This window comes from Cellulomonas fimi (genome assembly GCF_012952065.1).
GTDB lineage: Bacteria > Actinomycetota > Actinomycetes > Actinomycetales > Cellulomonadaceae > Pengzhenrongella > Pengzhenrongella fimi_A.
In genome coordinates, this window is sequence record NZ_JABCJJ010000017.1 from 1 (window position 1) to 56,467 (window position 56,467).

The 56,467-nt window shown below is 74.3% G+C and carries 51 protein-coding genes (1 of these 51 cut by a window edge); 24 read left to right on the forward strand and 27 right to left on the reverse strand.

Annotation, left to right across the window (positions count from 1 at the left end):
• Positions 1 to 1,631 (forward strand): DUF5719 family protein (locus HIR71_RS11200; RefSeq protein ID WP_211374080.1); only part of this gene is annotated, 1,631 nt, incomplete at its 5' end.
• 10 nt (positions 1,632 to 1,641) lie between these two features.
• Here the strand turns inward: HIR71_RS11200 and HIR71_RS11205 are convergent.
• Together HIR71_RS11205 and HIR71_RS11210 are read right to left on the reverse strand one after the other, a co-directional pair.
• Positions 1,642 to 2,511 (reverse strand): glycosyltransferase family 2 protein, encoded by an 870-nt coding sequence (locus HIR71_RS11205; protein ID WP_169325156.1) that lies wholly within the window; start codon positions 2,509 to 2,511, stop codon positions 1,642 to 1,644.
• Positions 2,512 to 2,609: 98 nt separating this feature from the next.
• Positions 2,610 to 3,059, reverse strand: a complete 450-nt coding sequence (locus HIR71_RS11210; RefSeq protein WP_169325157.1) for a metallopeptidase family protein — start codon at positions 3,057 to 3,059, stop codon at positions 2,610 to 2,612.
• A gap of 97 nt (positions 3,060 to 3,156) precedes the next feature.
• On the opposite strand from HIR71_RS11210, the gene HIR71_RS11215 reads away from it, so the two are divergent.
• Both HIR71_RS11215 and HIR71_RS11220 read left to right on the forward strand, forming a co-directional pair.
• Complete coding sequence (locus tag HIR71_RS11215) at positions 3,157 to 3,516, forward strand: DUF3499 domain-containing protein (protein ID WP_169325158.1); 360 nt, start codon at positions 3,157 to 3,159, stop codon at positions 3,514 to 3,516.
• 9 nt (positions 3,517 to 3,525) lie between these two features.
• Positions 3,526 to 3,915 (forward strand): hypothetical protein, encoded by a 390-nt coding sequence (locus tag HIR71_RS11220; protein ID WP_249051789.1) that lies wholly within the window; start codon positions 3,526 to 3,528, stop codon positions 3,913 to 3,915.
• A gap of 6 nt (positions 3,916 to 3,921) precedes the next feature.
• Here HIR71_RS11220 and HIR71_RS11225 read toward each other — a convergent pair whose 3' ends face one another.
• Positions 3,922 to 4,740: an NAD-dependent epimerase/dehydratase family protein gene (locus tag HIR71_RS11225; RefSeq protein ID WP_169325159.1), complete on the reverse strand. Its 819-nt coding sequence runs from the start codon at positions 4,738 to 4,740 to the stop codon at positions 3,922 to 3,924.
• Between the two features lie 131 nt (positions 4,741 to 4,871).
• Between HIR71_RS11225 and HIR71_RS11230 the strand changes: the two genes are divergently transcribed.
• Both HIR71_RS11230 and HIR71_RS11235 read left to right on the forward strand, forming a co-directional pair.
• Positions 4,872 to 6,359, forward strand: a complete 1,488-nt coding sequence (locus HIR71_RS11230) for a phosphomannomutase/phosphoglucomutase (protein ID WP_396031476.1) — start codon at positions 4,872 to 4,874, stop codon at positions 6,357 to 6,359.
• Complete coding sequence (locus tag HIR71_RS11235) at positions 6,356 to 6,577, forward strand: Trm112 family protein (protein WP_169325161.1); 222 nt, start codon at positions 6,356 to 6,358, stop codon at positions 6,575 to 6,577. The genes HIR71_RS11230 and HIR71_RS11235 overlap by 4 nt, the downstream gene beginning before the upstream one ends.
• A gap of 21 nt (positions 6,578 to 6,598) precedes the next feature.
• Here HIR71_RS11235 and HIR71_RS11240 read toward each other — a convergent pair whose 3' ends face one another.
• From HIR71_RS11240 to HIR71_RS11255, 4 genes are all read right to left on the reverse strand, one after another.
• Positions 6,599 to 7,522, reverse strand: a complete 924-nt coding sequence (locus HIR71_RS11240; RefSeq protein WP_169325162.1) for a glycine betaine ABC transporter substrate-binding protein — start codon at positions 7,520 to 7,522, stop codon at positions 6,599 to 6,601.
• 64 nt (positions 7,523 to 7,586) lie between these two features.
• Positions 7,587 to 8,471: an ABC transporter permease gene (locus HIR71_RS11245; RefSeq protein ID WP_169325163.1), complete on the reverse strand. Its 885-nt coding sequence runs from the start codon at positions 8,469 to 8,471 to the stop codon at positions 7,587 to 7,589.
• The gene (locus tag HIR71_RS11250) at positions 8,468 to 9,700 is read right to left on the reverse strand and encodes a quaternary amine ABC transporter ATP-binding protein (RefSeq protein WP_169325164.1); all 1,233 of its coding nucleotides are present in this window, start codon (positions 9,698 to 9,700) and stop codon (positions 8,468 to 8,470) included. The genes HIR71_RS11245 and HIR71_RS11250 overlap by 4 nt, the downstream gene beginning before the upstream one ends.
• Positions 9,701 to 10,115: 415 nt before the next feature.
• Positions 10,116 to 11,753 carry an ABC-F family ATP-binding cassette domain-containing protein gene (locus tag HIR71_RS11255; RefSeq protein ID WP_169325165.1) on the reverse strand — a complete coding sequence of 546 codons (1,638 nt, stop codon included), beginning with the start codon at positions 11,751 to 11,753 and terminating at the stop codon, positions 10,116 to 10,118.
• 233 nt (positions 11,754 to 11,986) lie between these two features.
• On the opposite strand from HIR71_RS11255, the gene ahcY reads away from it, so the two are divergent.
• Positions 11,987 to 13,477 carry an adenosylhomocysteinase gene (ahcY, locus tag HIR71_RS11260; protein WP_169325166.1) on the forward strand — a complete coding sequence of 497 codons (1,491 nt, stop codon included), beginning with the start codon at positions 11,987 to 11,989 and terminating at the stop codon, positions 13,475 to 13,477.
• 23 nt (positions 13,478 to 13,500) lie between these two features.
• On the opposite strand, the gene HIR71_RS11265 is transcribed toward ahcY, so the two are convergent.
• Positions 13,501 to 14,319, reverse strand: a complete 819-nt coding sequence (locus HIR71_RS11265; RefSeq protein ID WP_169325167.1) for an RDD family protein — start codon at positions 14,317 to 14,319, stop codon at positions 13,501 to 13,503.
• A 66-nt stretch (positions 14,320 to 14,385) separates the two neighbouring features.
• Between HIR71_RS11265 and HIR71_RS11270 the strand changes: the two genes are divergently transcribed.
• Positions 14,386 to 15,375 (forward strand): stage II sporulation protein M, encoded by a 990-nt coding sequence (locus HIR71_RS11270; protein WP_169325168.1) that lies wholly within the window; start codon positions 14,386 to 14,388, stop codon positions 15,373 to 15,375.
• Positions 15,376 to 15,417: 42 nt separating this feature from the next.
• Here the strand turns inward: HIR71_RS11270 and HIR71_RS11275 are convergent, their stop codons facing one another.
• Positions 15,418 to 18,030: a helix-turn-helix domain-containing protein gene (locus HIR71_RS11275; RefSeq protein ID WP_169325169.1), complete on the reverse strand. Its 2,613-nt coding sequence runs from the start codon at positions 18,028 to 18,030 to the stop codon at positions 15,418 to 15,420.
• Entirely contained in the window at positions 18,027 to 19,472 is a 1,446-nt protein-coding gene (locus HIR71_RS11280; RefSeq protein WP_169325170.1) for a hypothetical protein, read from the reverse strand. The genes HIR71_RS11275 and HIR71_RS11280 overlap by 4 nt, the downstream gene beginning before the upstream one ends.
• Before the next feature lie 397 nt (positions 19,473 to 19,869).
• Between HIR71_RS11280 and HIR71_RS16460 the strand changes: the two genes are divergently transcribed.
• From HIR71_RS16460 to HIR71_RS11295, 3 genes are all read left to right on the forward strand, one after another.
• On the forward strand, positions 19,870 to 21,051 hold the full coding sequence (locus tag HIR71_RS16460) for an IniB N-terminal domain-containing protein (RefSeq protein ID WP_211374081.1): 1,182 nt from the start codon (positions 19,870 to 19,872) through the stop codon (positions 21,049 to 21,051).
• A 105-nt stretch (positions 21,052 to 21,156) separates the two neighbouring features.
• A complete protein-coding gene (locus HIR71_RS11290; protein ID WP_169325171.1) occupies positions 21,157 to 23,004 on the forward strand; it encodes a dynamin family protein in 1,848 nt (615 codons plus the stop codon).
• Positions 23,005 to 23,006: 2 nt separating this feature from the next.
• Entirely contained in the window at positions 23,007 to 24,488 is a 1,482-nt protein-coding gene (locus tag HIR71_RS11295) for a dynamin family protein (RefSeq protein WP_169325209.1), read from the forward strand.
• On the opposite strand, the gene HIR71_RS11300 is transcribed toward HIR71_RS11295, so the two are convergent.
• From HIR71_RS11300 to HIR71_RS17200, 6 genes are all read right to left on the reverse strand, one after another.
• A complete protein-coding gene (locus HIR71_RS11300) occupies positions 24,463 to 25,071 on the reverse strand; it encodes a hypothetical protein (RefSeq protein ID WP_169325172.1) in 609 nt (202 codons plus the stop codon). The two genes, HIR71_RS11295 and HIR71_RS11300, sit on opposite strands and share 26 nt — an antisense overlap.
• A gap of 100 nt (positions 25,072 to 25,171) precedes the next feature.
• The gene (locus HIR71_RS11305; RefSeq protein WP_169325173.1) at positions 25,172 to 26,464 is read right to left on the reverse strand and encodes a DUF58 domain-containing protein; all 1,293 of its coding nucleotides are present in this window, start codon (positions 26,462 to 26,464) and stop codon (positions 25,172 to 25,174) included.
• Between the two features lie 18 nt (positions 26,465 to 26,482).
• The gene (locus HIR71_RS11310) at positions 26,483 to 27,592 is read right to left on the reverse strand and encodes a MoxR family ATPase (protein ID WP_311836237.1); all 1,110 of its coding nucleotides are present in this window, start codon (positions 27,590 to 27,592) and stop codon (positions 26,483 to 26,485) included.
• Entirely contained in the window at positions 27,589 to 28,797 is a 1,209-nt protein-coding gene (locus HIR71_RS11315) for a DUF4350 domain-containing protein (protein ID WP_169325174.1), read from the reverse strand. Before HIR71_RS11315 ends, HIR71_RS11310 begins: the two co-directional genes overlap by 4 nt.
• Positions 28,794 to 29,459, reverse strand: coding sequence for a DUF4129 domain-containing protein (locus HIR71_RS11320; RefSeq protein ID WP_169325175.1), 666 nt, complete (start codon positions 29,457 to 29,459; stop codon positions 28,794 to 28,796). The genes HIR71_RS11315 and HIR71_RS11320 overlap by 4 nt, the downstream gene beginning before the upstream one ends.
• On the reverse strand, positions 29,456 to 30,721 hold the full coding sequence (locus HIR71_RS17200; protein WP_169325176.1) for a DUF7847 domain-containing protein: 1,266 nt from the start codon (positions 30,719 to 30,721) through the stop codon (positions 29,456 to 29,458). Before HIR71_RS17200 ends, HIR71_RS11320 begins: the two co-directional genes overlap by 4 nt.
• Before the next feature lie 199 nt (positions 30,722 to 30,920).
• Here HIR71_RS17200 and mtrA point away from each other — a divergent pair, with 199 nt between their 5' ends.
• The 7 genes from mtrA (at position 30,921) to secA (ending at position 41,323) form a co-directional block, all read left to right on the forward strand.
• Complete coding sequence (mtrA, locus tag HIR71_RS11330) at positions 30,921 to 31,604, forward strand: MtrAB system response regulator MtrA (RefSeq protein ID WP_169325211.1); 684 nt, start codon at positions 30,921 to 30,923, stop codon at positions 31,602 to 31,604.
• Positions 31,601 to 33,286, forward strand: a complete 1,686-nt coding sequence (mtrB, locus tag HIR71_RS11335; RefSeq protein WP_169325177.1) for an MtrAB system histidine kinase MtrB — start codon at positions 31,601 to 31,603, stop codon at positions 33,284 to 33,286. The genes mtrA and mtrB overlap by 4 nt, the downstream gene beginning before the upstream one ends.
• Positions 33,283 to 35,013: an LpqB family beta-propeller domain-containing protein gene (locus HIR71_RS11340; RefSeq protein ID WP_169325178.1), complete on the forward strand. Its 1,731-nt coding sequence runs from the start codon at positions 33,283 to 33,285 to the stop codon at positions 35,011 to 35,013. Before mtrB ends, HIR71_RS11340 begins: the two co-directional genes overlap by 4 nt.
• Positions 35,014 to 35,130: 117 nt before the next feature.
• Positions 35,131 to 35,991 carry a ComF family protein gene (locus tag HIR71_RS11345; protein ID WP_211374083.1) on the forward strand — a complete coding sequence of 287 codons (861 nt, stop codon included), beginning with the start codon at positions 35,131 to 35,133 and terminating at the stop codon, positions 35,989 to 35,991.
• A gap of 145 nt (positions 35,992 to 36,136) precedes the next feature.
• Positions 36,137 to 36,796, forward strand: coding sequence for a ribosome hibernation-promoting factor, HPF/YfiA family (hpf, locus tag HIR71_RS11350; RefSeq protein ID WP_169325179.1), 660 nt, complete (start codon positions 36,137 to 36,139; stop codon positions 36,794 to 36,796).
• A gap of 95 nt (positions 36,797 to 36,891) precedes the next feature.
• Positions 36,892 to 38,208: a winged helix-turn-helix domain-containing protein gene (locus HIR71_RS11355; protein ID WP_169325180.1), complete on the forward strand. Its 1,317-nt coding sequence runs from the start codon at positions 36,892 to 36,894 to the stop codon at positions 38,206 to 38,208.
• Between the two features lie 145 nt (positions 38,209 to 38,353).
• A complete protein-coding gene (secA, locus tag HIR71_RS11360; RefSeq protein WP_169325181.1) occupies positions 38,354 to 41,323 on the forward strand; it encodes a preprotein translocase subunit SecA in 2,970 nt (989 codons plus the stop codon).
• Between the two features lie 3 nt (positions 41,324 to 41,326).
• Here the strand turns inward: secA and HIR71_RS11365 are convergent, their stop codons facing one another.
• A complete protein-coding gene (locus HIR71_RS11365; protein WP_169325182.1) occupies positions 41,327 to 41,965 on the reverse strand; it encodes an Rv3235 family protein in 639 nt (212 codons plus the stop codon).
• Positions 41,962 to 42,720 carry a LysM peptidoglycan-binding domain-containing protein gene (locus HIR71_RS16465; RefSeq protein ID WP_211374084.1) on the reverse strand — a complete coding sequence of 253 codons (759 nt, stop codon included), beginning with the start codon at positions 42,718 to 42,720 and terminating at the stop codon, positions 41,962 to 41,964. Before HIR71_RS16465 ends, HIR71_RS11365 begins: the two co-directional genes overlap by 4 nt.
• A 229-nt stretch (positions 42,721 to 42,949) precedes the next feature.
• Here HIR71_RS16465 and HIR71_RS11375 point away from each other — a divergent pair, with 229 nt between their 5' ends.
• Entirely contained in the window at positions 42,950 to 43,480 is a 531-nt protein-coding gene (locus HIR71_RS11375) for a hypothetical protein (protein ID WP_169325183.1), read from the forward strand.
• A 23-nt stretch (positions 43,481 to 43,503) separates the two neighbouring features.
• On the opposite strand, the gene HIR71_RS11380 is transcribed toward HIR71_RS11375, so the two are convergent.
• Positions 43,504 to 43,749 carry a helix-turn-helix domain-containing protein gene (locus HIR71_RS11380; RefSeq protein WP_169325184.1) on the reverse strand — a complete coding sequence of 82 codons (246 nt, stop codon included), beginning with the start codon at positions 43,747 to 43,749 and terminating at the stop codon, positions 43,504 to 43,506.
• 77 nt (positions 43,750 to 43,826) lie between these two features.
• On the opposite strand from HIR71_RS11380, the gene HIR71_RS11385 reads away from it, so the two are divergent.
• The 3 genes from HIR71_RS11385 to HIR71_RS11395 are packed head-to-tail and all read left to right on the forward strand — an operon-like array spanning position 43,827 to position 46,530.
• A complete protein-coding gene (locus HIR71_RS11385) occupies positions 43,827 to 44,546 on the forward strand; it encodes an SAF domain-containing protein (protein WP_249051791.1) in 720 nt (239 codons plus the stop codon).
• Entirely contained in the window at positions 44,543 to 45,967 is a 1,425-nt protein-coding gene (locus HIR71_RS11390; protein WP_311836238.1) for a CpaE/TadZ family protein, read from the forward strand. Before HIR71_RS11385 ends, HIR71_RS11390 begins: the two co-directional genes overlap by 4 nt.
• A 17-nt stretch (positions 45,968 to 45,984) precedes the next feature.
• Positions 45,985 to 46,530 carry a DUF6912 family protein gene (locus HIR71_RS11395; RefSeq protein ID WP_311836239.1) on the forward strand — a complete coding sequence of 182 codons (546 nt, stop codon included), beginning with the start codon at positions 45,985 to 45,987 and terminating at the stop codon, positions 46,528 to 46,530.
• A gap of 9 nt (positions 46,531 to 46,539) precedes the next feature.
• On the opposite strand, the gene hisN is transcribed toward HIR71_RS11395, so the two are convergent.
• From hisN to HIR71_RS11420, 5 genes are all read right to left on the reverse strand, one after another.
• Positions 46,540 to 47,340, reverse strand: a complete 801-nt coding sequence (gene hisN / locus HIR71_RS11400) for a histidinol-phosphatase (protein ID WP_169325185.1) — start codon at positions 47,338 to 47,340, stop codon at positions 46,540 to 46,542.
• Between the two features lie 107 nt (positions 47,341 to 47,447).
• Positions 47,448 to 48,551: a ribosome small subunit-dependent GTPase A gene (gene rsgA, locus HIR71_RS11405; protein ID WP_169325186.1), complete on the reverse strand. Its 1,104-nt coding sequence runs from the start codon at positions 48,549 to 48,551 to the stop codon at positions 47,448 to 47,450.
• Between the two features lie 43 nt (positions 48,552 to 48,594).
• The gene (gene aroA, locus HIR71_RS11410) at positions 48,595 to 49,899 is read right to left on the reverse strand and encodes a 3-phosphoshikimate 1-carboxyvinyltransferase (protein ID WP_169325187.1); all 1,305 of its coding nucleotides are present in this window, start codon (positions 49,897 to 49,899) and stop codon (positions 48,595 to 48,597) included.
• A 10-nt stretch (positions 49,900 to 49,909) separates the two neighbouring features.
• Positions 49,910 to 50,446, reverse strand: coding sequence for a DoxX family membrane protein (locus tag HIR71_RS11415; RefSeq protein WP_169325188.1), 537 nt, complete (start codon positions 50,444 to 50,446; stop codon positions 49,910 to 49,912).
• A 41-nt stretch (positions 50,447 to 50,487) separates the two neighbouring features.
• Positions 50,488 to 51,021 (reverse strand): ferritin, encoded by a 534-nt coding sequence (locus HIR71_RS11420; protein ID WP_169325189.1) that lies wholly within the window; start codon positions 51,019 to 51,021, stop codon positions 50,488 to 50,490.
• A gap of 102 nt (positions 51,022 to 51,123) precedes the next feature.
• Here HIR71_RS11420 and HIR71_RS11425 point away from each other — a divergent pair, with 102 nt between their 5' ends.
• Complete coding sequence (locus tag HIR71_RS11425; protein WP_472595097.1) at positions 51,124 to 51,882, forward strand: sigma-70 family RNA polymerase sigma factor; 759 nt, start codon at positions 51,124 to 51,126, stop codon at positions 51,880 to 51,882.
• A complete protein-coding gene (gene rsrA / locus HIR71_RS11430) occupies positions 51,879 to 52,151 on the forward strand; it encodes a mycothiol system anti-sigma-R factor (RefSeq protein WP_169325190.1) in 273 nt (90 codons plus the stop codon). Before HIR71_RS11425 ends, rsrA begins: the two co-directional genes overlap by 4 nt.
• 138 nt (positions 52,152 to 52,289) lie before the next feature.
• On the opposite strand, the gene HIR71_RS17625 is transcribed toward rsrA, so the two are convergent.
• Positions 52,290 to 52,364, reverse strand: a complete 75-nt coding sequence (locus HIR71_RS17625; RefSeq protein ID WP_396031511.1) for a 50S ribosomal protein bL37 — start codon at positions 52,362 to 52,364, stop codon at positions 52,290 to 52,292.
• Positions 52,365 to 52,449: 85 nt separating this feature from the next.
• On the opposite strand from HIR71_RS17625, the gene HIR71_RS11435 reads away from it, so the two are divergent.
• The gene (locus tag HIR71_RS11435) at positions 52,450 to 53,595 is read left to right on the forward strand and encodes a type IV pilus twitching motility protein PilT (protein WP_311836240.1); all 1,146 of its coding nucleotides are present in this window, start codon (positions 52,450 to 52,452) and stop codon (positions 53,593 to 53,595) included.
• A gap of 52 nt (positions 53,596 to 53,647) precedes the next feature.
• On the opposite strand, the gene HIR71_RS11440 is transcribed toward HIR71_RS11435, so the two are convergent.
• Positions 53,648 to 54,247 (reverse strand): GDSL-type esterase/lipase family protein, encoded by a 600-nt coding sequence (locus HIR71_RS11440; protein WP_169325192.1) that lies wholly within the window; start codon positions 54,245 to 54,247, stop codon positions 53,648 to 53,650.
• A 180-nt stretch (positions 54,248 to 54,427) separates the two neighbouring features.
• Positions 54,428 to 56,467, reverse strand: partial view of a multifunctional oxoglutarate decarboxylase/oxoglutarate dehydrogenase thiamine pyrophosphate-binding subunit/dihydrolipoyllysine-residue succinyltransferase subunit gene (locus HIR71_RS11445; protein ID WP_169325193.1) — the 3' portion only. Its footprint extends 1,908 nt past the window's final position; 2,040 of the gene's 3,948 nt are visible here — the last part of the coding sequence; its start codon lies beyond the right edge, outside the window; the stop codon is at positions 54,428 to 54,430.

Genomic DNA, 56,467 nt, shown 5'->3' on the forward strand with positions numbered 1-56,467 from the left:
GATCTGTGAGCGCGAGCACGGCCACGCCCGCGACCCGGGCGGCGCCACGACGCGCGCGCGGTCGCGCGGCGCGCATCGGGGGAGCGGTGGCCGTGCTCGCGCTCACGGCGGCCGTGGTTGCCCAGGCCTCCGCGATCCCGGTGCCGCCCGACGTCCCGGTGGCCGTGCCCGCGGTCGAGGTCCCGCCCGCGGCGCGCCAGCTCGTGTGCGCCGGACCGCTCGTGCAGCCCGACGACACGGTGGCCGGCGACGCGGCGTTCGACCCGACGCCGGTGGACGTCCTGACCCGCGTGGGCGTGGTCACGGTCGGCGCGTCCGACGCCGATCGCGCCCCCTCGGCGACCCTGACCCCGCTCGCCGGGGACCAGCCGCTCACGGTCGCCGAGCCGGCCGGAGGGGCGGCCGGCGCGGCCGAGGCCGCCGCACCGGACGGTGCGACGCGGATGACTGCCGACCCCGTCGGCGACACGGCCGCGCGCATCGCCGGCACCACGGCGTCCGTGACCTCGGCGGGTGACCTGCGCGGCCTGGCTGCGGCGTCGTGCCAGGCGCCGGCGGCCGAGCAGTGGCTCGTCGGCGGGAGCACCGAGATCGGCAGCAGCGCGCTGCTCGTCGTCGCCAACCCCGGTGCGACCCCGGCCGAGGTGACGGTCGAGGTGTTCGGCCCCTCAGGGCGGGTCGACCTCGCCGGTGCCGCCCGGTTCCTCGTGGCGCCCGGGGCCGAACGCGCGCTCCTGCTCGAGGGCATCGCCGCCGAGCAGCGCCGCATCGTCACCCGCGTGACAGCGGCCGGCGGGCTCGTGACCGCCCAGGTGCAGGACAGCCGGCTCAACGGCTTCACCCCCGCCGGGACGGACCTGGTCAGCGCGGGCCAGGGCCCGGCGACCCGGCAGGTGGTCGGTGGGCTGGTGGTGCCCGACACGACCATCGACCAGCCCGACACCGCGGTGCTCCGGCTGCTCGCCCCGGGGGACCTCGCGACGCGCGCCCAGGTCACGCTCCTCGGCGCGGCCGGTCCGGTCACGCTCCCCGGCGTCGAGTCGGTGGACCTCGCGCCCGGTGAGGTGATCGACCTGCCCCTCGGCGGGCTGCCCACGGGTACCTACACCGCCGTCGTGGACTCCAAGGAGCCGGTCGTGGCGGGGGCGATGCTCACGCGCCCCGGCCTGCCCGGTCAGCTCGACGACCTGCCGACGCTCGAGCGTGCCTGGAGCGCCGCGTCGGCGGTCGGTCGCAGCGGCGTGGTCGCGGTGCCCACCGGGATCACCCCGACCCTGCTCCTCTCGGCGGTCGGTCCCGGCCTCCGAGGCGCGGGCGGCGACGCCGCGACCGGCACGCTGCACGTGCTGGGCGCCGACGGCGCGGTGCTCGACGAGCGTGAGGTCCGCGTCGAGGCGGGGACCACGTTCGCCATGCCCGCGACCGACCTGGTCACGGGCCGGCAGGTCGCGGGTCTCGCGCTCACGCTCGAGGACGCCGACCGCACCGGGCGGGCGGCGCTGGCGTGGACGGTGCTGGCGAGCGTCCCCGCCGCGGACGGCGAGCTGGTGTCGATCCTCGACCCGGTCCCGGACGCCGCAGCGCAGACCCGGGTCCCCGTGCAGCGCGCCTCGACGCTCGGCCTGCCCTGACGGTCTGCGGTCAGCGCGCGGCGCGGAGCTCGAACCGCTCGCGGATGCCGAGCCCGACGCTGACCGCCACCCGCACCGGCCAGTGGTACCAGCGGTCGTACCGGTGGTGGAGGTAGCGCTCGGCGCTGCGGTGGTGCGCGGTGATCATGGTCGCCGGACGCTCGCGCCAGGACGTGCCGCCGACGTGCGTGACGCGCGCCGAGGGCACGTAGACGTTGTGCCACCCGGCGAGGGCGAGCCGTTCCCCGAGGTCGACGTCCTCGAAGAACATGAAGTACGCCGGGTCGAACCCGCCGACCTCCTCGAACGCCTCGCGCCGCACGAGCAGGCACGCGCCCGAGAGCCACCCCGTCGTGCGCTCCGTGGCGTCGGCCGTCTCCTGGCGACGCAGGTAGGCCCGGGTCCACGGGTTGCCCGGCCACAGGCGCGCGAACAGCGCGTGGCCCACCCCCTGCGTGAGCGACGGCAGCGCGCGCGCCGACGGGTACAGCGTCCCGTCGACGTTGAGGAGCGCGGGCCCGAGGGCGCCGGCACGCGGGTGCCGCTGCGCAGCGGCGAGAAGCGTGTCGAGCGACCCGGGCGACCACACGATGTCGGGGTTCGCGACGACGACCCACGGCGCCGTCGCGCCTTCGGCACCGGCGTTCGCGGCACGGCCGTAACCGAGGTTCTCGCCGGTCCGCACCACCTCGCCGCCGTACGCGGCCGCAACTGCGTCAGCCGCGTCGGCATGCGGCCCGTTGTCCACGAGCACCAGCTCGACCGGCCCGCTCGCCGCGTCCTCGAGCGACCGCGCGAAGTCGTCGAGCTCGCTGCCCGGGTCGTACGTCACGCAGATCACGCGGACCAGGGGAGGGCCCGACTCGGCGGAGGTGCTCATCGCGGACCAGGCTAGTGCCCCCGGGTCGCGGCCCGCCGCCGTGCCGCCGCCGTGCCGCCGCCGTGCCGCTCGTCGTGCCGCCAGGTCGAGCCGGGTGGTCAGGCGCCGTCGTGGTAGCCCGGGTCGACCTCGTCCGGGCTGCGGCCCAGCAGGTGGGCGACCTGCTCGACGACGACGTCGCGCACCAGGTCCTCGAGGTCGGCCTCGTCGAGAGCGCGCGTCTCGACCGGGCGGCGGTACACGACGACGCGCGCCGGCAGCCCGGCGTCCGCGGGGAAGTACCGCCCGAGCGGGACGCCACCGCGCTCCCACGGCGCCGGGTTCGACGGCGGCACGTCCTCGACGGCGAACTCGGTGCCGTCGAGCTCGCGCCCCCACCGCTTCTCGAGCCGGCCGACCGCCTCGAGGACGAGGTCGTCGAACCGTTGCGCCCGGGTCCGGAACGCCGGCAGCCCCGCGGGAAGGAGCGGCCCGCGCGGGCCGCGTCCGCGCCGGTCACGACGCCGTGCGGGTTGCGCAGGGTGGGACGGAACGGGCATCGTGGTCATCCGTTCGATCCTAGTCCGCGCAACACGCCCCGGTGTGACGCCTTTCACCCGGCGCGGCAGTTCTGGCCGGTCCCGTGGGCCCGGTACGGTTCGCGATGTGAGATCCGTCCGCCAGTGCTCCCGCACGGCCTGCGACAGCGGCGCCGTCGCGACGCTGACGTATGTGTACTCGGACTCCACCGCCGTTCTCGGGCCGCTCGCCAACCTCGCAGAGCCCCACTCGTACGACCTCTGCGCCGAGCACGCGGACCGCCTCACGGCGCCGCGCGGCTGGGAGGTCGTCCGGCTCACGCCGGACTTCGTCGAGGTGGGTCCGAGCCACGACGACCTGCTCGCGCTGGCCGACGCCGTGCGTGAGGCCGGCCGGCCGCGGCACGTCGCGGCCCCGCACCCTGTTCAGCTCGCCGAGGTCGGGCGACGTGGTCATCTGCGCGTCCTGCGCGGGGACGGAAACTGAAGGAGAACCATGTCCGGTCCTGCTCGGGCGCGCTCCGACGTCGCCGCGCTGCCCACCACCTTCGCGACGCCGCCTGGCGCGGTGGCCGCTGCCCGTGCCACGCGACGTGCCTCGGGCGCGTTGCCTACGCAGAGCGCGCGCAGCCGGCGCGCGGCGGCCGAGGCGCTGCCGCTCGGCTCGATCGCGACGGCGCCCGCGCGGACCGCGCCGGGCACGTCGAGCTGCGGCGAGTGCGCGAGCACCGCCCTCACGTACCTCGAGATGACCTTGACCGACGGCGCCCCGGTCGTGTTCGTCTCGTGCCACGAGTGCGAGCACAAGGGCTGGTTCTCGCTCGACGGCGGCGGTGCAGCGCTCTCACTCGACTCGGTGCTCGGCAGCGCGACGAAGGTCCGCTGACCCAGCTCAGGCGCGCGCCCGCGCGGCCGACTCCACGATCTCGCGGAGGCCGCGCTGCGCCCGCCACCCGGTGGCGGCGGTGAACCGCTCGGTCGACGCGACGAGCGCCGGCGGGTCCCCCGGCCGGCGCGGAAGCACCTCGGCGGGCTGGTCGCACCCGGTGGTCCGCGCGACCTCCGCCAGCACCTGACGCACGGAGGCCCCGACCCCGGTCCCGACGTTGAGCACGTCGTCGGTGCGCTCGTCCCGGTCGAGGTGGTCGAGCGCCGCGAGGTGCGCGTCCGCGAGGTCGAGCACGTGCACGAAGTCGCGCACGCACGTCCCGTCGGGGGTCGCGTAGTCGGCTCCGAAGACCTGCGGCGGCAGCCCGCGGTCGAGCCGTTCGAGCACCATCGGCACGAGGTTGAGCGCATGCGTGTCCGCGAGCTCGGGCCAGCCCGTCCCGGCCACGTTGAAGTACCGCAGCGCGAGGAACCGCAGCCGCCACGCGCGGGCCGCGGCACGCCCGAGCCACTCGCCCACGAGCTTCGTCTCGCCGTAGGGATTCACCGGGGCAGGCGCCACGTCCTCGGTCACGAGCGGCACGTCGGGAGCGCCGGCCAGGTGCACGACGGCGCGCACGCGGGCGTCGATGAAGAGGTCGGTGAGGGCGTCCTCGGCCCCCCGCCCGGCGACGTCGACCACGGTGAGGGGGACACCCGCGACCCGGTCGGCACGCCCGGTGCTCAGGTCGTCGACCACGACGACCTGCTCCCCACGGGCCGCCAGCAGGCGCACCACGTGCGCCCCGATGTAGCCCGCCCCACCCACGACGGCGATCGTCACTCCGCAGAGAGTAGGGCCTGGCCGCTCTCGCGGGGGCGACGCGCGCCGACCGTTCGCGCCGACCGTGCGCGCCGACCGTGCGCACGAACCCGTGCCTCGGGACGCCGCCCGGGATCAGTACGATGGCGGGCGTGCCAGCAGACGACTTGATCCCCGACCTGACCGCGCTCATCAAGGCGTACGACGTGCGCGGCCTCGTGCCCAGCCAGCTGGACGCGCGCGTGTCCCGCGCGATCGGGGCGGCGTTCGGCGACGTCGTCGTCCACGGCGGCGCCCGGCCTGCGGCCGGTTCGGCGTCCCGCCCCGTCGTCGTCGTGGGGAACGACATGCGGGAGTCGGGCCCCGAGCTGGTCGCGGCCTTCGCCGGCGGTCTCGCCGCGCGGGGGGTCGACGTCGTGCGGATCGGGCTCTGCTCGACCGACGGCCTCTACTACGCCTCGGGCGCCCTCGACGTCCCCGGCGCCATGTTCACCGCGAGCCACAACCCCGCCGAGTACAACGGCATCAAGCTGTGCCGCGCGGGCGCGCGGCCCGTCGGGCAGGACACCGGGCTCGCGGAGGTCCGCGACCTCACCCGGACGTACCTGGCCGACGGCGTCCCCGAGCTCCCGGCACAGGAACGCGGCCACGTCAGCGACCGCGACGTGCTCGCCGACTACGCCCGGTTCCTGCGCTCGCTCGTCGACCTGGGCGGTATCCGCCCGCTCAAGGTGGTCGTCGACGCCGGCAACGGCATGGGCGGGCACACGGTGCCGGCCGTGCTCGGCACCGGGGCGGGCCTTCCCGCGCTCCCGCTCGAGATCGTGCCGCTGTACTTCGAGCTCGACGGCAGCTTCCCGAACCACGAGGCGAACCCGCTCGAGCCCGAGAACCTGCGCGACCTGCAGGCCGCCGTCGTCGAGCACGGTGCCGACATCGGCCTGGCGTTCGACGGCGACGCCGACCGCTGCTTCGTCATCGACGAGCACGGCGACCCGGTCAGCCCGTCCGCGATCACGGCGCTCGTGGGCCTGCGCGAGGTCGAGCGCGAGCGTGCGGCCGGCCGGGACTCGATCGTGATCCACAACCTCATCACCTCGCAGGTCGTCCCGGACCTGCTGACGGCCGCGGGCGCGCGTGCCGTGCGCACGCGCGTGGGGCACTCCTTCATCAAGGCGGAGATGGCCGCGCACGAGGCCGTCTTCGGCGGCGAGCACAGCGCGCACTACTACTTCCGGGACTTCTTCTTCGCGGACACCGGCATGCTCGCCGCGATGCACGTGCTCGCGGCGCTCGGGGGTCAGGACGCGCCGCTCTCGGCGCTCGCGGACGCGTACATGCCCTACTCCGCGTCGGGCGAGATCAACTCCCGGGTCGACGACGTCCCCGCCGCGCGAGCCCGCGTCGTGCAGGCGTACGTCACCGACGAGGGCGCCGGCGCCGTCGAGGTCGACGAGCTGGACGGGCTCACGGTCCGGCACTGGGACACGACGCCGCGCTGGTGGTTCAACCTCCGCGCGTCGAACACCGAGCCGCTGCTGCGGCTCAACGTCGAGGCTCAGGACGAGGACATCATGGAGAAGGTGCGCGACGACGTGCTGACGCTCGTCCGTGCGGGCGTCGAGAAGGAGTCCGAGTGACCGACCAGCGGGCCGGGAGCGCATCGGCCATCGAGCCGTGGCTGCGCGAGATCCTGCGCTGCCCCGTGACGGGCGCGACCCTGGTCGACGGGACCGGGCCCGACGGCGAGCCGGAGCTCGTGTCGACCGACCCGGACAACCCGCTCGCGTACCCGGTGCGCCAGGGCATCCCGGTGCTGCTGGCCGACGACGCGCGCCCGGTGCGCCCCGCACAGTGATCCACGGGTCGGGCTGTGTCGTCAGGCGCCGCTCGCGGCCGTGAGGTCCTCGAGGAGCTCGGGGTTGTCCGCGAGCCACTGCGCGGCGGACTCCTCGTTCTTCTCGCCGCCGTTCTCGTTGAACATGAGGTTCTCGAGCGAGAAGAGCTGCTCACCGGTCAGCGTGAACTCGCCGAGCCACGACGCGAGCTGCGGGAAGTCGGCCGCGAAGCCGGTGCGTCCGACGGTCTCGATGCGCTCCGCCTCGCCGAGCGTGCCCTCGGGGTCCTCGAGGTCGCGCAGCGGGAACGCGTCGTACGCCCAGTGCGGGCGCCACAGCGTCACCGCGATGTCACGACCGGCGTCGACGGCGCCGCTCAGCTCGGCGAGCATCGCGGGCGTCGAGGACTCCACGAAGTCCAGGTCCTCGAGGCCGTAGGTCGGGATGACCTCGTCCTTGGTGATCCGGGTCAGACCGGCCCCGGGCTCGATCCCGACGAGCCGGTTGCCCACGACGTCGGGCTGGGCCGCGAGGTCCTCGAGCGACTGGAGCGGGGAGTCCTCGTTCACCGCGATGGTGAGGCGCGCGTCGTCGTACCAGGCGCCCAGCTGCTCGAGGTCGTCACCGAACTGCTCGAGGTAGTCGGCGTGCGTGACGGGCAGCCACATGTCGAAGTTGAGGTCGAAGTCGCCGCCGGCGAGGCCGGTGTAGACCGGGCCCGGGTCGGCCATCTCGAGCTCGACCGAGTAGCCCTCCTCCTCGAGGATCGCCTCCCAGAGGTAGGAGACGGCGATGCCCTCGTCCCAGCCGTTGTGGACGGCGATCGTGACCTCCTGGAGGTCACCGCCCTCGGTGGTGGCCGAGCCGGGGGCGTCGGAGTCGGTGGTCGAGCACGCCCCGAGGAGCAGGGCCGTGGCCGTGGCCGTGGCGGCGAGGTCGAGGGGACGTCGGGTTCTCAGGGTCATTGCTTCCTTTCACGGTCGCCCCGGCCGGGTGCCGGCGGCGGGAGGGGCACGAGGTGCGGGCGTCTCAGGCAGCCGCCAGCTTGAGCGCGCGCGAGACGGGCGCACGGTCGGCGAGCGCCGACGTCATGCGGTCGAGGTACATCGCGAGGATCACGACGGCGAGGCCGGCCTCGAAGCCGAGCGACACGTTCACGCGCGACAGGGCGGAGACGACGTCGCGACCGAGCCCGGCCGCGCCGACCATGCCGGAGATCACGACCATCGACAGCGAGAGCATGATCACCTGGTTGACGCCGGCCATGATCGTCGGCAGCGCGAGCGGGACCTGGATCTGGCGCAGGATCCGGCCGGGGGAGGCGCCGAACGCGTGGCCGGCCTCGACGACCTCGCGGTCCACCTGCCGGATGCCCAGCTCGGTGAACCGGACGCCGGGGGCCAGCGCGAACACGATCGTGGCCACGATCCCCGGGACCGCGCCGGTGAGGAAGATGACGACGGTCGGGATGAGGTAGACGAACGCGGGCATCGTCTGCATGAGGTCGAGCACCGGGCGCAGCGTGCGCGAGACCCTGTCGTCGCGCGCCGCGAGGATGCCGAGCGGGATCGCGATCGCCAGGGCGATCAGGCTCGCGACGACCACCAGCGCGAGGGTCGCCATGGCGTTGTCCCACTGGTCGACGCCGACGATCACCGCGAAGCCGACGAGGGCGCCGACGGCGAGCCGCCAGCCCTTGGTGACCACGGCGAGCGCGACGAGCACGAGCACGACGACCCAGACCGGCGGCGCGGTCAGCGCGAGCTCGAGCCCGTCGTAGGCGCCCAGGAGGACGGCCTTGACCGCGTCGAACAGGCCGCCGAAGGTCGCGGTGACCGCGTCCACGGCGGTGTCGACCCAGTCCCCGAGCGGCAGCCGGAAGGTGAGGTCGGAGGCAGCGGTGCGGACCGTCATCGGGCACCTCCGGTGGTGACGAGGACCGCGTCGTCGGCGCGGCCGGCCTGCTCGGCGGGCGGCGAGGCCATCGCCTCGAGCAGCGTGACGCGCGGGATGACGCCGACGAGCCGCCCGCGGTCGTCGACGACGGGCACGGGCAGCGGGGTCTCCGCCGCGGGGGCGAACAGGTCGGCGAGCGGCGCGTCCACCGAGACGGGGGTCACCTCGTCGCGCGTGAGGTCCACGAGCGCCGAACCGCCCACGCGGACCGCGGTGACGAGGTCCTCGTCGCGGACGACGCCGCGCAGCGTCCGGTCGCGGTCGACCACGTACGCGGCCGAGGTCTGCGCCTCGCGCATCTGACGCAGGGCGACGCGCGCGCCGGCGGCGGCGACCACGACCGCCGTGGGGCGCACCATGACGGAGCCGGCGGTGAGCACGCGGCTGCGGTCGACGTCGGCGACGAACTGCGCGACGTACTCGTCGGCGGGCTCCGAGAGGATCTGCTCGGAGGTGCCGATCTGCACGACCCGCCCGTCGCGCATCATGGCGATCCGGTCACCGAGGTGCATGGCCTCGTTGAGGTCGTGCGTGATGAAGACGATCGTCTTGCCGAGCGTCTGCTGGAGCTCGAGCAGCTGCTCCTGCATCTCGCGGCGGATCAGCGGGTCGAGCGCGGAGAACGCCTCGTCCATGAGCAGCACGTCCGTGCCGGCGGCCAGGGCGCGGGCCAGGCCGACGCGTTGCCGCATCCCGCCCGAGAGCTGCGACGGGAGCGAGTCCTCCCACCCGTCCAGCCCGACCAGGCCGAGCGCCTGCGCGGCCCGCCGGCGGCGCTCCGCGCGGTCGATCCCCTGGATCTCGAGGGGGTACGCGGCGTTGTCGAGCACGCTCCGGTGCGGCAGGAGCGCGAAGTGCTGGAACACCATGCTGACGCGGCGCTGCCGGAGGTCGCGCAGCTCCGACGCGCTGACGCGCGACAGGTCGGCGTCGCCCAGCAGGATGCGCCCGGCCGTGGGCCGGACCAGCCCGTTGAGCATGCGGATGAGCGTCGACTTGCCCGAGCCCGACAGGCCCATCACGACGAACGTCTCGCCCGCCGCGACCTCGAAGCTCGCGTCGATCACGGCCGCGGTCCCGAGTCCCTTGACGGACTCCCGCTCGGCGCCGTCGCGCAGGCGGCGCACGGCCTCCTGCGGGCGGCGCCCGAACACCTTGAACACGCCTTCGGCGCGCAGTGCTGTCACTCGTGTACCCCGTTCGGTGGATCACCGCCTCCGGCGCCCGCGTCGCGGCTGCGACGTGCGGCGCCGAATGCACCGCGAGGGCCCGGACTACGTGCCGGCCGGTGTGCGCCGCGCGCCCCGGTGGGCACAGCGAAAGACGCGCCGGACAGGCCGCGCGCACCGTCCGGCAGCGCCACCTGGATGGTGCCGCGCGAAGTCGCGCACCCACTGTCCGGTCCGACCGATCGTGGATCAGGTCGGGCTCCACCATGCCGTCCCGGGGGCGGTCTTGGCCAATACGATCGTGGCTCCACGGCGTGGCAGACGGGTGACAGGAGCCCGTGATCCGGCGGCTGACCTGGACGTTTGTCCAATAACGGATCGTTACCCAGTTGTGACCCGAGTCATCCCGGGGTGGGCGCGCGGGACGTCCCGGTCAGGCCTCGTGGACGGCTCCGTCGGCGACCGCCCAGCGCCGGTTCACGTGCACGGCGTCGAGCATCCGCCGGTCGTGCGTGACGAGCAGGAGCGTGCCCGCGTACGACTCGAGCGCGGCCTCGAGCTGCTCGATCGCGGGGAGGTCGAGGTGGTTGCTGGGCTCGTCGAGCACCAGGAGGTTGACCCCGCGGGCCTGCAGCAGCGCGAGCGCCGCGCGCGTCCGCTCTCCGGGCGAGAGCGAGGCGATCGGTCGCCCGACGTGGGCCGCGCGCAGCCCGAACTTGGCGAGGAGGGTGCGGACGTCCGCCGTCGGCCGGTCCGGCACCTGGCCCTCGAACGCGTCGAGCAGGGCGCGCGGGGAGTCGAGCAGAGCGCGCGCCTGGTCGACCTCGCCGACGGCGACGCTCGCGCCGAGCGACGCGGCGCCGTCGTCCAGCGGGACGCGGCCGAGCAGCGCTCCGAGCAGCGTCGTCTTGCCCGAGCCGTTCGCGCCCGTCACGGCGATCCGGTCGCCCGCGTCGACCTGGAGGTTCACCGGCCCGAGCGTGAACGGCCCGCGCCGGACGACGGCGTCGCGCAACGTGGCGACCACCGCGCTGCCCCGCGGCGCGGCCGCGATCTCGTAGCGCAGCTCCCACTCCTTGCGCGGCTCCGCGACCTCCTCGAGCCGCTCGATGAGCCGGTCGGTCTGGCGTGCCTTCGCGGCCTGCTTCTCCGAGCCCTCCTTGCGGAAGTTGCGCACGAACTTGTCGGGGTCCGACTGCTTCCGCATGGCGTTCTTCACGCCCTTGTCCATCCACGCGCGCTGGGTGCGGGCGCGCTCCTCGAGACCGGACCGGCGGTCCGCGTACTCCTCGTACGCCTCGCGCGCGTGGCGCCGCGCGGTCGCACGCTCCTCCAGGTACGCGTCGTAGCCGCCCCCGTAGACGTCGACGCGCTGCTGCGCGAGGTCGAGCTCGACGACGGTCGTCACGCTCCGGGAGAGGAACTCGCGGTCGTGCGAGACGACGACGACGCCCGCGCGCTGACCCCGGACGAACGCCTCGAGCCGCTCGAGCCCGTCGAGATCGAGGTCGTTGGTCGGCTCGTCGAGCAGGAGGACGTCGAACCGGGAGAGGAGCAGCGCCGCGAGCCCTACGCGCGCCGCCTGCCCGCCCGACAGGCCCGTCATCGGCTGGGCGGTGTCGAGCCGCAGCCCGAGGTCGGCGAGCACCTGGCCGGTCCGTTCCTCGAGGTCGGCGGCGCCGAGCGCCATCCAGCGGTCGAAGGCCAGGCCGTACGCGTCGTCGGCCCCGGTGCGACCCTCGGCGAGACCCGCGGCGGCGTCGTCCAGCTCGGCCTGCGCCGCGGCGACGCCGGTCCGGCGGGCGAGGTGCCCCGCGACCGTCTCGCCGGCGGGACGCTCGATCTCCTGCGGGAGCCAACCGACCCGTGCGTCGGCGGGGGACAGGGTGACGGTGCCCGCGGCCGGCGCGTCGACGCCAGCGAGGAGGCGCAGGAGCGTCGACTTGCCCGCGCCGTTGGCGCCGACGAGCCCGACCACGTCGCCGGGCGCGACGACGACCGAGAGGTCCGAGAACAGGGTGCGGTCGGCGAACGCGGCGCTCACGCCGCGCGCCACGAGGGTCGCGCTCATCCACCGATCCTCTCAGCCGGAGCGAGGACGGGCGGTTCGTGCGAGCCGCGCGGAACAGCCGGACGGGTGCGCTGGTTACGATGGGTGCGCACGGCGTCGGTGATGCCCACGGCCCAGAGGGGCCGCGCCGGGCGAGGAGCACCGTCGTGGACCGCGGTCCCCGGCCCCGGTGCCCGCTCGGTCCCGTCCCACGCACGCCTCGCACGCACAGCCCCCTCACGCAACGGAGTGACATGACCACCCTGCTGTCGTCCCCGACCTCACGGTTCGACGAGTCCGCCGGCCGCTACAAGGTCCGCGACCTGTCGCTGGCCGCCGCCGGCCGCCACCAGATCCGCCTCGCGGAGCACGAGATGCCCGGGCTCATGGCGCTGCGCGCCGAGTACGGCCCGTCGCAGCCGCTCGCAGGCGCACGCATCGCGGGTTCCATCCACATGACCGTGCAGACGGCGGTGCTCATCGAGACGCTGACGGCGCTCGGCGCGGACGTCCGCTGGGCCTCGTGCAACATCTTCTCGACGCAGGACGAGGCCGCGGCCGCCGTCGTCGTCGGCCCCGGGGGGGCGCCCACAGCACCATCAGGGGTGCCGGTGTTCGCGTGGAAGGGCGAGACTCTCGAGGAGTACTGGGAGTGCACCGAGCAGATCCTCGTGTGGCCCGGTGACCAGCGGCCCAACATGATCCTGGACGACGGCGGCGACGCGACCCTGCTGCTCCACAAGGGCGTCGAGGTCGAGAAGGTCGGGGCGGTCCCGGCCGACGCGACGCCGGGCGAGGCGGGCTACTCCGAGGAGGGCAACCTCGTCCTCGGCGTGCTGCGCCGCTCGCTCGCCGTCGACCCGCAGCGGTGGACGCAGATCGCGGCCGAGGTCCAGGGCGTCACCGAGGAGACCACCACGGGCGTGCACCGCCTGTACCAGCTCTTCGAGGCCGGCGAGCTCCTGTTCCCGGCGATCAACGTCAACGACTCGGTCACCAAGTCGAAGTTCGACAACAAGTACGGCATCCGCCACTCGCTGCCCGACGGCATCAACCGGGCCACCGACGTGCTCATGGGCGGCAAGGTCGCGTTCGTCGCGGGCTACGGCGACGTCGGCAAGGGTGCGGCCGAGGCGCTGCGCGGCCAGGGCTCGCGCGTCGTCGTCTCCGAGATCGACCCGATCAACGCGCTCCAGGCGGCGATGGACGGCTACCAGGTGGCGCGCATCGAGGACGTCGTGGGCGAGGCCGACTTCTTCCTCACCACGACGGGCAACCGCGACGTCATCACGGCCGCGCACATGGCGGCGATGAAGGACAAGGCGATCGTCGGCAACATCGGCCACTTCGACAACGAGATCGACATCGCGGGCCTCGCCACGCTCGCGGGCGTCACACGCACCGAGATCAAGCCGCAGGTCCACGAGTGGACCTTCCCGGACGGCCACTCGATCATCGTCCTGTCCGAGGGTCGGCTGCTGAACCTCGGCAACGCGACGGGGCACCCGTCGTTCGTCATGAGCAACTCGTTCACCAACCAGGTGATCGCGCAGATCGAGCTGTTCACCAAGCGCGACGAGTACCCGGTCGGCGTCTACCGCCTGCCCAAGGTGCTCGACGAGAAGGTCGCGCGCCTGCACCTCGACGCCCTCGGGGTGCGGCTCACGGAGCTGACGAAGACGCAGGCCGAGTACCTCGGCATCGACGCGGCCGGCCCGTACAAGCCGGAGCACTACCGCTACTGAGGTCGGGCGTCAGCGGGCGCCTGCTAGTCGGCGGGGTCCGGGACGGCGTGCGGGAGTCGCTGGACCAGCGCGGCCTCGACGGCTGCGCTGTGCGCCGCCCGCGTCTCCGCGGCCAGCTCGCGGTCGCGGCGCTCGGCGAGCACGGCCGCGAGGAACGCCTCGGGATGCGTGCCCGGTGGTGGAGGGGGTGCGACGAAGCGGCCGGCGTCGGCGGCGAGCTGCGTGCCGAGGCGGACCCGCGACGAGGGGTGCAGGCGGTCGGTCCGACCGAGGAACTGGCGGGCGGCGAGCGCCAGACCGTCGGGGAGCCGGCGCATGTCGGCCGCGTGAGCCCACCCGGCCAGGTGGTACGGCATCGACACCGGCGGCAGCTCGCGGTGCGCGCCGCGCACCCGCACCGCGTACGTGCCGGCGACGACGTCGCCCACGCGCTTGCCCTTGTCGTTGAGCAGCGACGTGATCAGCGCGACCGAGCCGAACGTGAGCCACAGCTCGCCGAACCCGGTGAGCGCGCGGATCAACGCCTGGCGCAGGCGGACCGGGCCGCCGTCGTCGCGCACCACCCGGATGCCGGCCGCAAGCTTGCCGAGCGAGCGGCCGCGGCTCAGCGTCTCGACGACGGTGGGCAGGACGACCAGCACGGTGACGAGCGAGGCGACGACGATCGCCCGACCCGCCGCCGGGGAGAGCTCCACGTCGGCGACCGTGATGCCGAGCGCGATGAGGAAGCCGACCGTCGCGACCACCAGCACGTCGAGCAGAGCCGCGAGAGCGCGCGAGGCGAACGAGGCCGGCCGGGCGTCGATCGAGACACCCTCACCGATGAGGATCCCGTCGGTCATCTGCGGCTCGTCTCCCTCCGTGCGCGTCCGCCCGGTGTGGCCGCGCGCTGTGGCAGGGTATCCGGCGTGGACCTCGATGCCTTCACCGCCGTGCGCCGGGCGCAGTGGTCGCGGCTCGACGAGCTGGTCCGGCGGCGGCGCCTGACGGGTGCGGAGGCCGACGAGCTGGTGCGGCTGTACCAGTCCGTCGCGACGGACCTCTCGACCGTGCGGTCCGCGGCTCCGGACCCGGCGACGGTCTCCCGGCTCTCCGACCTTCTCGGCCGCGCCCGCAGCGCCATCGCGGGCGCGCACGAGCCGGCGTGGCGCGACGTGACGAAGTTCCTCGTCGTCTCGCTGCCCGCGGCGCTCTACCGGATCCGGTGGTGGACGGTCGCCGTGACGATCGCGTGCGTGGCCATCGCGGTGGTCGCCGGGTGGTGGGTCGCGACGCAGCCGGACGCGCTCGCCGCGATGGGCACGCCGAGCGAGCGGCAGGAGTACGTCGACAACGCGTTCGAGCAGTACTACGACCCGTCGGCCGGGTTCGCGGCGATGGTGTGGACCAACAATGCCTGGATCGCGGCCCAGGCCATTGGGCTCGGGATCAGCGGCATCTGGCCGGTGTTCGTGCTCGTCAACAACGCCGTCTTCGTCGGAGCCACGGGCGGCATGATGGCCGCGTCCGGGCGCCTCGACGTCTTCCTGTCCCTGATCGCACCCCACGGCCTGCTCGAGCTCACGGCCGTGTTCGTCGCCGGGGCGGCGGGCCTGCGCATCTTCTGGACGCTCGTCGACCCTGGGCACCGTCCCCGCTCCCAGGCGCTCGCGGAGGCGGGGCGCGCGCTCTTCACCGTGGCGCTCGGCCTCGTTCTCGTGCTGGCCGTGTCAGGGCTGATCGAGGGGTTCCTCACCGGGTCGAGCCTGCCCTGGTCGGTCAAGATCGGCGTGGGCGGGCTCGCCCTCGCCGCGTTCTGGGCATACACGCTCGTGCTCGGCCGACGCGCGGTCGCCGCCGGGGAGACCGGCGACCTGGACGCCGACCGTGCGGGGCACGTGCTGCCCGTCGCCGGCTGACGGTCGGTCCCGTCGCCGGCTGACGGTCGGTCCCGTCGCCGGTCAGGAGCCCGGGGACACCAGCGCGCGCAGGTGCCCGAGGAGCTCGGCGCGCGAGCCGACGCCGAGCCGCTGCCGCATCCGTGCGACATGGTGCTCGACCGTCTTGGCGGAGATGTAGAGCCGCTCCGAGATCTCGCGGTAGGTGTGGCCCGCGACCACGAGCCGGGCGACCTCGAGCTCGCGCTCGCTCAGACGCGCCTGCGGCCCGCCGGACTCGGTGGTCGACGCCGCTGCTGGAGCCGGTTCCTCGCCCGTCTCGGGCCGGACCGGTCCCGTCCGCGGACGGTGCAGGTCCCGCGCGAGCTGCATGAGCGCCACCATCACCTTGTGGTCCGTGGTCCGGGCGGCGGCATGACCGGCGAGCCGTGACCCGTCCCACCCCAGGCCGACGTCGGCGAGCCGCCGACCGACGTGCTCGACCGCCCCCGGGTCGATCTTCCCGGCGAGCACGTGCAGCCAGACCCGGCCCGCGTCGGCGAGCAGCGCGGCGTAGCGGCTCGTGGCGGCGGCCTTGACCAGGGCGGTCGCGTGCGGCTGGAGCTCGTCGGGCCGCTCCCGCAGGATCGCCGCGTGGACGCCGTACCAGTGCATGGGGGTCGCCCACAGCACGGGCCGGCCGACACGATCGAGGAGCACGTCGGCCTCGATCACGTGCGGTGCGAGCTGGTCGCTCTCGCCGAGCCGTGCCGCCGCCACCGCGATCTCGCCGAGCGGCAGGAGGGAGAAGAGGTCCAACCGGCTCCGGAGCACGACCTCGCGCGCCGCGGGCCAGGCGCGGACGAGGGTGGCCAGGTCGTTGGACCGTCGGGCGATGCCGACGACGAGCGCGTGGTGCACGAGCTGGTCACGCGGCTCGAGCTCCGCACGATCGCGGACCGCGCCGGCGAGGTGGCCCCGGGCGACGTCGAAGTGCCCGCGCAGCATCGCGGACCAGCCGAGGAGCAACCGGTGCCGCGGCCGCGCGACCGGCCCGCCCAGACCCGAGGCCAGCGCCTCGTCCAGCACCGCCTCGGCGTGCGCGGACTCGCCCGAGCTGAGCGCGACGAGCGCCGCGAGCGCGGCCGGCGTGTCGGGCAGCAGCGTGCCGCGGCCCGTCGAGCGCAGGAGGGCGGAGGCCTGGCTCAGGGTCGGCAGCGCACCGGCGCCGTCCGCCTCGAGCGACTCGCGGACCCCCCGGACCATGAGGTGCTGGGCGCCGGCCAGGAGCGTCGGCGGCGCGGCGCGCACGGCGCCGGGTGCATCGCCGGGCGCCCCGAGCGCGCCCGGCGGGCGGCCGGTGCCCAGGCGCGTCAGCGGCTCGAGCGGCGCCGCCGCGGGGCCCGCGATCTCGGCCAGCCAGCCGTACACGTCCGCGCTCCGGGCGAGGAGCCCGCGGTGCGCGAGCGCCGACGCCGTCACGTGGATCGCCCGTGCGGTGTCCGGTCCGCCCGGCCGGGCCACGACCTCGTCGGCCAGCCGGAGGGCGACGTCGAGGTCGCCCGCGAGGGCCGCGCACTCGGCCCGCCGCGCCGCGAGGGCCGGCGCGGGCGCCCCGGCATCGACGGCCTGCGCGTACAGCTCGCCCGCCTGCGCGGGGTCGGAACCGACGACGTCGCCCGCGGCCTCCTCGAGCAGCGTCGCCAGCGCGGGCACGGGGAGCGGCAGGACGCCGACCCGGCGTGCGAGGTCGACGGCACCGGTGCCTCGGCTGCGCTCCACGTCGATCACCGTGGTGAGCACGTCCGCGCAGCGGTCCGCCGGCGTGCCCTCGAGCACGGCTTGGCGGGCGACCGGGACGAGACTCCCGTCGTCGAGCACGAGCCCGGTCGCGCGTGCCGCGCCGAGCAGCTCGCGCGTGCGCTCGGGCGTGCACGCCAGCACCGGTGCGAGCGTGCCGACGTCGGCGGTCGCGCCGAGGGCGAGCGCCAAGGTCATCGCGCGCAGCGGACCGTCCGCGTCGCCGAGCTCGGCATCGACTCGGACCGAGAGCCCCCACGGGACCGGCACCAGCCCGTCGAGGTCGACCGGCCGACGGCCGACGCAGTCGGTCAGCACGAGCTCGACCAGGCCGGGTACGCCGCCCGTCACCCGCAGGACGTGGTCGACCAGCGACGGCGGGGCCGAGCGGCCGAGGTGCCGCGACGCGCGCCGCGCGATCTCGAGCCAGTCGAGGCGTCCGAGCTGGAGATGGGTCCCGCGCTCCCGGGCGACGCGTTCCAGACCGGCGATCGCGGCGGGTCGCGGCCAGGCCCGGTAGGCGGCGACGACGCGGGCGCCGGGGTGCTCGACCAGGTCGCGCACCCGATCGAGCACCGGCGTCGGCACGGTGTGGGCGTCGTCCACGACCACGGCGACGGAGCCGGGGTCGACCGACCCGGCCGCCAGGAGCGAGCGGGCGCTCAGGACGTCGGCACCCGCGTCGAGGTAGGCAGAGCGCACGGCGGCGAGCACGGTGGACTTGCCGCTCCCGCCGTCGCCGGCCACCGCCGCGAGGAGAGGCGCGTGGGGGTCGGTCACCACGCCGTCGACCAGGCGACGCCACGGCGACGGGTTCGCGACCTCGCCGCGGCCCTCGGCCACGACCCCCGCCGGTGTCCCTGCGCCCGCGGTCTCCAGCGTCCTGGTGGGTCTCATCCTGCTGCGTCCTCCGCGGCGCCCGGCGCCAGGCCGCTCGGCGGGCCGAGCACGGGCGACGTGGGATCGGGCGGTGTGGGATCGAGCGGCGGGGGATCGGGCGGCGTGGGATCGAGCGGCGTGGCGCCGTCGCGCTCGCCCAGGCCCCCGCCGAACATCCGCGAGACGACGTCGCCGAGCGACGAGCCGTCGTCGGTCGAGAGGGTCGACGCCCCCGGCGGCTCGGCGCCGTCCTGCGTCAGCGCGGCACCCGACACGGCGAGCGCGCTCACCGCGAGCACCAGTGCACCCCCGGCGGCCATCGCGGCGGCGCGCGTCCTGCGAGTGCTCCGGGTAGGGCGACGCCGGTGCGGGGCGGCGGAGCGGTCGGCCGGCTCCGCCGCGCCCGAGGGGCCCGGGGCGCGTCGGCGCCGGGTGCGGCCGGAGGGCTCGGGCTCTGCGCGCTCGTCCGGGGCGGCTGCGGTGCGCCCGGAGCGTGCGGCCTGCGCTGCTCCGCGGGCGACGGCGTGGGCGGCGTCGTCGTCGACGACGGTGAGCGGTGCGTCGAACTCGAGCGCGACGAGCTCGGCGAGGAGGGGGAGCGACGCGGCGGCGCCGAGCAGGAGCACCCGGTCGACGCCTCCGGGCGCGGCGGCGACGACGGCCTCGGCGGCCTTGGTGACGGCGCTCGCGGCCCGTTCGCGCACCCGGTCCTCGAGCTCGGCCGCAACCATCCGCACCTCGACGCGTTGCGCGGCGCCCGGGGAGGTGAACGAGACCGACGGGTGCACCGCGAGGAGGCGGGCCGCCCGTGCGCACTCGGCCCGCAGGGTGCGGGCTGCGGCGTCGTCCATGACGGGCAACGACGGGCCAAGGACGGCGCGCACGTGGGCGAGCACGGCGTCGTCGATGTCGGACGCGCCGAAGGTCTCGACGACGACGGGGTGGCCGAGGACGGTTCCCGGTCTGTCGCGCTCACGGTGCGACCCCACCGTCGTGACCCGCAGGTGCTCCGAGCGGAGGTCCAGGACGGCGACGACGTCCGGGCCCCCGGCGTCGAGGACCGACCGGTCGACGTGCAGCACCGCGGCGACCGCGTCCGGGAGAAGGGTGAAGTCCACGAGCCCCGCCTCGGCGAGCGCGGCGCTCAGGAGCGCGGTCCGGTACGGCCCCCAGGTGGGCGGGTACGCCACCGTGACCTCGTCCGGTCCGGAGCCCTCGTGCACCGCGACCGCCTCGACCGCGGTGACGACCGCCGCCGCGACCGCGCTCTCCGCGCTCACCACGAGCCCGTCCTCGTGGACCGGCACCGGATCGCCCACGCGGTCGACGAGCCGGTGCAGCGGGAGGGGCCGCGGCGGCGGTTCGAGCACGTCCTGCTCATGGCGCCCGGGAGGCTGCGCGCGGTTCAGGGCGATCGTGGCGGACTCGCCGTCGAGGTCCACACCGAGCGCGTACCCCATCGTTCGCCTCCCCGCGCGGACCTCGCCGAACGCCGTCCGCTCACCTCTGCCAGCCCCCGTCCCCGCCATGATGCCCCGATTCGGTGAATGCAGCACACCCCTTTGGGTGAATTTGTCCTACGACCTGCAGTTCTGGTAGGGGATGTGCTCGCCCAGGTAGGGGTCGGCTGGGGTTCGCGGGGCCTCCACGGCGCCCATGGCGCGCGCTCTGACGTGCGCAGGGACGGGCATGCAGCCGTCGGCACCCCTCCGCGCCGGATCGCACCGGGGCGGGCGCCCGCCCATCCCCTATCGGCCGCCCCCCAGGAGGGGGGAGTACCCCGATGGACGCTGGTGGTGCCCTCCCTAGCGTCGCCGGTGGGTGACGACGCCCGACCAGCTCGTGAGAGGGATGGACATGCCGAACGTAGCCAGCTCGCTTCTCGACTTCATTCTCAGCCTGCTCAGGGACGGCGAGGCCGCCCGCAGCTTCGCGAACGACCCGCAGGGAACCCTCGAGGAGCACGGGCTGGGGGACATCACCTCGACCGACCTCGACGACGTCCTGCCGGTCGTGCTCGACCAGTCGCCGGTCAGCTTCGACCGCGGCAGCTACAACACCGGGGGCAACTCCTCCGGGGCGAGCCAGTCCGGTTCGGGCGGCGCGAGCGGCGGCGGCATGGCGCCCTCGGCGGCGGTGGCAGCGCCGGCTGCGGTGGCGTCGGACGACGACGTCGTTCCCCAGATCCAGCACATCATCGCGACCTACTCGTACAACACCAGCTACGTCGACGACCGCGACACGATCGTGGACAGCTCGGTCAACCAGAACATCTGGGCGAGCGGAGACGTCGAGCAGATGTTCGACATCTCGCCCGTCGTGGCGAACGGTGGCGTCGTTGCCGGGGACGACGTCAACGGGGGAGCGTTCGTCGGTGACGGCAACGTGGTCGGTGACCGCAACTCGGTCGGCAACCTGACGGACAACTCGAGCGACGACAACTCCGACAACAGCGACAACAGCGTCAACGGATCGTACAACGACAACAGCGACAACAGCGACAACAGCGATAACTCTGACAACAGCGACAACAGCGACAACAGCACGACTGACAACAGCGACAACAGCGATAACTCTGACAACAGCGACAACTCTGACAACAGCGACAACAGCACGACTGACAACAGCGACAACAGCGACAACTCTGACAACAGCGACAACAGCGACAACTCTGACAACAGCGACAACTCTGACAACTCCGATAACTCGGACAACAGCGACAACAGCACGACCGACAACAGCACGACCGACAACAGCGACAACAGCGACAACTCTGACAACAGCGACAACTCTGACAACTCCGATAACTCGGACAACAGCGACAACAGCACGACCGACAACAGCACGACCGACAACAGCGACAACAGCGACAACAGCGACAACAGCGACAACAGCGACAACAGCGACAACAGTTGGGCAGACAACAGCGACAACTCCGACAACTCTGACAACAGCGACAACAGCTGGACGGATAACAGCGACAACTCCGACAACAGCGACAACTCCGACAACAGCGACGACCTGCTCGACATCCTCTAGGAGTCCCAGCACGACACGCCGCGGCGACCGGCCCTGCAGCCCCAAAGGGGGTTGCGGGGCCGGCCTGCTGCTGGCTTACTCGAACGGGACACCGGAGGGGCGCGAGTGCGATCACTGTCAGAGCTGCTGGGACGTGCGCTCGAGGCGAGCGACGCGGCGGAGCGCCCGGACCTCAGCGCGCGCCTGCACCAGGCCCGGCGCCGCCTGCGGGACCCCCACGTCCGTGTGCTCGTCGTCGGGGAGTTCAAGCAGGGGAAGAGCCAGCTCGTGAACGCGCTGGTCAACGCCCCGGTCTGCCCCGTGGACGACGACGTCGCCACGTCGGTCCCCACCGTCGTCATGCACGGTGCGGAGCCGTCCGCCGCGCTGGTCCTGGCGCCGCCCGACCGGCCCGAGGACCTGGCTGACGCGCGAGCGCCGCTCGACAGGACCGTGGTACCGATCGAGTCCCTCACCGAGCACGTCTCGGAGCTCGGCAACCCCGGGAACGACCGCCGCATCGCGTACGCCGAGGTCACCCTGCCGCGTCAGATCCTCAGCGACGGGCTCGTCCTGGTCGACACCCCCGGCGTCGGCGGTCTCGGGTCGACGCACGCCGCCAACACGATGGCCGCACTGCCGACGGCCGATGCCGTGCTCCTCGTCTCCGACGCCGCGCAGGAGTACTCCGAGCCGGAGCTCGAGTTCCTGCACCAGGCGATGAAGCTCTGCCCCAACGTGGCCTGCGTGCTCACGAAGACCGACCTCTACCCGCAGTGGCGACAGGTCGCGGAGATCGACCGCAAGCACCTCGACGACGCGGGCGTCCGGACGAGACTGATCCCGGTGTCGTCCACGCTGCGGCTCCATGCGGCACGCACGCGCGACGGCGCGCTCCACGAGGAGTCGGGCTTCCCGGCACTCGTGCGGTTCCTGCGCCAGGAGGTCGTGGGCAACGCGGGGCTGCTGGCACGGCGGTCCATGACGCACGACGTGCTCGCGGTGATCGATCACCTCCTGCTGTCGCGGCGGTCGGAGCTGAGCGCGCTCGAGGACCCGGGAAGCAGCGCCGCGATGATCCAGGACCTCGTGGCGGCACGCGAGACCACGGGTGAGCTGCGCCGACGCTCCGCGCGCTGGCAGCAGACCCTCAACGACGGCGTCACGGACCTCATGGCGGACATCGAGTACGACCTCCGCGACCGCCTCCGCAAGATCGCCCGGGAGGCGGAGGACGCGGTCGAGGCCGCCGACCCCGGCATGGTCTGGGACGAGTTCGACGGCTGGCTCGTGCAGCGGGTCGCGGCGGCGGTCGCCGCCAACTTCGTCTGGGCGCACGAGCGCTCGCAGTGGCTCGCGACCCGGGTGGCCGAGCACTTCCAGACCGACAGCCAGGTCGACCTGCCCGAGCTGGTCCGCGGCGACAGCGACGAGGCGCTCGAGCTCGTGGGCGCACTGGAGCGCGTCGAGATCGAGCGCGTCGGACCGACGCAGAAGGCGCTCATCGCGCTACGGGGCTCCTACGGTGGCGTGCTCATGTTCGGGATGGTCACGGCCGTGGCGTTCTCGATGCCGATCATCAACGCGATCTCGGTGAGCATCGGCGTGATCATGGGCGCCAAGGCGTACCGGGACGACAAGAAGTCGCGGGTCCGCCGGCGCCAGGCGGAGGCGAAGGCCGCGGTCCGCCGGCACGTCGACGAGGTCATCTTCCAGGTGAGCAAGGACTCCAAGGACCGGCTCCGGCAGATGCAGCGGCTGCTGCGCGACCACTTCACCGCGACGGCGGAGGAGCTCTTCCGGTCGCTCGACGACTCGGTGCGGTCCGCGAAGAGCGCGGCGACGGCGGGTGCGGCCGACCGCGACACCCGGGTCAAGGAGCTCCGCGTGACGATCGGCCGACTCGAGGCCATCCAGCGCGCGGCGCACGAGCTGAACCGGTCGGCCCCCGAGCCGGTGGCGGTGCCGGCGTGACGATGCAGGTCGAGGAGGCACGCGACCTGCTCCACCGCGCCCTCGACGCGTACGCGGGGAGCGGTGACACCGAGGCGCTCGACCGGCTCGAGCACGAGCTCGACCGGCTCGACGCCCCGCTCCGTGTCGCGCTGGCCGGCAAGCTCAAGGCAGGCAAGTCGACGCTGCTGAACGCGCTCCTCGGCGACGAGCTCGCGGCGACCGACCACGCCGAGTGCACGCGGGTGGTGACGTGGTACCGCCATGGCTCCGTTCCCTCGATCACGGTGCACCCCGTCACGGGCGAGCCGTGGACCTGCCCGCCGCGACGCGGTCCGGCCGGGCTCGTGGTCGACCTCCGCGGGTGCCGCGCCGAGGAGGTCGACCGGGTCGAGGTCGTCTGGCCGGCGTCCGGCCTGCGCGACCTCACCCTCGTCGACACCCCCGGCCTGGACTCGCTGTCGCGAGAGGTCTCCCACCGGACCAGCGGGTTCCTCACCGCGGAGGAGGAGTCCCCGGTCGACGCCGTCGTCTACCTGATGCGTCACCTGCACGCGACCGACGTGCGGTTCCTCGAGGCCTTCGAGGAGGCCCGCAGCAGGCGCGACGTCGCGGCGGCGACCGTCGCGGTGCTCTCGCGAGCTGACGAGGTCGGGGTGGGACGGATCGACGCGATGATCTCGGCGGACCGCGTGGCTGAGCGCTATCGTGCGCACGCCGCGCTCCGCGCCGTCTGCCAGACGGTCGTGCCGGTGAGCGGACTGCTCGCGCACACGGGCCAGACGCTGCGCGAGGACGAGGTGGCCGCGCTGCGCGTGCTGGCGGCGATGGACCGCGCCGAGGTCGAGGGCCTGCTGCTCTCGGTCGACCGGTTCCGGCAGCCGTCGCTGAGCCTGGGGGTCCCGGCCGAGATGCGGGCCCACCTCCTGTCGCGGCTCGGCCTGTTCGGGGTCCGGATGGCCCTCGCGGTCCTCCGCCTCCGCCGGCAGACCGCTGCGACCCTCGCGGACGAGCTCGTGCGTCGCAGCGGCCTCCCCGAGCTCCGGCGCGTGCTCACGGCACAGCTCATGGAGCGCCGTGACCAGCTCCGGGCGCAGGCTGCGGTCCGCGCCGTCGCGCGCCTGGTCGCCGACGCTCCACCGCCCGACGGGGTCGAGCTCGCCGCACGGTGCGAGCAGCTCGTCGCGGGCGCGCACGAGCTCCGGGAGATCGCGCTGCTGGCTCGGCTGCGCGCGACCCCCGTCGAGCTGTCACCCGAGCAGGTCGCGTCGGCGGACCGCCTCCTGGGTGGTGACGGGCGCGCGGTCGTCGCGCGGCTGCGGCTACCCGCCGACGCGCGTCCTGCGGACGTGCGGACCGCGGCCGCGCACGCGCTCGAGCAGTGGCGCGCGCTGGCGGACGACCCGATGCTCGACACGGACACCCGCCGCGTCTGCCGGGTGCTCGTGCGGACGTGCGAGGGGCTGCTGACGGACGACGTCAGACCAGTGCGCGAGCACGTCTGAACCACCGGCGTGGCCCCGGCAGCAGCAGCGCGACCAGGGCGGCGAGCGCCAGCGCGGCCTGCACGAGGAGCGCGGCCCGCGGAAGGTCCGAGAGCACCGATCCCGCGCGGTCCGCCACGACCTCCTGCACCAGCACCACGACCGCGATACCGACGGCGCCGGTGAGCACGAGCAGGTTGCGTGCCCACACCCGCCCGACGCGCATGAGGAGGGCGAGGGTGAGGTGGATGGCTGCGACGAGGAGCACGCTGCCGAACGCGGCCAGGAAGGCGTACCGCGCGGCGTCGGCCACGACGTCCGCGGCGCGGGCGGGGTCCTGCTCGACCACCGCCGCGGCGAGGCGCGTCCGGAGCGCCTCCTGGCCGAGCCAGAGCGCCAGGGCGGCGACCAGGGCCGCGACGGCGGAGGCCACCCACAGCCACATCGACACCGTGACCGAGCGCGGCGGTGCGCCCACCTCGATCGTGGCAGCGAACCCCTCACCCCCGACCTCCGGTCGCGGCGGGGCGGTCGCCGGACGCTCGGGACGACCTACGCGTGCTCCACCGTCCGAACGACCCCGCGGGCCTCCCTCCTGCGTCATGGCCCTGACCGTATGCCCGCAGGCTGCGTCGGGCGAACCCGTCTCGGACGTGTCGTCGGCGAGGAGGGCGACCGGTCGACCGAGGGGTCGGTCCGAGTGGTCAGAGCCGGCCCGCCGCCTTGAGCGCGAGGTACCGGTCGGCGAGCTGGGGCGCGAGGTCCTCCGGGAGCGCGTCGACGATCTCGACCCCGCGTCGCCGGAGCCGCGCGGCCACCGCCACGCGTTCGAGCTCGCCGCGCTCGGCCGCTGCCGCGTCGAAGACCTCGGCCGCGTCCCCGCGCCCGGTGCGCAGCTCGGCGACCTCGGGGTCCCGCACGGAGGCGAGCACGACGACGTGGTCGTCGGTGAGCTGGCCGACGACGCGCAGCAGCCCCGACTCGACCGTCGCGGGCTCGAGAGCCGAGAGGAGCACGACGAGGGACCGCTGCGACAGCCGCTCGCGGACGAGCGCGACGATGCCGGGCCAGTCCGTCTCGACCAGCGCCGGCTCGAGCGGCGCGAGGGCGTCGGCGACCGCGGGCATGAGGCGGGGCCCGTTCGCACCGGCGACGCGCGCGCGCAGACGGCGGTCGTAGGCCACGAGCTCCACCCGGTCACCGGCGCGGGTGGCGAGGGCAGAGAGCAGGAGCGCCGCCTCGATCGAGGCGTCGAGCCGCGGGGCGTCGTCGACCCGCGCGGCGGCCGTGCGTGACGTGTCGAGCACGAGCAGCACCCGGCGGTCGCGCTCGGGCCGCCAGGTCCGGACCACGACCTCGGAGCGGCGGGCGGTGGCGCGCCAGTCGATCGAGCGCACGTCGTCGCCGATCACGTACTCCCGCAGGGAGTCGAACTCGGTGCCTTGCCCGCGCACCTGGACCGCCGCGCGGCCGTCGAGCTCGCGCAGCCGCGCGAGCCGGCTGGGCAGGTGGCGGCGGGAGGCGAACTCGGGCAGGACCCGAAGGACGGAGGGCACGGTGAGGGACGCCTGGCGGGCCGCGAGCCCGAGCGGGCCGTACGAGCGGATGGTGACGCGGTCGGCGGTGCGGTCGCCCCGGCGGGTCGGCACCAGGACGGTGGTGAGCCGACGGCTCTCGCCGGGCGGGAGGTCGACGGCGTGCCGGTTGGCGCCCGCCCCGGCGGAGGGCTGCCAGGCGTCGCGGACGAGCCCGCGCAGCCGTCGGCCGCCGGCGTTCGTCACGGTGAGCACCGACCGCGCCTGATCCGTCAGCCGGACCGAGCCCGGCGCCGTTCGGGAGACCGCGACGGACCGGGGCGAGGCGGCGAGCCCCGCGTCCACGCCGCAGACCGCGAGCACGACGAGCGTCCACAGCAGCGCCGTGCCGGGGACCGGGACGAGGGCCACCGGGACGACGCCGAGCGCCGCCAGGACGACGGCGCGCCAGGTCAGGGCCATGGTGGGGAACCGCCCGGGTCAGCGCGGGACGGGGACGGCCGCGAGCACGGTGTCGAGCACGCTCTCGGTCGTGACGCCCTCGATCTCGGCCTCGGCGCGCAGCTGGACGCGGTGCCGGAGAGTCGGGTGCGCGAGCGCCTTCACGTCGTCGGGCGTCACGTAGCCGCGGCCGGACAGCCAGGCCCACGCGCGCGCCGTCCCGAGCAGCGCCGTCGCACCACGCGGCGAGACGCCGAGCGACAGCGACGGCGACTGGCGGGTCGCGCGGCACACGTCGACCGCGTAGCCGAGCACCTCGCGCGAGACCTGCACCTGGGCGACCTCGGCGCGCGCGCGAGCGAGCATCTCGACACCCGCGACCGGTCGCACGCCGGCGGCGCGCAGGTTGCGTGGGTCGAACCCGGCCGCGTGCCGCGCGAGGACCTCGATCTCCTGGTCGCGCTCGGGCAGCGGCAGGACGAGCTTGAGCAGGAAGCGGTCGAGCTGCGCCTCGGGCAGCGGGTACGTGCCCTCGTACTCGACGGGGTTCTGCGTCGCGATGACGAGGAACGGGTCGGGCAGCGGGCGCGGCACGCCGTCGACGCTCACCTGCCGCTCCTCCATCGCCTCGAGCAGCGACGCCTGCGTCTTCGGCGGCGTGCGGTTGATCTCGTCGGCGAGCATGAGGTTGGTGAAGACGGGGCCCTGGCGGAACGAGAACTCGGCGGTCCGCGCGTCGTAGACGAGGGAGCCGGTCACGTCGCCGGGCATGAGGTCGGGCGTGAACTGGACGCGCTTGGTGTCGAGCTCGAGCGCGGCCGCCAGCGTGCGGACGAGCAGCGTCTTGGCGACACCCGGCACACCCTCGAGGAGGACGTGCCCCCGGCACAGCAACGCGATGACCAGCCCGGTCACGGCGGCGTCCTGCCCGACGACGGCCTTGGCGACCTCCGCGCGGACCGCGCCCAGCGCCTGTCTCAGGTCGTGCGACGGCGTCGCCGTCGCCGAACCCTGCGCCGCGGAACCCTGAGCCCACGGGGCGTGCGTCGCGGGCCCGTCCGCACGCACCTCCTGGGTGCGGTCCGCCGAGGGGGCGGGGTGGGGACCCTGGTCCCGGGTCGGTGGTGCCTCGGGGTGTGCCTCGGTCACGATCGGTGAACCTCGCTCTCCAGGTCGTCGAGCCTGCGGGCCAGCAGCGCCAGCCCGGCGTCGTCAGTGGGTGGTGGTCCGTACAGCAGGGCCGCCACGTCGTCCGTGGACCGGCCCGTCGCGCGGGCGAGCGCGTCGATGACGGCGGCCGCCCCGGCGCTGGCCGGCAGCCCGACACGAGCGGCGGACCGGCTCGCGGCCGCGGCCCGGAGCGCGGCGGCCGCGTGCCCGTACGAACGGGAGCGACGGTACAGGCGCCCGCGGCCCCGGGTCGTCTCCGCCGCGCGCACGGTCACGGGCAGCGGCTCCGTCACCAGCGGGCCGAGCCGGCGCGCGCGCCAGACCGCGGCCACGGCGGCGACGAGCAGCAGCTGCAGCGCGAGGGCGCCGGCCCACGGCGGGAGCAGGTCGGTGAGGCCGGGGCCGCTCGCGGGTGCCTGGCCGAAGTCGACCGAGGACGGGACGTACCAGACCAGCTGGTCGTGCCGGCCGAGGGCACGGAGCACGAGGGCGGCGTGCCCCTCCTCGGCGAGGTGGGCGTTGGTGAGCACGGTGGCGTCGCCGATCGCCGTGACGCGGCGCCCGCGCTCGTCGACGACCAGGTAGGCGCCGACCTCGGGATCGCTGCCCGGGAAGCACACGGTCGCCGCATCGGTCCGGGCCACGTACCCCGCACCGGAGGCGACGATCGACCCGGCCGCCACGGCGTCGGGGTCGTCGCACCGGGCGACCAGGGGGGGCGCGGCCGGGGTTCCGGCGGGACCCGGGTCCCGCGGCGCGACGGCGGCGACCGTCGCGGCGTCCGTGACCGCGCCGAGCAGGAAGTCGTCGGGGTCGAGCAGCACGAGGTCGGCCTCGGTCGCGGCGATCGCGTCGACCTGGTCGCCGAAGAGCAGGGCGCTGCCGGTCACGAGCAGGGTCGTCCCGGCCGTGGCGGCCGCGGTGGCCTCGGCGGACGAGCGCACGTAGGCGATGTCCACCCCCTGGCGCTCGAGGATCTGCGCGACGGCACGCGCGCCGCCGTCGGACGGGTTGTCGGGGGCGAGCGCGACCGTCGACGTCTGGGGCTCGGGCAGAGCGGCGGCGAGCGCCACCGTCGTCGCGATGAGGGCGATCACGACCAGGAGCCGCCAGCGCCGCCACCGGCTCCGTGCGCGTCCTGCGGTGGTGGTCCCGTCCCCGAGGACCACGGTCGACGTGCTCACGTCGTCGACACCGCGGGTGAGCGGCCGGGAACCGGGTCGGGACGGTCCGCGGCCAGGGTCGAGTCGAGCCGCCGCAGCCAGGCGTCGTCGTCGGCGTCCGCTCCCGCGTGGCCGTAGCAGACGTCGTCGAAGAGCCGCCCGCCTCGGCGCACGTCGTGGGCGTGGGCCGCGAACCGGGCGGCGGTGGCCTCGGCGGCCTCGTGCGCGGTGCGACCGGGCCGTTCGTCGAGCACGGCGCGCTCCTCGAGTCCCCGCACGAGCGCCCGGAAGCGGTCGAGCACGGCAGCCGACCAGTCGCCCCGCGCCGCGCTCGCGTCCGCCGCGGCACGCAGGTCGGCCGCGCTGCGCAGGTCGGCACCCAGCACCACGGCCGACCCGCTCGCGCGTCGCGCGAGACGGACCGGGCCGGCGACCCAGAACGCCACGGCCGCCACGACCAGGACGACGCCGACGACCACCGCGGCGAAGAGGCCCGGTGGCATCCCGAGGCTCGGCACGGAGGCGTCCTGGAACAGCGAGCCGACCCACTCGAGGAACCGGTCCAGCAGGCTCGGTCCGCGGTGGTAGACGGGGTCGGCGAGCTCCTGCTCGGCCCAGCGGCGGGCGGTCGGCGCGTCGGGCACGACCGGGACGCCCGCGCGCGCGAGTGACGTGGGGGTCACGCCACGTTCTCTGCGGCGGCCCGCGCGAGCTCGACGTCGAGGCCCTCGCGCCGCATCCGGACGTCGATGTAGAGCAACGCGACGACGGCCGCCATGAAGACGGTGGTGAGCGTCAGGCTGACGATGCTCGCCAGCCCCATGACGGTGAGGCTGGGGAGCGTGGTCAGCGTGGGGTCCTGGAACACGAACACCGCGATGATCTGGACCGGGCTCGTGATCAGGCCGGCGATGATGCTCACCATGATCGACGTGAGCAGGTAGATCCCGAGCAGCCTCCAGAAGCTGCCGCGGCTGAGCCTCCAGCCGCGGCGCACGGCGGTCCAGAAGTCCTCGCCCTCGAGCATGATCGCGGGCGCCACGAGCATCGTCCGCACGGAGACCCACAGTGCCCCCACGACGACGACCGGGAGGGCGAGCAGGCCAGCCGCGATCGCGGCGCCCTCGGCGCCGTTCACCGCGAGCAGGGCGACGAGCCCGACGATCAGGCCGAGCGCCACCATGACGACCAACCCGAGCCCGATCGTGAAGAGCACCACGAGGCCGACGCGTCCCTTGTAGCCCTGCCACACCTCGCCGATCGTGATCGTCCGGCCCAGCACCGAGCGGCTCACGGACACGATCAGGAGACCCGTCAGCACGGTGGTCGCGAGCGCGATCGCGGGCACCGTCAGCAGCTGCGCGACCGACGGGCCGAGCGTCGTGCCGAGCCCGAGATCGCCGTTCGGGTCGATCTCGCTCGTCGCGTCCGCGAGCGCCGCCCCGAGGATGCCGCCGAGGTACCACTGGACGAGCGTCTGCAGCGCCACCGTGATCGACACGACGACGGCCGTGAGCCCGAACATGACCCGCGGGTTCGCGCGGATCGCGCGGAACGCGCCGTCGAGGATCTCGCCGAGGCCCAGCGGTCGCAGGGGCACGATGCCGGGCTGCGCTGCTGGTGAGCGGAACCCGCGCGGTGGCGCGTAGCCCGTCTGGGGCGGGTACGCCGGCGCGCCCGGGTAGCCCGCGGGCGGTGGGTAGCCCGGCGCCGCGGGGTAGCCCGCGGGCGGTGGGTAGCCCGGCGCCGTCGGGTAGCCCGGCGCCGTCGGGTAGCCGGGTGCGGTGGGGTAGCCGGGTGCGGTGGGATAGCCCTGCCCCGACGCGCCCTGCCCCGACGTGCCCTGCGGCGGCTGGCCCTGACCCGGCTGGACCTGCGGGGTGGAGCCCCCCGTCGGTGCGGCCCACGAGGGCGGCGTCGGCGGCTCGTCGTTCGGGCTGGACATCTCGCGCGCGCTCCCTGCTGCGGCACGGGCCGCATGGCGTTCACCGTCGGGCTGTTGACCAGGGAGCGCCACGGGCGCCGCCTGGCTCGCCCATCGTGCCACGGCGCGCTGACGCTCCGGTGCGGTCGGCGTCGTCCGGTGCGGCGATTCGCCCGGACGCGCGCACCCGGAGCCGGCGCAAGATGACACGATGACCCCCATGAAGGGTCGTGTGCTGGTCGTGGACGACGACGTCGCGCTGGCGGAGATGATCGGTATCGTGCTGCGGGCCGAGAACTTCGAGCCGTTGTTCTGCACGGACGGCGACCAGGCGCTGGCCGCGTTCCGGAGCACCCAGCCGGACCTGGTGCTGCTCGACCTGATGCTGCCAGGCAAGGACGGCACCGAGGTGTGCCGGCTGATCCGCGCTGAGTCGAACGTGCCGATCGTCATGCTGACCGCGAAGAGCGACATGGTCGACGTCGTGCTCGGCCTGGAGTCCGGGGCGGACGACTACATCTCCAAGCCGTTCAAGCCCAAGGAGCTCATCGCCCGCGTGCGTGCCCGGCTGCGCCGGAGCGAGGAGGCGACGCCCGAGCACCTGCGGATCGGCGACCTCGAGATCGACGTGGCGGGCCACCGGGTCACGCGCGCCGGTGCGCCGATCTCCCTGACGCCGCTCGAGTTCGACCTGCTGGTCGCGCTCGCCCGCAAGCCGTGGCAGGTGTTCACGCGCGAGGTCCTCCTCGAGCGCGTGTGGGGCTACCGGCACGCCGCCGACACGCGGCTCGTCAACGTCCACGTCCAGCGGCTGCGGTCCAAGATCGAGACGGACCCGGAGCGGCCCGAGATCGTCGTCACCGTGCGCGGCGTCGGGTACAAGGCGGGCGCGACACCGTCGTGAACCGGTTCTGGCGTCGCACCCGGATCCGCGTGCTCCGCCTCTCGCGGGCGGTCGTGCGCGGCTGGCGCTCGTCGCTCCAGGTCCGGGTGATCACGTCGACGCTGGTGATCGGCGTGGTCACCGTGGTGGTGCTCGGGTCGCTGCTGTCGGACCGGATCCGGGACGGCCTGTTCGAGCAGCGCCTCGAGGAGATCCTCGACGAGAGCGCCCGGTCGACCCGCCAGGCCCAGGACACGTTCGACGCGGCGCCGGCGAACACCCAGCTGCAGCAGCTCTTCGTGGATCTCGTCGAGGGCCTCCAGGTCGGCGGCACGGGGCAGCGCGACGTCGCGATCCAGCGTCCGCTCCGGCTGGACGCGTCCGTCACACCCGTCTTCGTGACTCTGCCCGCGTCGGACGAGCGGCTCGTTCCGCTGATCAGCCCCGAGCTCCGGCGCAGTGTCGGGGAGGGCGAGGGCCAGCGCTGGCAGTCGGTCGCGATCCCGGCCGGCAACCCGTCCGGGTCCTGGCACGACCCCGGCGTGATGGTGGGCTCGACGGTCACGGTGCCGGGCGCGGCGACGTACGAGCTCTACTACCTCTACTCGCTCGGCTCCGAGCAGGAGACCCTCGACCTGCTCCAGCGCACGCTCGCGAGCGGGGCGTTCGCGGTCGTCGCCGTGCTCGGCATCATGACGTGGCTCGTGACGCGCGAGACCGTGACGCCGGTGCGCAGCGCCGCCCGCGTCGCGGAACGGCTCGCCGACGGGCACCTCACCGAGCGCATGACCGTGCGGGGCGAGGACGAGATGGCCACGCTCGCCCGGTCGTTCAACGAGATGGCCGAGTCCCTCCAGGTCCAGATCCGTCGTCTCGAGGAGCTCTCGGCGCTCCAGCGCCGGTTCGTCTCGGACGTCTCGCACGAGCTGCGCACGCCGCTCACGACCATCCGGATGGCCGGCGAGGTGCTGCACGGGGCGCGCGACGACTTCGACCCGGCCGCGAGGCGCTCGGCCGAGCTGCTGATGATGCAGCTCGACCGGTTCGAGGACCTCCTGGCCGACCTGCTCGAGATCAGCCGGTTCGACGCCGGCGCCGCGACGCTCGACGCGGTCCAGCAGGACCTGCGCGAGGTCGTCACGGGCGCCGTCGACCAGGCACTCCCGCTCGCCGGCCGGAAGGGCACCTGGCTGCACGTCGCGCTCCCCGAGGCGCGCGCGACGGTCGAGATCGACCCCAGACGCGTCGAGCGGATCCTGCGCAACCTCCTCGTCAACGCGATCGAGCACGCGGAGGGCAGCGACGTCCAGGTGACGGTCGCCGCCGACCGGCAGGCGGTCGCCGTCACGGTCCGTGACCACGGGGTGGGGATGGACCAGGACGAGGCGGCCCACGTGTTCGACCGGTTCTGGCGCGCCGACCCGGCGCGCGCACGCACGATGGGCGGGACCGGCCTGGGGCTGGCGATCTCGCTCGAGGACGCGCGGCTGCACGGGGGGTGGCTCGAGGCGTGGGGGCGGCCCCGGCAGGGCGCCTGCTTCCGCCTGACCCTTCCGCGGCGGGCGGGGATCCAGCTGACGAGCTCGCCGCTGCCGCTCGTCCCGCCGCCCGACGAGCCCCCCGTCCCGGAGGTGCTGGCGGTGTACCGCTCGACCCCCGACCCGGCGTCGCTGCCCGACCTCGACCAGCTGGAGCACCGATGAGCCGCGCAAGCGCGGGCGCGTCCGGCCGACCGGGCGCGTCGACCCGTGCGCGACGTCGCGCCGTCGTCGGTCTCGTCGCGAGCGTGCTCGCGGTCGTGCTCGCGGGCTGCGTCGGGCTGCCGACCCGCGGGCCGGTGGGCGAGGGCGACGGCGCCGCGGACGAGCCCGGCACCGTGTTCCCCCTCGCGTACAGTCCTGCCGCCGACGCGCAGCCCGAGGAGATCGTCCAGGGCTTCCTGGCGGCGGGTGCGGCCGGGCTGGGCGACAACCACGCGGTTGCGCGCCAGTACCTCGCGGGGGTCGCGCGCACCGCCTGGCAGCCCAGCGAGGGCGTCGTCGTGTACTCGACCGCCGAGCCGCTCGACATCGATCGCGTCAACGAGACCCAGGTGAGCGTGACGCTGTCGGTCGCGGCCACGGTCGACGCCGACGGGCGCTACTCCGAGAGCCCGCCCGGGTCGCAGCAGGGCGTCGTGTTCGACGTCGTGCAGGACGACGCGGATCAGTGGCGGATCTCGGGCCTCGGTGACGGGGTGCTGCTCTCCGAGCCGATCTTCTACTCGGTCTACCGGCCGACGTCGCTCTACTTCCTGGCGCCCGCGCGCGACATGCTCGTGCCCGAGGTGCGCTGGTTCCCCCAGCGCAACGCCCCGACCTACGCGGTCCGGGCCCTGCTCGCGGGGCCGTCGACCTGGCTGCGGGACTCGGTCGCGACGGCGGTCCCCGAGGGCACGCGGCTGGCGGTCGAGTCGGTGCCGGTCGACGCCGAGGGCCGGGCCACCGTCGACCTCACCGCGGCCGTGGCCTCCGCCGGCGCGGCCGATCGCGCGCTGCTCAAGGCGCAGCTCGAGCACACGCTGGAACGCCTGCGGGTGAGCACGGTCGACGTGTCGATCGCGGGACTGCCCATGGTCGAGCCGCCGCCCGCCGAGGTCCAGAGCGACCCGTCCCCGGGCGGGCCGCTCCAGGCGCTCAGCGACGGGCAGCTCGTGCGGCTGACGGGCGGCTCACTGGAGCCGGTCGAGGCCGTCGGCCCGCTCGGGGGCCTGGACCCGCGCGACCCGGCCGCCGGGCTCGGCGGTGTGCCGCAGGTCCTGCTCGCGGGCCCCGACCGGCTCGTGCTCGCGCCGACGTCCGCCGAGCCGGCCCGGACGCTGCTCGGCGGGCGCTCGCTCCTCGCACCGTCGGTCGACCTGCACGGGTGGGTCTGGTCCGGGACGGCCGACTCCCCGGACAGCTTCACCGCCGTGCGCGCCGACGGCACCACGGTCGAGGTCGCCGTCGCCTGGCTCGACGGCCGCACCGTGCGGTCCGTCCGCGTCTCGCGCGACGGCACGCGGGTCGCGATCGTCTCGGCCGGGCCGGACGGCGCGACCGTCGACGTCGCGGGCGTGGTCCGCGGCGAGTCCGGCACGCCGCTGAGGGTCGGGGACCGCACGCGAGTCGGTGGGCGTCTGACCAACGCGACGCAGGCGGTCTGGGTCGACGAGTCCGACCTCGCCGTTCTCGGCGTGAGCGGCACGACCACCGGGCAGACGATGCACCTCGTGCCGCTCGCGGGGCGGACGCGCGCACTGCCCGCGCTCGAGGGGGCTGTCGCGATCGCGGCCGGGAAGGGTGAACGCGCGCTCTACGTCGGGACCGCGGACGGGACCCTCTACACCCTCCAGGGCACGAGCTGGGCCCAGGTCGCGACGGGCGTGACGGACCCCGCGTTCCCCGGCTGACCTCTCGCCCGCGGGTGCCTGCACGTCCGCGGGTCCCGGGACGTCCACAGGCACCGGCGTCCACAGGCGGGCAGGGGCCTCGCCACCCGGCGGCCCGCCGCGGTCCACGCTGGTCGGATGACCGGAGCCCGAACGACCAGGCTGCTGCTGCGTGACCTGGGCCGCCTCGTGGTGCCGGTCGCCTGCCCGGGATGCGGCGCCCTCGACGAGCCGCTCTGCGGCGCGTGCGGCGCGCTGCTCAGGGGTCCGGTGCGCCGGTGCGAGTGGTCCGCACCCCGGCTCGACCGCATGGACGGCAGCCCGCCCGTGCCTGTCTGGGCGATCGCCCCGTACGTCGGTCCGGTGCGGGCGATCGTGGTCGCGTGGAAGGAACGGGGTCGTGCGGACCTGACGCCGGCGGTCGTGGCGGCGTTCGGGGCCGGTGCCGCCCACGTGGCTCGCGTCGTGCGCGACACGGGGGACCGTTCGCTGCCGCTGCTGGTGGTCCCCGCGCCGTCGTCGGCGGCCGCGCGACGACGGCGCGGGGACGACCTGGTCGTGCGGCTCGCCCGCGCGGCTGTGGCGGCGTGCGCCGAGCAGGGGGTGCCGGCGCGCGTCGCGCCCGTGCTCGCCCAGCGGTGGGGCGTGCGCGACCAGGTCGGGCTCGGGGCGCGTGCGCGCGGACGGAACGTCGGGGACCGGGTCCGTTGGCGGACCGGCGCGACCCGTCCCGGCGCGGGCCAGTGGGCGCTGCTCGTCGACGACGTGCTCACCACGGGCGCGACGCTCGCCGCGTGCGAGCGTCTCGTCACGGGGTCCGGCGCGCTCGTCGTCGGTGCGATGACGCTCGCCGTCACCCCTCCGCCCGGCGCGAGACGGGGCGATCGGGACGGTCCGGGCGGCGCGTGGTCCGCGCGCCCCGACTGGGCCGAAGGTCCGATGGAGGCGCGATCGGAACGGGGTTACGGTGGAGCCGACGAGTCAGCACGGACCCCGTGACCGATGCCGAGGGCGGCGTCGTCATCGGTCCCCGTGCACGGGTCGCCGGAAGGAGGTGGTGTCGCCTTGCTCGCCCTTCGGGGCGTGAACAGCAGTGAGCCTGGCGGCCGGCACTCGAGCCGCCTCAAGACCTCCGGAGGTCCATATGGAGATCGTCCTCGTCGGCCGGCACGCAGAGCTGCCCGAGAAGTTCCGTCGGCACGTGGAGGAGAAGCTGGCGAAGGTCAGCCAGCTCGCCCCGTCGGCGCAGCGGATCGATGTCGAGGTGACCCACGAGAACAACCCGCGGCTCTCCGGGATCTCGGAACGCGTCGAGCTCACGGTGCGCGCCAAGGGTCCGGTCGTGCGTGCCGAGGCCTCGGCGGACGACCGGTACGCGGCGCTCGACCTCGCGACCACGAAGCTCCTGGAACGCCTGCGCCGTGCGCGCGACCGGCGCAAGGACCACCGCACGAACACCCCGCTCACCCCGGTCGACGTCCGTCCGCCCGCCCCGCCCGAGCCGGAGCCCGCCGCCCCTGCCCCGGGCGCCGTCGTCGAGCACACTCTCGGCGACTCCCCGGTCGTGATCCGCGAGAAGGTCCACGAGGCCGTGCCGATGACCGTCGACGACGCGCTGTACGAGATGGAGATGGTCGGGCACGACTTCTTCCTGTTCATCGACGCGGAGACCGCCCAGCCCTCCGTCGCCTACCGGCGGCACGGCTGGAGCTACGGCGTCATCAAGCTCGACAAGCCCGTCGCGAACGCGGCCACGGCCGCGGCGCAGAACGGTGGGCGCCAGGTGGACCGGGTCGCCGGCTGACCCGCTGAGTCCCGTCCGAGCGGTGCTCGGCCGCTGACAGGTCCGGCGACCGGGTGTCGCCGGGCGATGTCGGTGCGGGGCGGGAGGATGGGCGCATGCCCACCTCCCGCCCCGTCGACGTCCTCACGCTGCAGCAGGCCCGCCGCGTGGCGCTCGCCGCCCAGGGCCTCGACCGCCCGCGCCCCGCGCCCGGGGCGACGGTCACCCTGCGGCACCTGCAGCAGGTGGTCGACCGGATCGGCCTGCTCCAGATCGACTCGGTCAACGTCCTCGCGCGGGCGCACCTCATGCCGCTCTTCTCCCGGCTGGGGCCCTACGACCCGACCGTGCTCGACCGCGCGGCGGGCACGGCACCCCGCAGGCTCGTCGAGTACTGGGCGCACATGGCGTCGTACGTCCCGCCCGAGACGTACCGCCTGCTCGAGTGGCGTCAACGCCGGTACCGCACGGAGGCGTGGGGCTCGCTCAGCGGCGCGGAGCTCGCCCACTCGACCGTGATCGCGGAGATCCGCGAGCTCATCGCGCGGCAGGGGCCCATGACGGCGAGCCAGGTGCACCTGCACCACGAGGCGGACCACCCGCGCACGCGCACCGAGTGGGGCTGGAACTGGACCGTCGCCAAGCGCGCCCTCGAGTTCCTCTTCTTCACCGGCGAGGTCACGTCCGCCCGCCGGAACGCGGCGTTCGAACGCTGCTACGACCTGACGGAGCGCGTGCTGCCGCCGGTGGTCCTCGCGGCACCGCCCGTCGCGGACGACGACGCGATCCGGGCGCTCGTCGAGATCTCCGCCCGTGCGCACGGCCTCGGCAGCCTGCGCTGCCTCGCGGACTACTTCCGGCTGCGTCCCGAGCCGACCCGCAAAGCCGTCGCGGAGCTCGTCGAGGACGGTGTGCTGCTCCCGGTCCAGGTTCGGGGGTGGGACCGGTCCGTCTTCCTCCACCGGGACGCGCGCCGGCCGCGCCGGGTCCACGCTCGGGCGCTGCTCAGCCCCTTCGACCCGGTGGTCTTCGAGCGAAGGAGGCTCGAGGAGCTGTTCGGCATGCGGTACCGGATCGAGATCTACGTGCCGGCGCCGAAGCGTGTGCACGGCTACTACGTGCTGCCGTTCCTGCTGGGGGACCGGTTCGCGGCGCGCGTCGACCTCAAGGCGGACCGCGCGCGGGGGGTGCTGCGGGTGCTGGCGGCGTTCCGGGAGCAGGGCGCACCGCCCGAGACCGCCGCCGAGCTCGCCGCGGAGCTCGAGGCGTTGGCCGGGTGGCTCGGGCTCGACGGCGTCGAGGTGGCCGAGCGCGCGGACGCCGACCTGAGCACGGCGCTCGCCGCGGAGCTGCGCGTCCGGACCGGGCCGTCCGGGAGAAGCCTCGTGGCGGTCGCGAGCCGGATCGACGAGATCCGCGAGCCGGAGGGCTGATCCGGCGTCGGCCCTCACCTACGATGGGAGGGCTGTCCGGCGTCGGGCGCGTGGATCCATGCCCACCGACGCCCGACTCGTCGAGCAAGAACCGAGCTCCGTCCGGCCGACCGGCGGCGGATGTCGACCACCATGGGAGTGACGCGTGCCTGCGATCCTCGAGAAGGTCCTGCGCTTCGGAGAGGGCCGGATCCTCAAGAAGCTGTCAGGCGTCGCCCAGCAGGTGAACGCCCTCGAGGACAGCTTCACGTCGTTGTCCGACGCCGAGCTCCGCGAGGAGACCGATCGGTTCAAGGCACGCCTGGCTGACGGCGAGACGCTCGACGACGTCCTCCCGGAGGCGTTCGCCGCGGTCCGCGAGGCCGCCAGGCGCACGCTCGGGCAGCGGCACTTCGACGTCCAGCTCATGGGTGGCGCCGCCCTGCACCTCGGCAACATCGCCGAGATGAAGACCGGTGAGGGCAAGACCCTCGTCGCGACGCTGCCCGCCTACCTCAACGCCCTGAGCGGCGACGGGGTGCACGTCGTCACGGTCAACGACTACCTCGCGAGCTACCAGTCCGAGCTCATGGGCCGCGTCTTCCGTTTCCTCGGGCTGAGCAGCGGCGTCATCCTGTCGGGCCAGACCCCGGCGGAGCGCCGCGAGCAGTACGCCGCGGACATCACCTACGGGACGAACAACGAGTTCGGCTTCGACTACCTGCGCGACAACATGGCGTGGACCACCGACGAGCTCGTCCAGCGCGGGCACAGCTTCGCGATCGTCGACGAGGTGGACTCGATCCTCATCGACGAGGCCCGCACGCCGCTCATCATCTCGGGCCCCTCGTCGGGCGACGCGAACCGGTGGTACGCCGAGTTCGCGAAGGTGGTGCGCCGGCTCCAGCCCGAGCGTGACTACGAGGTGGACGAGAAGAAGCGCACGGTCGGCGTGCTCGAGCCGGGCATCGAGCGGGTCGAGGACTACCTCGGCATCGAGAACCTCTACGAGTCCCTGAACACGCCCCTGATCGGGTTCCTCAACAACGCCATCAAGGCGAAGGAGCTCTTCAAGCGCGACAAGGACTACGTCGTCATGAACGGCGAGGTGCTCATCGTGGACGAGCACACCGGCCGCATGCTGCCCGGACGTCGCTACAACGAGGGCATGCACCAGGCCATCGAGGCCAAGGAGGGCGTGGCGATCAAGGCGGAGAACCAGACGCTCGCCACGATCACGCTCCAGAATTACTTCCGGCTGTACACGAAGCTCGCCGGCATGACGGGTACGGCCGACACCGAGGCAGCCGAGTTCCAGGGCACCTACAAGCTCGGCGTCGTCCCCATCCCGACCAACAAGCCGATGCGCCGCATCGACCAGGGCGACTTCGTCTACAAGAACGAGGACGGCAAGTTCGACGCCGTCGTCGCCGACATCGTCGAGCGTCACGCGGCGGGCCAGCCGGTGCTGGTCGGCACCGTCAGCGTCGAGAAGAGCGAGCTCCTGTCGAGCAAGCTCAAGAAGCACGGGGTGCCGCACGAGGTGCTCAACGCGAAGCAGCACGCGCGCGAGGCCTCGATCGTCGCGCAGGCCGGCCGCAAGGGCGCCGTGACGGTCGCGACGAACATGGCCGGGCGCGGGACGGACATCATGCTCGGTGGCAACGCCGAGTTCATGGCGGTCGCCGAGCTCGCCGCGCGGGGCCTGGACCCCGCCGAGCAGCCCGAGGACTACGAGGCCGCGTGGCCCGACGCCCTCGCGAAGGCGAAGGAGGCCGTGGCGGCCGAGCACGAGGAGGTCGTCGAGCTCGGCGGCCTGTACGTGCTCGGCACGGAGCGGCACGAGTCCCGCCGCATCGACAACCAGCTGCGTGGTCGGTCCGGGCGTCAGGGCGACCCGGGGGAGTCCCGGTTCTACCTCTCGCTGCAGGACGACCTCATGCGGCTCTTCAACTCGCAGCTCGCCGAGTCGATGATGACGCGCGCCGGGTTCCCGGACGACCTGCCGCTCGAGTCGAAGATGGTCACGCGCGGCATCCAGAGCGCGCAGTCGCAGGTCGAGGCGCGAAACTTCGAGATCCGCAAGAACGTCCTCAAGTACGACGACGTCCTGTCACGCCAGCGCTCGGTGATCTACGCCGAGCGCCGACGGGTGCTCGAGGGCGAGGACATGGCCGACCAGATCCAGCACTTCGTCCGGGACGTGCTCACGGCGTACGTGTCGGGCGCGACTGCCGAGGGCAACCCCGAGACCTGGGACCTCGAGGCGCTGTGGACCGCACTCAAGGCCGTGTACCCGATCTCGATCACGCCGGAGGAGGTCGTGGAGCAGGCCGGCGGTCCGACGAGACTCTCGGCCGAGCTCATCACGACCGAGGTGCTCAGCGACGCGGAGCACGCCTACGCCGCGCGCGAGGAGCACATCACCAGCGACAACATGCGCCAGCTCGAGCGCCGCGTCGTGCTCAGCGTGCTCGACCGGAAGTGGCGCGAGCACCTCTACGAGATGGACTACCTCAAGGAGGGCATCGGGCTGCGCGCGATGGCTCAGCGAGACCCGCTCATCGAGTACCAGCGCGAGGGCTTCCAGCTGTTCGGCGCGATGACCGAGGCCATCAAGGAGGAGTCGGTCGCGTACCTGTTCAACCTCGAGGTCAAGGTCGCCGAGCCCGAGGCCGAGGGGCCGGCGGTCACGGCCGAGTCGGCAGCGCAGACCGCGCTCGGTACGGGGGCGGCAGCCACCCGGCTGCGCGGCGTCGGTCCGGACGGGACGACGCCGAGCGCGCCTGCCGCCGACGACGCCGAGGACGCGGCAACGGCCCCCGATGCCGCGGCCGCGCCGTCGGGCCGACGTGCTGCGCCGACGCTCATCGCCAAGGGCCTCGACGGTCCCGAGCAGCGGACCCCGCTGCAGTACTCGGCGCCGAGCGTCGACGGCGACGCCGGCACCTCCGTGCGCACCGTGGCCCCGGACGGCCGGACCGCCGAGGTCCGGCGGAGCGCCGGTGCGCGGGGCGGGTCGAGCACGGGCGGTGCGCTCGCGACCGGTCCGGCGGACGGAGGCGACGCAGGCGCTGGCGCGGTCAACCGGGAGGAGCGCCGCAAGGCCGAGCGGCAGGCGCGCAAGAAGCGCTGAACGTCAGCCGATCTCGAGGGCCGTCGCGCGCCACTGACCGCGTCGGCCCTCGAGCCGGACGGCGACGGCGCGGACCCGCGGCCCGTCGTCGACGACGACGGTCGCCTCGGCCGCCGTCGCGCCGATCCGGCACAGACGGACGCGCCGGATGGACGTCGGGTGCGCGCTCGTCGAGCGGCCCAGGACGCGTTGGGTGAGCTGGGACCTGACGGCGAGCTGGTCGTAGACCTCGGTCGTGACCCAGCGCGTCAGCTGCGCCAGCGGCCGCGCGCCGCGCAGCGCCTCGACCGCGGCCAGGACCATCGCGCAGCACAGCGGAGTCGGGTCGGGGAGCGGGCGGTCGCCCGACTCCGCAGGCAGCTCGCGCGTCGGACGCCCGGGGCCGTCGACGCGTAGCGTCCCCGCCTCCCGCGGCGGTCCGGCGTCGGCGGGCGCGGACGGCGTCACGGCTCGCGGCTCCACGAGCGGGGCGAGGCGAGCCCGCGCCGATCCGGCCGACGTCACGGCCCGAGGAGCGCCGGCGGGTGCCGCGGGTCGGACCGACGTGAGCTCGCACGCGTCGGGGTCGACGGTCGCCCCTGTCGGCCCAGGGCCCCCGCCGCGGGCGACCTGCGGCTCGTCCGCGACGGTGGCGGCGCTCATGAGACCGCGCCGCTCGTCGTGTCGTGGGCGGGCGGGCTGAGGACGGCGCCGGGGCGGATGACGTCGGGATCGGCGCCGATAAGCTGCCGGTTCGTCTCGTACCACTGCGGCCACGTCGCGGCGACCTGCGCGTCGGTCGCGTCGGGCGGCAGGTGGCGCGCCGCGATCGACCACAGGCTGTCGCCTGGCTGCACCGTCACGGCTGGCGCCGGTGCTGGAGCCGGTGCTGGAGCCGGTGCTGGTCGTGGTGCTGGAGCCGCTGCAGGTGCGGTGAGGGCGGCCGGCTGTGTCGAGACCTGCGCCGGCGCGGGGGCGTTCGCCACCGTCCCCGAGGCGACCGGGCTCTGCGCGTGGGCCGCGACTTCGGCGGACTGCGTCGTCGACCACCCGAGGTCGCTCGGTGGTGGTGTGGTGGACGCCCCCGCAGGCACGGCGATCGAGGCCAGTCCCACGCCCGTGCCCACGGCGAGGGCGAGGCCGCGCCGGACGACCCGAGGCGCGTGCCGCGCCACGAAGCGCTCGCCGGCCGCCCAGGTCCGCCCGGCTGCGCGCGTCCCGGCGCAGGCCAACGCGACGACGAGGTGCAGCGCGAGCCACCACGCCACGAGTGCGCCGAACCCGACGATCGCGGGCTCGACCACCTCGTCGACCCGCGTGACGACCTGCTGACGCGCGAGCACCAGGTGGTCCACGCGGACCGTGAGCGCGACGGCTGCCGCCAGCGCCGCCGTCGCGCCCGTGGTGAGGGCCAGCACCGAGACCCCTGTGCCGGCCCGGCGGGGTCTCGTGGGCCCGACGGGCGCCACAGCTGTGCCGCGGTGGTGGGACGAGCTCCGACGAAGTTCCATGCGGATGCCTCCGGACGACCGAGTTGGATCAAAGGCAGGGGCGTTTGATCGCGTTTGATGTTCCTAGGTGTACCGGGTTCGTCCGTTCTTGTCCATGGCGGCCCGCTATCCGGTCGGCCACCTCTACCGTGGGCAGATGCGATGGGAGGCCCTGTTCGCCGACATGGAGGCGCAGCTCGAGGCGGCGCGCGTCGCCGAGCTCGCGGTCGACGTGGCCGAGCTGACCCGCGCCGAGCGGGCCACGGTGCGGCTCGGCGGGCGCCTCCGGGCGACGCGGGGGAGCGCGGTGACGTTCACCCTGAGGGGCAACGAGACCGTGACGGGCACGCTGGTCGAGGTCGCGGACGAGTGGGTGCTGGTCAGCGAGGGGATCCGGCGCGCGCTCGTGCCGATCGCCGCCGTCACCGCGGTCCGTGGGATGGCCGCGGGCGCTGCACCGGAGTCAGGCGGGGTCGTCCGCCGGCTCGGTCTCGCTCACGCCCTGCGTGCCGTGGCCCGGGACCGTGCCAGCGTCCGGGTCAGCACAGACGGCGGCGAGCTCGCGGGCCGCATCGACGCGGTCGGTGCGGACCACGCAGACCTCGCCGCGGGCGTCGACGGGCGCCGAGCCGACGGAGCGGTGTGGACCGTCCCGTTCGGCGCGATCCGGGTCGTCCGCTCGGGCTGAGCGGCAACGGCCCGCTGCGGCGCTCAGTCCCTGGTGACGCCGTGCCAGTCAGCCGCCGAGGACCCGGCGTCCGCCTCGATGCGGGCCCGGGTCTGGGCGTACATCCGTTCGATGTAGGCCTCGAGCTCCTTGGCCTCGACGCGCCACTGGGCGCGCCCACCGATCTGGATCGCCGGCAGCTCGCCCGTGCGGACGAGCGCGTAGGCCTGCGCCGCCGAGATGTTGAGCACCTCGGTCACGTCGGCGAGGGTGAGGAACCGCGAGGACATGCCTGCAGTCTGGCACGCAGGTCGGGACGCTCCGAAGTTCTCCACAGACTGCCTGCGGCACGGCACGTCGATCCCCCATGATGAGCACTCGCAAGCCGTTCTCGACACGAGCAGGGGAGCAGTCGCACGTGGACACGATGGTGCTCGACCCGGTCAGTCCGGTCGCCGCCCGGCTGCGCCGGCCCACGTGGCGCGACCCCCGGCTCCTCGTCGGCCTCGTGATGATCGCCGGCTCGGTCGCGCTCGGCGCGTGGGCGGTCACGTCGGCCCAGGCGAGCGAACCGGTGTACGTCGCGCGGACGACCCTCCCGCCCGGCACGCCGATCGCGGCGGACCAGCTCGCCGTCGTGCAGGTCCGGCTCGAGGACGACCAGGCGGCCCGGTACCTCCCGGCGACCGAGCGGGCCCCGGAGGGGCTCGTCGCGCTCCGGACGGTGGGCGAGGGCGAGCTCGTCGCGCTGTCCGCGGTCGGGGACGCCGCGACGCTCGAGACGCGCCCGGTCCCGGTGACCGTGGCCGACGCCCCGCCCGCAGGGGTGGTCGAGGGTGCGCTGGTCGACCTCTGGCTCTCCCCGGAGGCCACCGGCACCGGCAGCACGGTCCCCGAGCAGCTGGCCACGAGCCTCGAGGTGGCCGAGGTCAACCGGCCCACCGGTGCCTTCGCCGCGGGAGGCGGGACGACCGTGCACGTCCTGGTCCCGATCACCACGCTCCCGGACGTCCTGAGCGCCACCGCGGGCGACGGCACGGTGCAGCTGGTCCTCGTGCCCGGCTCGGGACGGGCGCCCGGCAGGTGAGCATCGGGGTGCTGTGCGCCGTGCGCGGCGCGGGCGAGTCCGCCGTCGTCACGGCCCTGGACGCATCGGGTCGCCGCGTCACGGTCGAGCGCCGGTGCGCCGACCTGGCCGAGGTCCTCGCGGCGGCCGGCGCGGGCGTCGGGAGCGTCGCGATCGTGTCCGCCGACCTGCCGCACCTCGACCGCGAGGCGGTGGCGCAGCTGCACGCCGCCCGGGTCCGCGTGCTCGCCCTCGCGCCGACGAGCGGTGAGCACGGTCGCCGGATGGAGGCGCTCGGCGTCGACGTCGTGCTCGACGCCGCGGTCGACGCCGCTCGGCTGGTCGAGGCGGTCGTCGGGCTCGCGCAGGCGCCCGAGCTCGAGCGCGCCGCGGTGGACGACGTCGTCGGGCCGTGGGGCGTCGTGCAGCGCGAGGACGTCGAGGCGGAGCCCGGGCCGCCGGCCGGTCCGCCAGGCCACGTGGTCGCCGTCTGGGGCCCGACGGGCGCACCCGGCCGGACCACGCTCGCCGTCAACCTGGCAGCCGAGCTCGCCGCGCTCGCAGCACGGCCGGTGCCGCTGGGAGCCGACGCGCTGCTGGGCGGTCGGCCCGGGGACGACGACGCGGACGTCCGGGCGGCCGCCACCGGGCCGCGCGGCGCGCTCCTCGTCGACGCCGACTCCTACGGCGGCGCCGTCGCGCAGGTCGTGGGACTGCTCGACGAGACACCGGCCCTCGCGGCAGCGGCGCGCGCGGCCGGCCAGGGTGCCCTGGACCTGATGGGGCTGGCCCGCCTCACACCGCTCCTCACGCCGGACCTCCGCGTCCTCACGGGCATCGCGCGGCCCGACCGGTGGCCCGAGCTGCCCGCCTCGTCGCTCGAGGTGGTGTGGGGTCTGGCCCGGCAGCTCTCGGCGTGGACGGTGATCGACTGCGGCTTCTGCCTCGAGCAGGACGAGGTGCTCAGCTACGACACGCGCGCGCCCAGACGCAACGCCGCGACCCTGTCGGCGCTCGAGGCGGCCGACGTCGTCGTCGTCGTGGGCAACGGCGACCCGGTCGGCGTCCAGCGGCTCGTGCGCGGGCTCGGGGAGCTCGACGGGGTCGGCGTGCCGGTGACCGCGCGCCGGGTGGTCGTCGTCAACCGCGTCCGAGCCTCGGCTGCCGGGCCGCGGCCGGGGGAGGCCATCAGCCGGTCCCTCGCGCGCTTCGCCGGCGTGGACGCGCCGCTGCTGGTCCCGGACGACCGTGTGGGGGTCGACGCCGCGCTCCTGCAGGGTGCGACGCTCCGTGAGGCGTCCCCGGGATCTCCGGCGCGCGCCGCCATCGTGGACATCGCCCAGACCCTCGTCGGACTCCTCGGCAAGCGACCCTCGGCGTCGGCGTCGGCATCGGCATCGGCATCGGCACGCCGCGCGGTCAGGCTCGGCGCGCGCGCGTGACAGGGCAGACTGAACATGTGCGCATCTACCTCCCGGCGACCCTCCTCGACCTCGCGGACCTCGCGGACCTCGCGGCGGGCACCGGCGCGAGCGGCGACGTCGGCGGCGGAGCAGTCGGCGGCGCCGGTGCCGATGCCAGTCATGAGCGACCCGACGCCCTGCCCGCACCGCGCCGCGCCCATGCCGTGACGGCCGCGCTGCGTGCGATGTTCCCGGACGAGGACGACGAGGGGCTCGAGTACGCGGCCCAGCTGGCCGCTGCCGACGACTCGCTCGAGCTGGTCGCAGGGTCGCCCGAGGCGCCGCGGCTGCGGCTCGTGCTCACCGCGGACGTCGGCGAGCACGACACCGCCGTGGTGGCGGACGACGACGCCGCACCGAGCGCGGTCGAGGTCACCGCCGCGATCCCGTGGGATGCCGTCGCGTGCGCGCACGTCGACGAGCCCGCCGCCGCGGGCGACGTCGCGGCGGCGCTTGCCGGGGATCCCGACGCCGTCGAGCGCCTCGACGAGCGCGACCTCCTCTGGTACGACGCCACCGAGCTCCGCAGCATCCCGCGCTGAGGCGGCGGCTCAGCCGTCGAGCGGGTCGAGCACCTGCAGGGCCGCGTCGTGGAGCAGCCCGTTCGACACGAGGGCCGAGCCGCCGAACGGCCCCGGCACTCCCTTGACGGACGTGAAGCGACCGCCCGCCTCGGTGACGATCGGCACGAGCGCCGCCATGTCGTGGAGCGCGAGCTCCGGTTCGCACGAGAGGTCCACGGCGCCCTCCGCGACCATGACGTGCGACCAGAAGTCGCCGTAGGCCCGGGTCCGCCAGACCCTGCGGGTCAGGTCGAGGAAGTGGTCCAGCCGGCCCCGCTCCTCCCAGCCCGACAGGCTCGAGTACGACAACGACGCGTCCTCGAGCCGACCGACGCCCGACACGTGCAGCCGGGTCGCGGCCGACAGCGACTTGCCCGACCAGGCGCCGGACCCCGTCGCAGCCCACCACCGCCGACCGAGCGCCGGCGCGCTCACGACCCCCAGCACCGGCTGGCCCGCGTCGATCAGCGCGATCAGCGTCGCCCACACCGGCACTCCGCGCACGAAGTTCTTCGTCCCGTCGATCGGGTCGATCACCCACTGGCGGGGTCCGTGCCCGGTGTCGGGCAGCTCCTCGCCGTGCACGGCGTCACGGGGCCGGGTGCGCGCGAGCTGCCCGCGCACGATCTCCTCGGCCGTCCGGTCCGCGTCGGAGACGGGCGTGGTGTCCGGCTTGGTCTCGACCCGCAGGTCCTGGGCCTTGAACCGGGACATCGTGAGGGAGTCGACCTGGTCGGCGATCACGTGCGCCAGGCGCAGGTCGTCGTCGTAGCCCGTGCGGAAGGTCATGGTGGTCACCGTACCGATGTGCCGCCCACCTGCGCGGACGCACCGCCGACCGGCCCCCGGACGCACCGCCGGCCGGCCCCACGGACGGGACGACGGCCCGGATCCGGTCAGCGGGAGTCGCGCTCGGTGCCCTCGCCCGACGCCAGGGCCCCGGTCCGGCTCGCGAGCAGCCGGCGGAACGACTCGAGGCGCGCGGCCCGCGCGGCCTCGGTCTGTGCCTCCGGCGCGTCCGAGACCCAGTCGTCGAGCGCGCAGTCCGGGGCGTCGTCGGCGTGCGTGCAGCCGCGAGGGCACTCCCGCGCGACGGCGGCGAGATCCGCGAACGGCGCGAGGAGGTGCTCGACCTGGACGTGCGCGAGACCGAACGAGCGCACGCCCGGGGTGTCGATCACCCAGCCCGACGCGAGCGGCGCGGTCGCGCGGTCCGGCGCGGGGATCGCCGGGAGCCGCAGCGCGATCGCCGAGCTCGACGTGTGGCGACCGCGTCCGGTGACGTCGTTCACGACGCCGACGGCGCGGAAGGCGTCCGGCACGAGGGCGTTGACGAGCGTCGACTTGCCCACACCGGAGTGGCCGACGAGCACCGAGACCCGCCCGGCCACCGCGCGTCGGACGTCGTCGAGGCCCTCGACGGCGCCGGCGGGTCCGCGTCGCGTGACCACCACCGAGACGCCGATCGGCGCGTACATCGCGATGAGCTCGGCGGGGTCGGCGAGGTCCGCCTTGGTCAGGCACAGCAGGACGTCCATGCCGGCGTCGTACCCCGCGACCACGCAGCGGTCGATCATCCGCGTCCGCGGCTCGGGATCCGCGAGGGCCGTCACGATGACGAGCTGGTCCGCGTTCGCGACGATGATGCGCTCGACCGGGTCGGTGTCGTCGGCCGTGCGACGCAGCACCGTCGAGCGCTCGTCGATCCGGACGATCCGCGCGAGCGAGCCCGGGTCGCCTGAGGCGTCGCCCACGACGTCGACCCGATCGCCCGGGACGACGCGGTCGCGGCCGAGCTCGCGCGCCTTCATCGCGACCGCCCGGTGCTCGTCGGGGCCGTCGGGGTCGACCAGCAGCGTGTAGCGACCGCGGTCGACCCCCGTCACGAGAGCGCTCACGGCGTCCGCGTGGTCGGGGCGTTGCTTGGTGCGTGGGCGGCTGCCGCGCGGGTTCGGCCGCAGCCGCACGTCGGACTCGTCGAACGGCCGCCGCGGGCTCATCGAGGTCCTCGGCGGCGACCGTCGCGTGGTCCGCGCACAGGGCTCACCCCAGCATCCCGTGCCACATGCCGACGAAGTCGGGCAGCGTCTTGGCGGTCGTGGCGACGTCCTCGACCCGGAGCCCGGGTACCCGCAGGCCGAGGATCGCCCCGGCCGTGGCCATCCGGTGGTCGTGGTACGTCCGCACGGTGCCCGCGTGCAGCGGCCGGGGCGTGATGACGAGCCCGTCCGACGTCTGCTCGGCCTGGCCGCCCAGCCGCGTGATCTCGGTCGCGAGCGCCGCGAGACGGTCCGTCTCGTGACCGCGCAGGTGCGCGATGCCACGCAGCCTGGTGGGGGAGTCCGCCAGCGCCGCGAGCGCGGCGATCGTCGGCGCGAGCTCGCCCGCCTCGTGGAGATCGAGGTCGAGCCCGTGCACGACGCCGGTGCCCGAGACCGCGAGGACGTCGCCGTCCAGCGTCGTGGTCGCGCCCATCCGCTCGAGGATCCCGGCCAGGAGGGCTCCCGGCTGGGTGGTGGACGCGGGCCAGCCGGGGACCCGGACCGTGCCGCCCACCACGAGCGCCGCGGCGAGGAACGGCCCGGCGTTGGACAGGTCCGGCTCGACCCGGACGTCCCGCGCCCGGATCGGGCCGGGCTCGACGCGCCAGATGGTGGGCCGCGAGTCGTCGACCTCGACGCCCGCCTCCCGCAGGACCTGCACCGTCATGTCGATGTGGGGCAGGCTCGGGAGCGTCGCCCCGGTGTGCCGGAGGGTGAGCCCCTGCTCGAACCGGGCTGCAGCGAGCAGCAGGCCCGAGACGAACTGGCTCGAGCCCGAGGCGTCGACGTCGACCTGGCCGCCGCGCACCGCGCCGCGGCCCGCCACGGTGAACGGGAGGTACCCGCCCGGCGCCTGCTCCGGGATGCCGACGCCGAGCGCGGCCAGCGCGGTCAGCACCGGAGCCATCGGCCGTGCGCGGGCGCCCTCGTCGCCGTCGAACCGGACGGGACCGTCGGCGAGTGCCGCGACGGCGGGCAGGAACCGCATCACGGTGCCGGCGAGCCCGCAGTCGATCGTCGCCGGTCCGCGCAGCGTCCCGGGCGTGACCCGCCAGTCGGACGGGACGTCGTCGGCCGGCTCGATCGCGACCCCGAGCGCGGCGAGCGCCTCGGCCATCAGTACCGTGTCGCGCGAGCGGAGCGCGCCGCGCAGGCGTCCCGGGCCGTCCGCGAGCGAGGCCAGGACGAGGTAGCGGTTGGTCAGCGACTTGGAGCCCGGCACCTCGACCGTCGCGTCGAGCGGTCCCGCGGCGGCGGGCGCCGGCCAGGCGGCGTCGTCGGGCAGGGCTGCGGCCGAGGAGGTCATGCCGTCCAGGCTAACGGTGCGTCACGACGCCCTTCGCGTGCGCCGCCGCGCCCTTGGCGTGGCCGGCCGCACCCGTCAGCGCGGCACCGCTGCGCGTCGCGACCCGCTCGCGCGCCTTCGCGACCCGCCAGGACAGGCCCGGCCGGCCCTCGAGGTCCACGCCCGCGATCACCGCGGCACCGGTGAACGCCAGCGCGCGCACGAACCGCTCCTTGCGTGCCTTCTTCTGCTCGGGCGTGGGGTGCCCGAGCGGCAGGTTCGCCACCGCCAGGGGGACGGTCAGGCCCGCGAGGACGAGCGCGGCCGTGCGCGGCGCCCGGCCGACGGCGAGCGCCATGCCGGCGAGCGCGGTCAGCACGCCGTGCACCTGGACGATCGTGCGCAGCTGCCCGTCGGTCGGACGAGGCACGCTCGTCACGCGACCGAGGACGGCGTCGACCGTCGGGCGGACGAGGTCGACGTGCGACCCCGGCGCACGCGCGGCGTCGATCCCCTCCGTGACGAACCAGCTGGCGAGCATCGGTCGGGCGATCCGGCGGAGCAGCATGGCATTTCCCCTCGGTGGGTGCGGTACGGGTCGGACGGCCGTCAGATGGCCCCGCCGGCGGCAGCGGGCGCGTCGGCGGACTCGCCGGCGTCACCGATCTGCTCGCGGGCGACGTAGTTCTCGAGGTCGAACAGGTTGGCGCCCGCGCGCTCGGCGACGGTGAGGAGGGTCGTGGCGGACGCGACCTCCTCGACCTGCTCCTTGAGGAACCAGAGCATGAACTGCTCGCCGAGCGGGTCGCCCTCGCTGCGCGCGGCGTGGAAGATCGCCTCGATCTGCCGGGTGACCTGCCTCTCCTGCTCGAGCGCGAGCGAGATGGGGCCGACGACGTCGGTGAAGTCGTTGCGCACCGGGCTGCCGGCCGGGATGGAGACGGGCAGGTCACGGTCGAGCATGTACTGGACGAGCATCATGGCGTGGTTCCGCTCCTCGACCGCCTGCCGGTAGTAGTGGCGGGCGAGCTGCGGCAGGTCCTGGGAGTCGAACCAGACGGCGATGGCGACGTACTGCTGGTGCGCGTCGAACTCGTGCCCGACCTGCTCGCGGAGCAGCTGGAGAAATCTGGGTGCGGTCATACCGGCACGCTAGTGGTTCCCGTACGTCCGGGCAGGCCGACGCCGTCGCGGGCCCAGGCGTGGTCCGGGAATGCCCCTCGGGCAGTCACCGTTGAACGACGCATGACCACCTCCGTCGTGCCGCCGCAGCGCGTCGCCGAGCCGTGGGCGTCCGCCGTCGCGGGCAGGGCGGCTCCCGTGCTGGTCGGCATGGCCCCGTGGGGCGCCCCTCCGATCGGCGCAGGACTAGGCTCGGCCTCGATGACCGAGGACACGCACCGGGCCCCCGAGGCCGAGGACTCCGCCGCGCGCGCGGAACGGTTCGAGGAAGAGGCTCTGCCTTACCTGGACCAGCTGTACGCGGCCGCCCTGCGCATGACGCGCAACCCGACGGACGCCGAGGACCTGGTGCAGGAGGCGTTCGCCAAGGCGTTCGCGGCCTTCCACCAGTACCGGCCGGGCACCAACCTCAAGGCGTGGCTCTACCGGATCCTCACCAACACGTTCATCAACACCTACCGCAAGAAGCAGCGCGAGCCGCTGCGCTCGTCGGCCGAGGACATCCAGGACTGGCAGATCGCCCGGGCGGAGTCCCACACGTCGACGGGCCTGCGCTCGGCCGAGGCCGAGGCGCTCGACCACCTGCCCGACTCGGACGTCAAGGACGCCCTCCAGCAGATCCCCGAGGACTTCCGCATCGCGGTGTACCTCGCGGACGTGGAGGGGTTCGCCTACAAGGAGATCGCGGAGATCATGGGGACGCCGATCGGCACCGTGATGTCCCGGCTGCACCGAGGCCGACATCAGCTCCGTGAGCTGCTGAGCGACTACGCGCGGGGGCGTGGTCTCGTCGGAGCAGGCGGGAAGGAGAGCGGGACATGACGGCGGATCAGGCGGGGCGAAGCGATCGTGCCGAGTGTGCGGAGGCTCTCGAGAAGCTGTCCGAGTTCCTCGACCAGGAGCTCGACGAGTCCGCGGGCGACCGCATCCGCGAGCACCTCGCGGACTGCGAGCCGTGCCTGGCGGAGTACGACGTCGAGGACCACATCAAGAAGCTCGTGAAGCGGTCGTGCTCGGAGAAGGCGCCGCTCGAGCTGCAGGCACGGATCCGGACGCAGCTCACGATCCTGCGTACGCAGCTACCCGGGTGACTCCGGGAGCCGGCCACGGTGCCGGCGCGACCGCGCGGACGCGGGTCGCAGGACGGACGAAGGGCCCCGGTGCGGATGCTCCGGGGCCCTTCGTCGTCTGCTGACCAGCCGCTCTCACGGCCGAGCGGTTCGCACCGCTCAGGCGTTGGGCCGGTTCCCGTGGTTGGCGCTGCTGCCCTTGCGGGCACGACGCTTGCGTCCACGCTTGCTCATGGTGTCTCCTTCGCGGGTCGACCTCGCCCCGCGCGGGGACTCGGCAGGGTTCGTCGGTTCCGCCATGATCCCACACGCCTCCGCCGTGATCCCACACACCCGGGTGGTTAAGTTCCGTGCGGACCCCGCCGATGTTCTCGGGGTGACCGATGAACTGCTCTCCGTCGTCCCGCTCCTGCACGCGCTCGCCAGCTCCGGCGGGTCGGACCTGCACGTCAAGGTGGGTTCGCCCCCCCGCGTGCGCGTCGACGGTCGGCTGCGCCGGCTCCAGGTCCGTGACCTGCGGCCGGCGGACACCCAGCACATGGTCAACGAGGTCATCCCGGCGGACCTGGTCGACACGTTCGGCACGAGCCACGAGGCGGACTTCGCCTTCTCGCTCTCGGGCGTGGGCCGGTTCCGCGTCAACGCCTACCAGGCGCGCGGCACGTTCGGTCTCGTCTTCCGTCGCGTCGCGGTCGGCGCGCAGCCTCTTGCGGAGCTCGGGATCCCCGAGGTGGTCGGCGAGCTCGCGCTCGAGCCGCGCGGCCTGGTCCTGGTGACGGGGCCGACGGGCTCGGGGAAGACGACGACGCTCGCCTCGATGGTCGACCTCATCAACACGTACCGCGAGGTCAACATCGTGACGATCGAGGACCCGATCGAGGTGCTGCACCACGACAAGAAGGCGATCGTCTCGCAGCGTGAGGTCCGCCAGGACACCGTGGACTTCCAGACCGCCCTGCGCGCGGCGATGAGGCAGGACCCCGATGTCATCCTCGTCGGCGAGATGCGGGACACGGAGACCGTGCGGGCCGCGCTGTCGGCCGCGGAGACCGGTCACCTCGTCCTCTCGACGCTCCACACGATCGACGCGGGGGAGACCATCAACCGCATCGTCGACTTCTTCCCGCCGCACGAGCAGAAGCAGGTGCGCACCGCGCTCTCGCAGGCGCTGCGCGGGATCGTCTCGCAGCGGCTCGTCCGCAAGGCCGACGGCTCGGGGCGCCAGGCTGCCGTGGAGGTCATGGTCAACACCGGTCGCACGGCCGAGGCCATCGTCGAGCCCGCCGACGCCCCGCCGCTGATCGACCTCATCCGCGAGGGCGCGTACTACAAGATGCAGACCTTCGACCAGCACCTGTTCGAGCTGGTCCGCGACGGGCAGGTCACGTACGACGAGGCGTGCACGGTCGCGTCCAACCCGCAGGACCTCACGGTCGAGCTGCGCGGCGCGGGCCTGGTCGCGTAGCAGCACGGTCTGGTCGCGTAGCAGCGCGGTCTGGTCGCGTAGCCGCGCGGGCTCAGCCGACGTCGTCGGGCAGCCCCAGCCAGGCGTGCCAGCCGGTGTGCAGCACGAGCCACGCCATCATCCCGTAGCCGGCCTGCCCGGGCAGGACGCCGTCGCCGGCCGCGAGGTCGCCCAGCCACTGCTCGTGCGTCGCGAGCGGGGTGTACGTGTCGACGAACGGCACGCCGCGTCGCGTCGCGACGTCACCGAAGGCCGCGGACAGCTCGCCGAGGCGCTCGGTCTGGTCGTAGCGCCCGGGCGGCGGGCCGACGACGAACGTCGGGATCCGGCGGGACTCCGCGACGTCGAGCACGTTGGCGAGGTTGAGCCGGCTCCGCGCGAGCGAGACACCGCCGTCGAGGTCGCGCCGCCCGAGCCCGACGACGAGACGGTTGTCGGTCTCCGGCGTGAACCGCCGCGCCGTCTCCTCGTCCCAGCGGGCGCCGAGGGCCGTCGTCGTCTCGCCCGGGACCGCGAGGGTGATCACCGTGAGGGGCGGCGTCGTCCGGGTGCGCGCGGCGACGCGGCCGACCCAGCCGAGCCCGCGCGGGTCACCCGCTCCGGCTACGAGCTCGTCGCCGATCACCGCAAGCCGCAGCGGCAGCTCCCCCACGCCTCTCACCCCAGTCCGTCGCCCGTCCGGCGGCCGCGGCGCGGCGCCTCGCACAGTCTCGCGTGCCGGCGGGCGTCAGCGGGAGCCGACGCGCGGGTCGGCGGGTCGGCCTGAGTCCGGCCACGGCCCCGCGGGACGACGAAGGGGTCCACCGAGACGGCAGACCCCTCCGTCGACGGCTCAGCGGGCGAACGCCGCCTTCACCAGCTCGGCCTGCTCCGCCTGGTGCTTCTTGGCCGACCCGGCGGCGGGCGAGGCGGACGCGGGCCGCGAGACGACCCGCGGCGCGCGCCCGAGCAGCTGAGGCATGTTCATCGCGACGTGCGACCACGCGCCCTGGTTGGCCGGCTCCTCCTGGACCCAGACCAGCTCGGCGTCGCCGAAGGGCTCGACCGCCGCGCGCAGGGCGTCGCCCTCGAGCGGGTAGAGCTGCTCGAGCCGGACGATCGCCGTGCTCGAGTCCCCGGACTTCACGCGGTGCGCCAGCAGGTCCCAGTAGACCTTGCCCGAGCACAGCAGCACGCGGTCGACCTTGGCGCCGTCGTTCCGCACGGCCGCCTCGGCGAGCGCGTCGCCGATCACCTCGCTGAAGGTGCCGCTGGTGAAGTCCTCGACGGCCGACGACGCGGCCTTGAGGCGCAGCATCGACTTCGGGGTCAGCACGACGAGCGGGCGGCGGGGCCGGTCGTACGCCTGGCGGCGCAGGAGGTGGAAGTAGGACGCGGGCGTGGTCGGCGCGGCGACCGTCATGTTGTTCTCGGCGCACATCTGGAGGAACCGCTCGGGCCGCGCGGACGAGTGGTCGGGTCCCTGGCCCTCGTAGCCATGGGGGAGGAGCAGCACGACCGAGCTGCGCTGGCCCCACTTCTGCTCGGCCGACGAGATGAACTCGTCGATGACCGTCTGGGCACCGTTGACGAAGTCGCCGAACTGCGCCTCCCACAGGACGAGCGCGTCGGGGCGCTCGACCGAGTAGCCGTACTCGAAGCCGAGTGCGGCGTACTCGCTGAGCGAGGAGTCGTAGACCCAGAACTTCGCCTGGTCGCTCGAGAGGTACAGCAGCGGCGTCCACTCCGCGCCCGTCTGGCGGTCGTGCATGACGGCGTGCCGCTGCACGAACGTCCCGCGACGCGAGTCCTGCCCGGCGAGCCGGACCGGTGTGCCCTCGATGAGCAGCGAGCCGAACGCGAGGATCTCGCCGAACCCCCAGTCGATGCCACCCTCCCGCGCCATCGCCTCGCGCTTGGCGAGGAGCTGGGCGAGCTTGGGGTGCACGGTGAAGCCCTCGGGAGCTCGGGTGTGCGCGCGCCCGATCCGCTCGAGGATCGACGCGTCGACCGCCGTCTTCCACCCGAGCATCGCGCCGGCGTCCTCGAGCTGGGCCTCGGGCCGCTCGAGGCCGGCGACCGGCTCGGACGACGGCGGCGGGACGTACCCGCCCTCGCGGGTCTCGGTGAACACGCGCTCGAGCTGGGTCTGGTAGTCCTGGAGCGCCTGCTCGGCCTCGTCGAGCGTGATGTCGCCGCGTGCGACGAGCGCCTCGGTGTAGAGCTTGCGCACCGACCGCTTCGCCTCGATGAGGTTGTACATGAGCGGCTGCGTCATCGACGGGTCGTCGCCCTCGTTGTGGCCACGACGGCGGTAGCAGATCATGTCGATGATCACGTCACGGTCGAACTGCTCGCGGAACTCGAACGCCAGCTCGGCGACCCGCACGCACGCCTCGGGGTCGTCCCCGTTGACGTGGAAGATCGGGATCTGGAGGCCCTTGGCCACGTCGGTCGCGTACAGGGTCGATCGCGACGAGCTCGGCCCGGTGGTGAAGCCGACCTGGTTGTTGATGATGACGTGGATCGAGCCACCGGTGCGGTACCCGCGCAGCTGCGCCAGGTTGAGCGTCTCGACGACGACGCCCTGACCTGCGAAGGCCGCGTCGCCGTGGATGAGGATCGGGAGCACCGAGAACCCGTCGCCGCCGAGGTCGATCCGATCCTGCTTGGCGCGCACGATGCCCTCGATCACGGGGTCGACGGCCTCGAGGTGCGAGGGGTTCGCCGCGAGGTAGACCTGCGTCGTCGCGCCCGACTCGGCGGTGAAGGTGCCCTCGGTGCCGAGGTGGTACTTCACGTCGCCCGAGCCCTGGACGGACCGCGGGTCCTGGTTGCCCTCGAACTCGCTGAAGATCTGGCCGTAGCTCTTGCCCGCGATGTTGGCCAGCAC

What these genes read in the sequence shown, in the direction of transcription:
- HIR71_RS16460 (WP_211374081.1), top strand. Translation starts at nt 19,870, where the DNA reads ATGCCGAACGTAGCCAGCTCGCTTCTCGACTTCATTCTCAGCCTGCTC.
- HIR71_RS11275 (WP_169325169.1), bottom strand. Translation starts at nt 18,030, where the DNA reads ATGAGACCCACCAGGACGCTGGAGACCGCGGGCGCAGGGACACCGGCG.
- HIR71_RS11355 (WP_169325180.1), top strand. Translation starts at nt 36,892, where the DNA reads ATGCCCACCTCCCGCCCCGTCGACGTCCTCACGCTGCAGCAGGCCCGC.
- HIR71_RS11295 (WP_169325209.1), top strand. Translation starts at nt 23,007, where the DNA reads ATGCAGGTCGAGGAGGCACGCGACCTGCTCCACCGCGCCCTCGACGCG.
- hpf (WP_169325179.1), top strand. Translation starts at nt 36,137, where the DNA reads ATGGAGATCGTCCTCGTCGGCCGGCACGCAGAGCTGCCCGAGAAGTTC.
- HIR71_RS11220 (WP_249051789.1), top strand. Translation starts at nt 3,526, where the DNA reads ATGTCCGGTCCTGCTCGGGCGCGCTCCGACGTCGCCGCGCTGCCCACC.
- HIR71_RS11240 (WP_169325162.1), bottom strand. Translation starts at nt 7,522, where the DNA reads ATGACCCTGAGAACCCGACGTCCCCTCGACCTCGCCGCCACGGCCACG.
- rsrA (WP_169325190.1), top strand. Translation starts at nt 51,879, where the DNA reads ATGACGGCGGATCAGGCGGGGCGAAGCGATCGTGCCGAGTGTGCGGAG.
- hisN (WP_169325185.1), bottom strand. Translation starts at nt 47,340, where the DNA reads ATGACCTTCCGCACGGGCTACGACGACGACCTGCGCCTGGCGCACGTG.
- ahcY (WP_169325166.1), top strand. Translation starts at nt 11,987, where the DNA reads ATGACCACCCTGCTGTCGTCCCCGACCTCACGGTTCGACGAGTCCGCC.
- HIR71_RS11255 (WP_169325165.1), bottom strand. Translation starts at nt 11,753, where the DNA reads ATGAGCGCGACCCTCGTGGCGCGCGGCGTGAGCGCCGCGTTCGCCGAC.
- HIR71_RS11375 (WP_169325183.1), top strand. Translation starts at nt 42,950, where the DNA reads ATGCGATGGGAGGCCCTGTTCGCCGACATGGAGGCGCAGCTCGAGGCG.
- HIR71_RS17200 (WP_169325176.1), bottom strand. Translation starts at nt 30,721, where the DNA reads ATGTCCAGCCCGAACGACGAGCCGCCGACGCCGCCCTCGTGGGCCGCA.
- HIR71_RS11265 (WP_169325167.1), bottom strand. Translation starts at nt 14,319, where the DNA reads ATGACCGACGGGATCCTCATCGGTGAGGGTGTCTCGATCGACGCCCGG.
- mtrA (WP_169325211.1), top strand. Translation starts at nt 30,921, where the DNA reads ATGAAGGGTCGTGTGCTGGTCGTGGACGACGACGTCGCGCTGGCGGAG.
- HIR71_RS11380 (WP_169325184.1), bottom strand. Translation starts at nt 43,749, where the DNA reads ATGTCCTCGCGGTTCCTCACCCTCGCCGACGTGACCGAGGTGCTCAAC.
- HIR71_RS11415 (WP_169325188.1), bottom strand. Translation starts at nt 50,446, where the DNA reads ATGCTGCTCCGCCGGATCGCCCGACCGATGCTCGCCAGCTGGTTCGTC.
- HIR71_RS11305 (WP_169325173.1), bottom strand. Translation starts at nt 26,464, where the DNA reads ATGGCCCTGACCTGGCGCGCCGTCGTCCTGGCGGCGCTCGGCGTCGTC.
- rsgA (WP_169325186.1), bottom strand. Translation starts at nt 48,551, where the DNA reads ATGAGCCCGCGGCGGCCGTTCGACGAGTCCGACGTGCGGCTGCGGCCG.
- HIR71_RS11345 (WP_211374083.1), top strand. Translation starts at nt 35,131, where the DNA reads ATGACCGGAGCCCGAACGACCAGGCTGCTGCTGCGTGACCTGGGCCGC.
- HIR71_RS11245 (WP_169325163.1), bottom strand. Translation starts at nt 8,471, where the DNA reads ATGACGGTCCGCACCGCTGCCTCCGACCTCACCTTCCGGCTGCCGCTC.
- HIR71_RS11210 (WP_169325157.1), bottom strand. Translation starts at nt 3,059, where the DNA reads ATGACCACGATGCCCGTTCCGTCCCACCCTGCGCAACCCGCACGGCGT.
- HIR71_RS11385 (WP_249051791.1), top strand. Translation starts at nt 43,827, where the DNA reads ATGATGAGCACTCGCAAGCCGTTCTCGACACGAGCAGGGGAGCAGTCG.
- HIR71_RS11340 (WP_169325178.1), top strand. Translation starts at nt 33,283, where the DNA reads ATGAGCCGCGCAAGCGCGGGCGCGTCCGGCCGACCGGGCGCGTCGACC.
- aroA (WP_169325187.1), bottom strand. Translation starts at nt 49,899, where the DNA reads ATGACCTCCTCGGCCGCAGCCCTGCCCGACGACGCCGCCTGGCCGGCG.
- HIR71_RS11420 (WP_169325189.1), bottom strand. Translation starts at nt 51,021, where the DNA reads ATGACCGCACCCAGATTTCTCCAGCTGCTCCGCGAGCAGGTCGGGCAC.
- HIR71_RS11205 (WP_169325156.1), bottom strand. Translation starts at nt 2,511, where the DNA reads ATGAGCACCTCCGCCGAGTCGGGCCCTCCCCTGGTCCGCGTGATCTGC.
- HIR71_RS11365 (WP_169325182.1), bottom strand. Translation starts at nt 41,965, where the DNA reads ATGAGCGCCGCCACCGTCGCGGACGAGCCGCAGGTCGCCCGCGGCGGG.
- HIR71_RS11280 (WP_169325170.1), bottom strand. Translation starts at nt 19,472, where the DNA reads ATGGGGTACGCGCTCGGTGTGGACCTCGACGGCGAGTCCGCCACGATC.
- HIR71_RS11425 (WP_472595097.1), top strand. Translation starts at nt 51,124, where the DNA reads ATGACCACCTCCGTCGTGCCGCCGCAGCGCGTCGCCGAGCCGTGGGCG.
- HIR71_RS11300 (WP_169325172.1), bottom strand. Translation starts at nt 25,071, where the DNA reads ATGACGCAGGAGGGAGGCCCGCGGGGTCGTTCGGACGGTGGAGCACGC.